We start from the raw sequence: 57,130 nt of genomic DNA, 5'->3' as shown, positions 1-57,130 counted from the left end.
ACCGGGTGCTCAACCTGAACACGGGTATTCATCTCAATGAAGAAGTATTCACCGTCTTCGTACAAGAACTCAAAGGTGCCGGCGCCGCGGTAGTTAATTTTAATGCACGCTTGACGACACGCTTCAAGCACTTTGGCGCGGGCTTCCGGGTCAAGACCTGGTGCCGGTGCCTCTTCAAGCACTTTTTGATGGCGGCGCTGCAGTGAGCAGTCGCGATCAAAAAGATGTATGGCGTTGCCTTGACCGTCGGCAAGTACCTGCACTTCTACATGGCGCGGCTTCTCAAGAAACTTCTCCATGTAAACCGTGCCGTCTCCAAACGCAGCGTGCGCTTCGGTGCGGGTCACGGTAATGGCCGATAGCAGATGCCCTTCAGTATGCACCACGCGCATACCGCGGCCGCCGCCACCAGAGGCTGCTTTGATGATGACCGGATAGCCGATGCGCTTCGCGGTGGCTAAGTTAGTGGCGTCATCGTCACCCAATGGGCCGTCTGAGCCGGGAACGGTAGGAACACCGGCTTCCTTCATCGACTGGATAGCGCTGACCTTGTCGCCCATCAGGCGAATTGTCTCAGCGCGGGGTCCGATAAAGGTAAAGCCCGAACGCTCTACCTGCTCGGCAAAGTTGGCGTTTTCCGATAAAAAACCGTAACCAGGATGAATAGCGCTTGAGTCAGTCACTTCAGCAGCACTGATTAACGCAGGAATGTTCAAGTAAGATTGCGTTGACGAGGCCGGCCCGATACACACGGCTTCATCTGCTAGGCGAACGTGCATTAGCTCACGATCAGCTTTTGAGTGCACCGCTACGGTTTTAATGCCCAGTTCTTTACAGGCCCGTAGGATACGGAGGGCAATCTCGCCGCGGTTCGCGATAAGTACCTTGTCCAGCATGGGAGAATCCACCCGTGTTGAAAATGAAAGATTAAGCGATAACGATCATAGGTTGATCGAATTCCACTGGCTCGCCATCTTCCACTAAAATGGCTTCCACTACGCCGTCACGGTCAGCTTCAATCTGGTTCATCATTTTCATGGCTTCGATGATGCACACGGTATCGCCTTGCTTAACGCTATCACCAACTTCAACAAACGATTTAGCGCCTGGAGCCGGGCTGCGATAGAAAGTCCCTACCATGGGGGAATTCACCGCTTCACCACGATAGCTAGCGCCGGCTGATTCAGCTTCCGGTGTTACTGTTGGAGCGCTGGGGGCGGGTGCGTAATTAGGTTGCGCATATTGCGGCATTGGCTGTTGCTGCCAAGAGGCGCCATTTGGGTGACGGCTAATGCGTACTGACTCTTCACCTTCTTGAATTTCAATCTCGCTAATATTGGACTCTTCGAGCAGTTCAATTAGTTTTTTAACTTTGCGGATATCCATGGCATAGCCCCATCAATGTCATAAAAGGTAGTCACAAAATGCTTAAGCGTAGAGCGAGAAGCGCTTTGTGGCGCTCATTAAGCGCAGTAAACCAGATTTAAAAATGAAGAGAACGCTGCATGTTAGCGAACGTTACCTCGTTCTCACCCCTAAAAAAGGAAAATTTTAGCTAATATGGGAGCGGAGTTTGCCGAAAAAGTGCGAGGATGTCCAGCGACAGCCAGAAGCTGCCGATTAGCATAAATTTAAACAACTGTTTGAGGATGTTCGCGACAGAAGACTGCATTAAGGCTTTTACACCGAGCTGACGAGGATGGTGGCATTAGCTGTTGGCCAACCACTGGTTGACAGATTCAAGGTGACCATGCAACTGATCGGCGGTTACTTCACCCTGGATTCGTGCATCACGAATTTCTTCTCCTTGATTAAAAAACAGCAGGCTGGGTGGGCCAAACAGATTGAACCGCTCAAGCAGCTCACGACTTTGGCTATCGGTATGGGTGACATCGGCGGCAATTAATGTATAGCCACTCAAAGCAGAGGAGACGCGAGGGTCAGGGTAAACATCACGCTCCATTAGCTTGCAGGAAATACACCAATCGGCGGTAAAATGCACAAACACTGGCTGACCAGCATTGTCAGCTTGAGCGATGGCTTCATCCAGCGCGGTGATACTATCTATTTCAATGAAATTGAGTGATTCCGCTTGTTGTTCACTAGGCGCACTGGTATTGGATGCTAGTGGCCGGAGGGGGTTGTTGCCCCCTTGAGCGGCGCCAATCACCAGCAGTACCCCCCACGCAAGTAACATAAGACCCAAGGTTTGCCGCGCCCGCGGCCAGCCCTGTGGCTGATTGAAATTCAGTGCCCCTAAAGCCAGTGCACTGCCGATCGCCAGCCCGGCCCATAGCAGCAGCGCAATAGGCGCTGCCACCAGGCGCTCTACCATCCAAATCGCCACGCCAAGAAGAAGTAAGCCAAAGGCGATTTTTACGCCATTCATCCAAGCGCCAGTGCGCGGCAGTAGGGTAGTGCCAAAGGTGCCGACGAGCAGTAAGGGAATGCCCATACCCAAGCCCAATGCAAATAGCACGGCGCCACCCATCACTGCATCCCCCGTTGTGGAGATAAACACCAGTGCCCCGGCCAAGGGTGCCGTAACACAGGGTGATACTACCAACACCGATAGCGCACCCGCTAAGGCTAAGCCCGGCGGACCACTGCGCTGAGCGCGCGCCTGCCAAGCATCAATACGGTTGGTCAAACGGGGTGAAAGATTGAGGTTAAACGCACCAAACATGGCGAGTGCAAAGAGCGTAAAGAGCGCTGCGAAGGTAATTAATACCGGGGCGGACTGTAAGCGTGCCTGGAGATTAAGTCCCGCGCCGAACAGCCCCATCAAAACGCCTACCAGTGCGTAGGTAAGCGCCATACCCATCACATAGCTGGCGGAAAGCACAAAGGCGCGTGGCCTGGTTGGGTTCTGCCCCACCACAATTGATGACAAAATTGGAATCATCGGAAGCACGCAGGGCGTAAAGGTCAGCCCCAGGCCGGCGATGAAAAATAGCCCCAGCGCCAGTGGTAGGCTGGCATCGCTGATTAAGGCGCTGAAGCGGCTATCTTCACTTTGTGGAGCATTGAAGCCACCCTGAACGGCGGTTTCAGATGCAGCGGCTCCAGCGGCGGTCACTTCGCGGCTAGCGACATCCCAATTTGCAAACTGGCTGGGGGGTTGAGTTTCGCTGGCCTCAAGATTCGTGCGCTCCGGCGGGTAGCATAGCCCTGCATCGGCGCAGCCTTGAAAGGTGAACTCAATGCTAAGTGGGCCTGAGTAAGGGGGCTCTAGCGGAACTTCGAATACCAACTGGTCGCGGAAGATATAAACATCACCCATAAACTCGTCGTTAGTGAAGGTGCCTTCCGGAATATTGGGTTCGCCGAGCATGACATTGTCGGTTTCACCAGCAACCGCTAACTGGTGGCGATAAAGATAGTACTCATCTGCGATGTCTACACCGATAAACAGTGTATTACCATCGTGCCAAGCGGTGGGTTGGAAGGCCTCCATCACCGGTAAGAAGTCATCTTGGTTGCTGGATGATGTAAACCATTGAGCGTGGGCAATCGGCGGTAACAAACCGATGACGAAAACTAATAGTGTAAACAAGCTCAGTCGTTTAAGAGATAACACGGTGCGTCCTTAATCAATGGCATCGCAAGGTAAGATGGATAGCATACCGCAACCTTAAACCCCTCGCGTACAAGCTGCGGTGATGTGACGCGCCCGCTAATACTACGTTAATCTTTAACGCAATAAGGCTGCCCGTAGGCAGCCTTATAGTATTCATGGCAAAAGTAGCGCCGCCGTAATGTTATTACGCTTTTTGGTACGCGCTAACGGCTTTTTCGATTGCTTTGCGTGCAGCGTCAGCGCCTTCCCAAGACTCTACTTTCACCCATTTGCCTTTTTCGAGATCTTTGTAGTTCTCGAAAAAGTGAGCGATCTGCTGACGAAGCAGCTCAGGTAGGTCAGTTACTTCCTGAATATCGTCATAGAGTGAGCTTAGCTTGGCGTGGGGTACGCAAACTAATTTAGTATCTTCGCCGGCTTCATCGGTCATATTCAGCATGCCGACGGGGCGGGCGCGGATAATGCTGCCGGGCTGAACGGGGTGCGGGGTAACGACCAGCGCGTCAAGTGCATCACCATCGTCTGCCAGGGTGTGCGGGATAAAACCATAGTTGGCTGGGTAGAACATAGGCGTGGCCATGAAACGGTCAACGAGTAGCGCGCCCATATCCTTATCAATTTCGTATTTGATCGGATCGTGGTTAGCTGGAATTTCGATTACTACGTAAACGTCGTTGGGGAGATCCTTTCCAGCAGGGATATTATCGAAGTTCATCGTTGATTCCTTGGTAGTGCATGGCTAGGCAGTTGTTTCAGAGTCGTTTATAGCGGGGGATTATACGAAGATGACCGCGCGATTACCAATGCGACATAGGTGGGTCGATGTAAAATAGAGCGAATATAAAAGCGTGCTAATACGATAGAGACGTTTGGCGGGCATCGTTTCAGCTCAGCAGCGTGTATCATAACCACTATTGGTTGACAGTGATGTCCCTCGATCGAGTCGGCAGCCTAGGAGGATGACTTGTCGCACGCCCAGTTGCTCATCAGTTATGGTCAAGCGTTTGTCGCACCCGATCGGCGCTCACACCGCAGTTCAATGTCGGTTCGTTTCCCTGAAGCGCCTCTGCTACGTGCGAAAGGTGGCTGTGCCGTTATCAGTGACTCTATCTCACGCAATACCATGGCCAAGCAGGCGGGCGATTTAAGCGTGCGCGGCTTTTTAGCTGACTACTTTTCAACCCCCGACCACTGGGACGTCAAAACCTCCGCAACTCGGGTGCTTCGCGCGCTTAACAGCTGGTGCTACAGCCAAAGCCAGCACGTAAAAGAGGGCAGTTTTGTATCCTCTATGTCGGTGATGGTGTTTCGAGGCTGTGAGGCCCATCTGTTTCATATGGGCGATACGCTGGTCTTTCGCTTGCGCGGCGCAGAGTTTGAGCAGTTAAGCCGCGACCATGTAACTGATTTAGGCGGCTATCGCTACCCTTCCCGCGCCTTGGGTATGGATGGCAGTGTCGATATCGATTACACCCATATCGCGCTAAAGCAGGGCGATCTTTTCCTGTTCACCACCCAGGGGGTGCGCGGCACGCTGCTGCCCTCTGACTATGTACGTTTGATTCGCCAGGATGCCAGCGATTTGGATGCCGCTTGTGAGCGTTTGGCGGATGAAGCGAAACAGCGTGCTCAAGAGCGAGGCTATGGCGGCGATCAGTTCTGTTTTCAGCTCGTACGAATAGATGAGTTGCCTGAAGAAATAAGCGAGCACCCCGGTCAGCTATACGGCGACTTACCGATTCCACCTGAGCTTGCGCCCGGTCAGCGGTTAGATGGCTTAGAAGTGCAGGCAGTCTTGTCCCGAACGGCGCAGTCCAGGGTTTATCGCGTACGCGATGTTCACACCGAACGAGAAATGGTGATGAAAGCGCCAAGCCCGGAACTGTCACTGCGTAATGCTTATCTTGAACATTTTCTACTTCAGCAGTGGGTGGTTGAACGGGTCAATTCGCCGTTTGTTGTTAAGGTGATGGAGCCCTCGCGGCCACGGCGCTACCTGTATTATTTGATGCAGCATATCGAGGGTGAGACGCTGCGCCAATGGGCGGAGCGGCATCCTCAGGCAAGCCTGATTCAGCGTCTCGATATTGCCAATCAGTTAGGTAAGGCGGTTCAGGCGCTTCACCACCGCGATATTATTCACCAGCAGATTAGCCCGGATAATATTCTGATCGACCCCCACGGCAAGTTAGTGCTTACCGATTTCAGTGCCTGCCATATGCGGGATAGCGAAGGGCATCGCCACTCTGGAGAGCTGCTTCGCCAGATTGGCTTTAACGAACACACCGCCCCTGAATATGCGTTGGGTGACAGCATCGGTCGGCGTAGCGACCAATACTCGTTAGCCTCTACGGTTTATTGGCTGTTAACCGGCGCGTTGCCCTATACGCTGACGCCCAATCGCCTGCGCAGCCATACTGACCTTGAAGAGTTGAGTTTTCGCAGCGCGCGCACCACCAACCCCGAAATTTCGCCAGAACTCGATGACGCACTGCGACGCGCGCTAGACCCTCAACGGGCATTGCGATTCAGGCGTCTATCGGAATTTTTGCACGCACTCAGAAAGCCGCTAGGGCGACTGCCCTCCAGGGAAGATAATCGCCAGGAGCCGCGGCGTTTCTGGCAGGGTGTAGCAGGAATATTGCTGTTACTACTCGTGCTTTCCTGGCTACTACGTTAAATTTTAATTAACTAAAGCCTTAGTAGCGCAATACATTTAAAACAGGGATAGGTCATTGCGAGGAGCGAAGCGACGCGGCAATCTACGTGTGGTGATAAATAACCCCGAGATTGCTTCACTGCGTTCGCAATGACCGGTGATCAGTTAGCGGTTTAAAGCGTAAAAGTAGGCAGCTTGCGCTCGGCTTTGGCGAGTTTGAGCTTAGCTACTTTCGGCAGTCCGTTTTCAAACGGAGGGAAGTCTTCGCCCTGAATGAGCGGTGACAGGTAGTCGCGGCATACTTGCGTAATGCCAAACCCATTCTCAGTGATAAAGTCACGGGGCATGAACTTCTCTTTGTTAGCCACCTGGGAGAGCGGGGCAGAGATCACATCCCACTGATAAGGTGACTGAGAAATACGACGAATGGCAGGCATCATCGCGTTTTTACCCGCCAGCGCCAGGGTGACCGCTTCACGCCCCACTGCATAGGCTTGCTCAACGTCAGTTTTAGACGCCAAGTGGCGCGCTGCGCGCTGCAAGTAGTCGGCCACTGCCCAGTGGTACTTGTAGCCCAAATCCTGCTTAATCATGCCCGCAAGCGTTGGTGCCACACCGCCAAGCTGGCGATGACCAAAGGCGTCGGTGTTGCCCGCATCGGCTAAGAAAGTGCCATCTTCGTAGCGCGCACCCTCAGAAACCACAATCACGCAGTAGCCATAGTTCTTAACGCACTCTTCAACCCGTGCCATGGCCGCTTTACGATTAAACGCAATCTCCGGGAAGATAATCATATGCGGAGGCTCGCCTTCCGCTTGACCCGCCAAGCCACCGGCAGCGGCAATCCAACCGGCGTGACGACCCATGACCTCAAGCACAAACACCTTGGTAGAGGTTGCGCACATGGAAGCGATATCCAGCGAAGCTTCCAGGGTAGAGGTGGCAATATATTTAGCAACGCTGCCAAAACCGGGGCTGTTATCGGTAATCGGAAGGTCGTTGTCGACGGTTTTAGGCACGTGGATAGCGGTGAGCGGATAGCCCAGCTTTTCGGAAAGCTGAGAAACTTTCAAGCAGGTGTCCGCGCTGTCGCCGCCGCCGTTGTAGAAGAAGTAACGAATATCGTGGGCTTTAAATACTTCGATCAAACGCTCGTACTGGGCGCGATGAGTATCAATATCTTTCAGCTTGTAGCGACAAGAGCCGAAGGCACCGCCAGGTGTATGGCGAAGGGCGGCAATGGACTCATCGCTCTCTTGAGTAACATCGATAAGGTCTTCGGTTAATGCGCCGATAATACCGTTATGGCCGGCGTATACCTTGCCAATTTGATCGGGGGCTTGACGGCAGGCTTCAATAACGCCGCAGGCGCTGGCATTGATCACGGCGGTGACGCCACCGGATTGGGCGTAAAAGGCATTATGCTGGGCCATGGAAACGTCTCATCTCCTAAAACGGGTAGGGTAAAGGCAACTGCTGTTTGTTAGCCAAGCATAAGCGCAATTTCACCTAGCTGGTTGGACAAACGCATATTAAACCAAGGTTGCAAAGTTTAGCGTAAAGCCCTGCTAACTGCATTAGCGTCGATGGCTGGCTAATCGATGCCATCCATTTCCTGTTCTCGCTGGGCCAACTGCCAGCCGCCTAAATCCTTATAGCGATTGACCATGGCACAAAACAATTCGGCGGTACGCTCTGTATCGTATCGGGCAGAGTGAGCCGCTTTATTATCAAATTCGATACCTGCCGCGCGACAGGCACGGGCAAGCACCGTTTGTCCGTATATCAAACCTGCAAGCGTGGCGGTATCAAAACTTGAGAAAGGGTGGAATGGGTTACGTTTAATACCGCAGCGATCGACCGCGGCGTTTAGAAAACCTTGATCAAATGCCGCGTTGTGTCCGACTAAAATGGCTCGGGTACAGTCGTGAGCTTTGATCGATTTACGAATCGGTCTGAAAATCTCACCCAGCGCTTCCGATTCACTTAGCGCTACCTGACGACGTAACGGATCGTCTAGGTTAATGCCGGTAAAGTCGAGCGCTGACTGCTCAACGTTCGCCCCTTCAAAGGGGTGAATGTGGTAGGCATAAGTAGCATCAGGAAGCAGGTTGCCCTCCGGATCCATGGTTAACGTGACGGCGGCTATCTCAAGCACGGCATCGCCTTGGGCATTAAATCCCCCGGTTTCTAAATCAACGACCACTGGCAGATAACTGCGAAAACGTTTGGCCATTAATTCGCGGGCAATTGCCTCGCTCATGTAGCTCTCCTTCTTTTCAAGCGAGTAATAGTAAAGCGAGTAATAGTAAAGCGAGTATCAGTCGAAATAAGCGGCAAGCCACCGCTTTGAATGGTGTGATTCTAGCAGCTTTACCCTGCTGGCGTCGTTGACGGTATTCGCTGGGCATTGAGAACGCTATACTCAGCGTCTGTGTCAAAAACCAATCGCAAAGGTTTATCTTTTTAAAGGAGCAAAGAATGTCCGATGTCAAAAAGGTTGTGCTGGCTTATTCAGGCGGCCTGGACACATCCGTAATCGTTAAGTGGTTGCAAGAAACCTACAACTGCGAGGTAGTGACTTTTACTGCCGACATCGGCCAGGGCGAAGAAGTTGAACCAGCCCGCGCCAAAGCGCAAGCCCTCGGTGTTAAAGAGATTTATATCGAAGACCTGCGCGAAGAGTTTGTGCGTGACTACGTCTATCCGATGTTCCGTGCCAACACTATCTACGAAGGCGAGTACCTGTTGGGCACCTCTATTGCCCGCCCGCTGATTGCCAAGCGTTTAATCGAAATCGCCAACGAAACTGGTGCCGATGCTATTTCCCACGGTGCCACCGGTAAAGGCAACGACCAGGTGCGCTTCGAACTAGGTGGCTATGCCCTGAAGCCGGGTGTGAAAGTGATCGCTCCTTGGCGTGAGTGGGACTTAACCTCGCGTGAAAAGCTGATGGCTTACTGCGAAGAGCACAACATCCCGGTCGACTTTGCCAATAAAAAGAAAAAATCGCCGTACTCCATGGATGCCAACCTGCTGCATATCTCTTACGAGGGCGGCATTCTGGAAGATCCTTGGGCCGAAGCTGAAGACGATATGTGGCGCTGGAGCGTGTCTCCTGAAGCTGCTCCCGATACGCCCACCTACGTTGAACTGACGTATGAAAAAGGCGATATCGTGGCCGTAGACGGCGAGCCGTTGAAAGCGCATGAAGTGCTGGAAAAACTCAACAAGCTCGGCGGTGATAACGGTATCGGTCGCTTGGATATCGTTGAAAACCGCTATGTGGGCATGAAATCCCGTGGCTGCTATGAAACGCCAGGGGGCACCATTATGCTGCGCGCCCACCGCGCTATTGAGTCGCTGACCCTGGATCGCGAAGAAGCCCACCTGAAAGATCAACTGATGCCGAAATACGCTGAAGTGATCTACAACGGCTACTGGTGGAGCCCTGAGCGTCGTATGCTCCAGGCGGCGATTGACGAAACCCAAAAGAATGTATCGGGTGTCGTGCGTATGAAGCTCTACAAAGGTAACGCTACCGTGGTAGGCCGCAAATCTGATGAGTCGCTGTTTGATGAATCGATTGCTACCTTTGAAGATGATGCGGGTGCTTACAATCAGAAAGACGCTGAAGGCTTTATCAAGCTTAACGCGCTGCGTCTGAGAATTGCCGCCGGTAAAGGCCGCAAGCAAAGCTAATATGGCTATTGAAAGGCATCGGCGATAGGGTTAAGCGGGAGTCTTTCGCCATGGCCGGAAAATGTTCCTGACATTTCCGGCATTTCCGCCATTCATGGCGGTCAGATGGCGAAAGTAGCGCCCACGGATGGGTTCACAGTGCCCCCGCGCCGCCCTAACGCCGTAGCCCAACCAAGTTAAGGGGTAACTGTGCTTAAAAAATTATTATCCGGACTCTTTGGTGGTGATCGTCAAACGTCACCCGGCGCTACCACCAAAGCTGCTGAGGCTGTTGGATACAAAGGCTATGAGATCGTGTCTCAGCCGGACGATCAAAGCGGCCAGTATCGTGTAAGCGGTATTATTCGTAAGCCGGGCAATGCAGGTGAAACGCTTGAACATCGCTTCGAGCGTTCAGATATGTTGCCAGCCCGTGAAGCTTGTGATGCCATGATGGTGACCAAATCGCAGCGCTATATTGATGAAGTTGGCGATGCGATGTTCGAGCCAGACCCGCGTCGCGCTGGCGAAGGCTAATTCTTAAGCTGTCACGATAAAGAGAAGGGGAGGCATATGCGTGTTGTCCACCGGGCCTCACCCTGGCGCGCTCTGCTAAACGATGACGGTAAGTTAAATGCCAATGCAATTAATGCGCCGCTCAACGCGCTGTTCACTAAAATTTCTCCCCCACCTGTTTCATTGCCCGATGCGTATGCCTGGCAACTGTCGCTGGTTGAAACGCTTGTACGCTACGACCTGCCAGCCTGGCGTATTAGTCACATTATTAGTGACCACAATGCTTGGCTTTATCGCCAATCCATCGCGCTATCGCTCGACGAAATGCAGGCACAAGGGTGGGGCGAACCGCCAGTCGACTATTGCGTATTAATGCTGGGTTCCGCGGCACGCTATGAGAGCCTACTTGGCCCCGATCAGGATAATGCGCTGATTATCGATGACTACCCTGATCATCGTCACGTTGAGATCGACGGCTACTTTCAGGCGCTGGGCGAGCGGTTTACCCAGCGCCTAGATGAGGCCGGCATTCCCCTTTGCCGAGGCCATGTGATGGCCCGCTGGCCCATGTGGCGCAAGCGGTTACGTGAGTGGCAAGCGCAGCTAGAAATTTGGAGCGCTGACCGCCAAGTGAAACGGGTTCAGCAAACCAATATTTTGCTCGACTTTACCCCGGTGGCAGGTAATGCGGCGCTTGCCGAACGACTGGGCGATATTATTGCTTCACTCCTCCCCAAAGCATCGCTGTTTATGAATGAAATGGCGGCGCTACTCGATGAATTGCCGGTGGCATTGGATCGTTTGGGGCGCATTGCTTCAAATCCAATCCTTGATGCTCCCCACGATCAAGCCATTAATCTCAAGCATCAAGGCTTAATGCCGTTGATCAGCGCCGCGCGGTTACTTTGTGCGCGCCACGCGCGGCGAGAAATAGCCACCTGTGAGCGTCTGATGGCACTGAGCCATACCGAGAACGTGCTGCTAACCTCGACGCAATCGGAGTTGCTGGTGGCAGCGTTTGAGCGTCTTCAGCAGCTTCTCTTGGATCAGCAGCGTTATAACAAAGCCTGTGGTCAAACTGCCGATGGGTGGGTTGACCTACGCCGCCTGCGTGAAGACGAGCGGCTGTTATTGAAGTTTGATCTTCAGCAGATTAGAGCGTTTGTTCAACGCGTTAAAAGCGTATAACGCTGGTCTGGTTAAGGATGAGTATCATCAGGCGCCGCTGGCAATTCCAGGGTCAGGCAGGCACCGCCTAAGGTTTTAGCATCCTCCACCCAAAGCCGCCCCCCCAGATGCGCGATAATGCCCCTGCTAATCGGCAGCCCTAATCCACTCCCTCTAGGCCGCCCCTTGGGAATATCATCGTCTTGCTGGATTTGATGGAATTTCTCGAATACCCGCTCCCGCTCATCAGCGCTAATACCGGCACCGTTATCCTCGACGCTTAAGCGGAAATGACGCCGATGGCGATAAAGCGATAGGCGCACTTTTGGCTGATGGCGGTCGGCAAACTTACCGGCGTTATCAAGCAGGTTAATAATCACCTGTTCTAAACGGTCATGGTCGCCCACCACCATCGCGGGGTCAGCTTCAAGACTCACGTCGAGCTCAATTCCCCGCTCTTCATGTAAGTGTGCAATCGCGTCGATGCTATGCCGGGTGAGTGCCGCAAGATCCAGGGGCACCGGGTTAAGCGTTAAACGACCGCTCTCAAGGCGAGCAAGGTCGAGTATCTCCTCAATTAAGCGGGAGAGCCGCTGGCTCTCATGAACAATCACGCCGAGAAAGTGCTGGCGCTTTACGTCGGGTAGCTGGCCGCTATCGCGCAAAATCTCAGCAAACGCACGAATCGACGTCAGCGGCGTGCGCAGCTCATGGCTGACCATGGCGACGAATTCATCTTTTAATCGATCTAGCTCACGCAGCCGTTCATTGGCGCTGCGTAGCTCTTCGCCGATTTGCACTAGCTCTTGAGATTTTTGCTCTAAGCGTCGGTTGTACTCAAGGGTCTGCGAAGTGGTATCAAGAATACTCAGAATCGACTCGATATCCAGTGCCTCGCCGCGGACAACTGAGTTGATCAGTACCCGCGCAGAAGCGCTGCCCAGCGACCCCGCCAGGGCCTGCTCTGCGCGGGTAATCAGTTCGGCAGTGGCAAGTTCATCAGCGGAATAAGCGGCTTTCGCCCCGCCATGACTAAATACCCTGCGGGTAGCTTGAGCACCCAGATAGCGAACAAGCAGTTCTTTTAGCGCCCCTTGGGTAGTTTGCCCACGCCATAGTGATGTAGATAGCGATGTGGTTTGCAGATTGGGATGCATCGCTTCGGTGAAAAGCGCCGCCTGGGTTTGCTCAAGCGGCGTCTGCCGAGTAAACAGCGAAATGCCAACCAAAAGCCCCACGTTAGCCAACATGCTCCACAGCAGCGAGTGGCTATAAATATCCCAGTTTTCAAGCCCGAACAGCGCATACGGCGTAAGCCATGTGATGCCCCAAGGGCCTTCTGTGAGCAGGGTGGCATTGAGCCAACCCGACTGGGCAAAACCGGGTAGCAGCAGCGTATAGCACCAAACCAAAAAACCGGCAATTAAGCCAGCAGTGGCGCCTTGGCGAGTCGCGCCGCGCCAGTAAAGACCGATCAATAGGGCAGGGGCAAACTGCGCGGCGCCGGCAAACGAGACCAGCCCAATAGTGACTAGGCTATAGGAGTCACCAATCAGCGCATGATAGAGATAGCCGAGCAGCAGAATAAGCACAATGGCCACGCGACGAATGCCCAGTAGCCAGCCCGCCAGCTCACCCTTGGTACTCAGGTGTAAACGGCGTGAACGCAGCAGCAGCGGCATCACCAATTGGTTACTGACCATGGTTGAGAGTGCAATCGTCTCAACAATCACCATGCCCGTGGCAGCGGAAAGACCGCCAATAAAGACCAGTAGTGGTAATCCTTCAAGCCCAGCAGAGAGCGGTAGGGTCAACACAAAACTATCCGGGTCGCCTGCGCTTACCCCTAGCAGTAAACCGGCTAGCGCAATCGGAATCACAAATAGATTGATGAGCAGCATATAGAGGGGGAAAAGCCAGCTCGCTCGAGTTAAGTGCTGTTCATCGACATTCTCAACCACTAGCACTTGGAATTGGCGGGGCAGGGTTAAAAAGGCCAAAAAAGCCAGCACCAGCATGCCCACCCATCCTGTGGCACCCCCCGGCATGCTATCTAATCCCATGCTGTTTACCAGCTCTGGCGTAGCGGCAACTTGTGCAAACAGTGCGCCGGGCCCTTCAAACATAACAAAGACCACAAACACACCGACGGCCATAAAGGCCACCAGCTTCACCAGCGACTCCAGCGCGATGGCTGCCACCATGCCTTCGTGGCGTTCGCTGGCATCCAAATGCCGGGTACCAAACAGAATAATAAACACCGCCAATACCAGCGCTACCCAAAGGGATTTATCCATCCAGAAACGCTCATCCACCAAGGTGGTGTCTGCGGTGTAGGGGTAGTTGATCAATACCGCGTGGCTGACGGTAATGGCTTTTAACTGCAGCGCGATATAGGGCGTGATACTGATCAGTGCCATCAAGGCAACCAGCGCCCCTAAGCTAGTGCTTTTGCCATAGCGGGCGCTGATAAAGTCGGCAATCGAGGTGATGCGTTGGCGGGCGGCGATACGCACCATTTTACGAATAACCGAAGGGGCCAATAGCATGGCCAACGTCGGTCCTAAGTAAATAAGTAAAAAGCTTGGGCCATGCTCTGCTGCCCGGCCCACGCTGCCGTAAAACGTCCAGGCAGTGCAGTACACCGCGATGGAAAGGGCGTATACCGTTGGTGAGCCAATCAACGACCGCCCTTGTTCGGCACGCCGGTCACCCCAGGCGGCCACCACAAACAGCAGTGCCAAGTAGCCAAAGGCGGTACCGAGAATAATAGGATCTGTGCGCATGGTCAGCGCCCCGCGCGATGTTCCATCAGCCAGGCGGTTAAACCGATCACTACTGCCCAAGCGATAAACAAATAGAGTGGCAGCCAACCCACGCTAAATGAAGGTAGGCGATCGATCACAATAATCAGCGGTGGGCAGAAGAGCAGCAAGGCAATCGCCACTAAGGCCGTTAAACGCTCTGCTTGTCGTGATTTTACGCCTGAGGATTTCATGAGGCACTGGCATCCTGTCGGTCAAAGGCATTGGCTTGCAGCGCGAGCAGTTGCTCAAGAGTATCGACGCCCCTCGCCTCCAGGCGTGGCAGAAGCGCAAGCCATAGTTCAGCGGTCACGCGGGCATCGCCTAATGCAGTGTGGCGGGTGCCGGGCGGGAATACCAGATCGTAACGTTGGGCAAGACTATCTAAATCGTGTCCATCTAGCGCCTCATCCAGCGCCCGGGAAATCAGCAGGGTATCAATGACGGGAATATCAAAGGTGACCCCTTTATGGCTGATGGCAAGCAGATCAAAGGCCGCATTATGGGCTAATAGCACCGCTTCCCCTACGTAGTCACGAAACCGGGTGAGCACAATATCCAGTGGCGGCGCCCCCATCACATCGGCATCCGTTAGGCCGTGGATAGCGGTGCTAGCGGGCGGGATGGGCCGCTGTGGGTCAACTTTTTGATCAAATGCTTCGCTAGCCAGCAAGCGAGCGTTCACCACCCGGCAGGCCCCCAGGCTGATAACCGTATCGCCACGGCGCAGCTCAAGCCCCGTGGTTTCAGTATCAAACGACACGACTTCTAAACTACGCAGTGAGCGACTGGCGAGGGCCTCATCTGGCGGGGGAAGATCGGCAATGCCAAAGTCGTGGAACTCCGGACGAGGGGGCGCCGTTTCCCGCGGGGCACCAACCCGTTCCATAGCGGGAAGCGGAAGACGCAGGCGAGCATGCGCGCCATCCTCGTCAGCAAGGCTCCAAATATCGCTGGCGTGTTGGCGTAGCACATCTGCAACGCTAGGATTGAGCGGCAGTGAGGTGAGCGGCTGCTGACGCCATTCAGCTAGTTCATGTTCGGGTATCGCTTTGCCATGCCAAATAAGATCCAAGTAGACGCGCTTATTACCCAGGCATATTTCACCCTCAAAGCCACTCTCGGGAAGGTGGGTACTAAGGTGCTTTACCAAAGAGTCAAACAGCGCAATCAGTGCAGGGGCATCGCCTTTAAACCATGCAGGCATGCCTACAGGGGTGATTAGGCGGTGTTCGGGATCAAGCCGTTCATCCAGTGCTTGCCAAAAATCGTTCGACCACATCGGCGTTAAGCGCTCGCCTTGATGCTGCATCTCATCAAGTAGCTGGCCGATTTTAGCGACGTTGTCGCCCAGTGTTTTGCCCTCTTCATGAATAACCCGCTCAAACCGTTGGCGTAATAACGATGTGTCGGCATCGCCTTGATGGCGCAATTCGATCAGCGCATCGGCAGCGCTGGTCAAGCTGGCGGTATGCTGGCGCAGCGGTGTGAGCATGTCAGCAAGCTCTGCTCTAACGCCCATTTCGCTCGACCACGACGCGGTGGCATCACTAAACGTCAGCAGCGTTTCACCATCGCTACCCGGCACGCGGCGCAGAATGACTTTCAGCCAACGATCATCACAGGGGGCGAGTAGTTCGCGTGGGGAGCCGTCGTTGGGTAGCTGGCTTAGGGCCTGCTGCAGACTAGTAACGGGAAGCAGGGCTTCCAGGCGTTTGCCTAAACCAAGGCCTGTATTACCTACAAAAAAGTCCTCAGCCGCCTGATTGAATAGCATCACTCGGCGATGGTGGTCACACAGCAGCAGCGGTGTTTCAAGCACTTGCAGTAACGTTTCCAGCTCCTGGCGAATGCGTGCGGCGCTACGTGCACCCTCAGCATGAGCCGTCGCCAAACGGCTGCGATCCGATCGCCAGCTTTCGCGCACCCGGCGTAAATCTGGCCCCAGGCCTTTCAGCCAACCTTCGGGCGGGTGCTCATCCCGGGCATCGGGGGTGGCGACCAAGCGCGCTAACTGCACCTGTAAATGGCGCAGCGGTGTAAACAGCATCCGTTCGAGGACTAAACCAACGAAAAAAATTGTTGCGCCGCCAGAAAAGCTGCCTAGCCATAGCGCTATTCGGGCGATGCCCGTCGGGGCGAGTTGAGTATCTAGCCAAGCAGCAAAAATAGCGCCACCGAGCAGACTGATGCCGCTCAGCGCAAGCCAGATGCCAATCAGGCGCTGACGCTTGGGCAGCCCACCTCGCGTCATGGCTGCTCCTCGTTGAGTAGCGCTTTAACTTTTTCAACCAATGACTGAGTCGAAAAAGGTTTGGTAATATAGTCATCGGCACCTAACGCCATACCTTTTTCACGCTCTACATCGCGTCCATGGGCCGTCAGCATAATAATAGGTAGTTGTGCGGTTGCTTCTTTACTGCGTAGTCGCTCTAACACATCAAAACCGCTGATGCCTGGTAGGCTAATATCGAGCAGTAATAAATCGGGTCGAGTATCTTCAACCCGAGCCAAGGCTTGCTCGCCATCCTCAGCGGTGACCACCTCGAAGCCCGCTTGCTCCATCAAAAACTCTAGCGATAAAACAATGTTGGGTTCGTCATCGACTACGAGCACTTTGACCATGGAGTTCTCCTGTCATTATTAGTGTTAGAGCTGCCTAAACTCCTGAATTCAAGCAATAAGTGCAGCATCAACAAGCGATGTATGGCTATCAGTCTAGTGAGATGTAAGGGGGCAGCCAAGACGACCTTGGCCGAATGCTTATACCGATATAGGCAGTGAAGCGTCGCTTTAGCAGAATGTATAAGTAAAAGGGCCTGACAACTAAGACTTTAGAATCAATTCAAGCTGTTAAAATTGTATTCTTATGGACTTACCCGTTTACTCATACCACTCTGTAAGTTGAGACGCGTGTCTATTCCCTGGTTTAGTAAATAAACAATAACAACCAAACCCAAAGGAGCAGCGCCCATGAGTGCTATTTTCCTGTTAGTGGTAGGTCTTGGCGCAATGGCCGTGGGGTACTTCGTGTACTCCAAGTTTATTGCGGAGAAGATTTATCAATTAGACCCTGATTTTAAAACCCCTGCCCATGAGTTTGAGGACGGCATTGACTATGTGCCGACCAATCGGTTTGTCTTATGGGGCCACCACTTTACCTCTGTTGCAGGCGCTGCTCCCATTGTGGGCCCTGCCATTGCCGTTATCTGGGGGTGGGCACCAGCCTTTTTATGGGTAGTGTTCGGCACCATTTTCTTTGCCGGTATCCATGACTTCGGTGCCATTTGGGCCAGTGTACGCAATAAGGCAAAATCGGTGGGGGCTCTCACTGGCGATGTGGTTGGTAAGCGTGCCCGCAGTATCTTTATGATCGTTATTTTCTTGGTTTTGCTGATGGTTAACGCGGTATTCGCGGTGGTCATTGCCGGGTTGATGATGAACTTCCCCAGCGCCGTGGTTCCTGTGTGGGGCGCTATCATTGTCGCGTTAATCATTGGTCAAATGATTTACCGTCGTATTATGAGTTTGGCGGTGGTTTCTGTGATTGGCGTAGTGGCGCTGTACGCGTTAATCGGTATTGGGCCATCGGTGCCCATTCAAATGCCTGCTGAAGTGGCGGGTATGTCGGGCAATGCCATCTGGATTCTGATTCTATTTGGTTATGCCGCGATTGCTTCACTATTGCCGGTCTGGATGCTGCTTCAGCCACGGGACTATATTAATGGTCTGCAGCTGTTTATTGGTTTGCTGATTCTGTATGGCGCCTTAGTACTCTTAAATCCAACGCTAGTGGCGCCAGCATTTAATAGCGATGTCCCTGCAGGTACGCCGTCGTTATTACCGCTGCTATTTGTCACTATTGCTTGTGGTGCCATATCGGGCTTCCACGGTTTGGTCTCTTCCGGCACAACATCCAAGCAGTTGAACAAAGAGACCGACGCGCGCTTTGTCGGTTATTTCGGCGCTGTAGGCGAGGGTATGCTCGCCCTGGCAGCAATATTGGCAGCCACCGCTGGGTTTGCCACTTTAGGCGACTGGCAGGCCATGTATACCTCCTTTGGGCAGGGCGGGGTCAATGCCTTTGTGCAAGGCGGTGCGTTCATTATTCATAACGGCTTAGGTTTGCCGGAAGTGACCGCAGCAACACTGCTAACCGTCATGGCGGCGCTATTTGCAGGTACCACCATGGATACCGGCCTGCGCTTGCAGCGCTATATTTTTCAAGAGTGGGGCGATATCTATAACCAGCAGTGGATGAAGAAGCCCGCTATTGCGACAGGCTTAGCGGTGGGTAGCTGCTTGCTACTGGCATTTGGTGCAGGCGGCGCCGATGGGTCCGGTGGCTTGATTATCTGGCCGTTATTTGGCACCACAAACCAGCTGCTGGCAGGCCTAACGCTACTGGTCATTACCGTTATGTTGGTACGCATGAGACGCCCTATGTGGTTCACGTTGGCGCCATTATGCTTCCTGCTGGTGATGACGATTTTAGCGCTGCTCATCCAACTGCGTACGTTCTGGAATCAGGGCAATATGTTCCTGCTGGTACTGGACATTGTGGTACTGGTGGCAGCCATTATGGTAGCCATGGAGTGTGCATCAGCCCTCAAACGTTCACGGGCTGAAATGGCCGCTCAAGGTGACTAAACGCTAGTGGGTATTTGTTACTGGCTATGTCTGCACGGGCTATGGAGGAGTAAAGCTTATGCACGATGACCCGGGCAATGGGTCGTCGCCGCGTCGTGACAAGGTACGGGCCTGGTTGGACCAGGCCCGTTTCTTTACTGAAGAGGTGTATAGTTCGCGCTATCGGGGAGCTATTGCTCGGGCGCGACGCGACGAAGACGACCTGTTTATGCTGTTAGTATTTTCTGAAATGATGGGGTTACAGAATCCTGCCGCTTACTACACCCTTGAGCTTCAGCCGCTACTACTTGAGCGTTTTCACGACTGGCACAAGCGGATGGGAATGGAGCACTCGCCGCTGGATCATTTTCGCTGTTGTTAATGATGGTGAGGAGTGAGGAGTGAATCGTGAGTGGTGAATAGCGTATTGATGTTATCGATAACTGTGCGTTTCTATTGCCTTAAACGCGCTATGCCGAATAAGTGAGAAGCGCTATGCAAGCAGTACTTAACCGTCGGCTACTGTGGGTCGGTGGCAAAGGGGGCGTGGGTAAGACCACTGTGGCGGCGTCGTTAGCGGTGCTTGCCGCTAGTCGGGAGAAACGGGTGTTGGTGGTGTCCACAGACCCCGCGCACAGCCTAGGCGATGTGTTTGATCGTGAGCTGGGCGATGTGCCGCGTCGGCTGCTACCTAATCTTGATGCTATGGAAATCGACCCTGATATTGAGGTAGAGGCCCACTTACAGCGGGTCACGCAGCAGATGCGCCGCTACGCTGCTCCTGAAATGATGCAGGAGCTGGAACGCCAGATGCGCCTAACCCGTCAATCGCCGGGCACCCAGGAAGCCGCATTGCTAGAGCGGCTTGCGCGCTTAATGGTGGATGACACGGCTCCCTACGACCTTATTATTTTCGATACCGCACCAACGGGCCATACGCTAAGGCTTCTAACCCTCCCCGAAGCTATGGCCGCCTGGACCGATGGTTTGCTGACCCATAACCGTAAATCGGCTGAACTGGGTAAGGTGTTGGATCATCTGACGCCTAAACGCGGTCGCGATGTGGCAACGCCTTTTGACGATCCTACTGAAGACCCACTGGATGATTTGGACGAGCGTACCCGCGATGTTGCTAAAACGCTAATCACTCGTCGCCGCTTATTTCATCAAGCAAGACGCCGTATTGAAGACCCTAAGGCATGCAGCTTCCTGTTTGTGATGACACCAGAGCGGCTGCCAATACTAGAGACCGATCGTGCTGTTCGGGCGTTAGAAGACGTGCATATACCCGTTGCAGGTACGCTGATTAATCGAGTGATACCTGCCGATGCAGACGGGGCTTTTCTGCAAGCGCGTAGAGAGCAGGAGGCGAGTTACTTGGCGCGCATTGATACGCTGTTTGCTCGTTTACCGCGGCCCACCTTGCCCTGGTTACCGACTGATGTTCAGGGTATTGAAGTGCTAGAAATGTTGGCAGGCAAGCTCGAGCAGCAGGGCTTTTAATGCGGGTATTACTGTTATCTGCTTATGAAGCCGTCAGTCACCGCTACTGGGCGCAGAGTTTAATGGCGCAGCTTGATGACATTGAGTGGACGTTATTGAGCCTGCCGCCACGCCACTTTGCCTGGCGCATTCGCGGTAACCCCTTGAGTTGGATGTTAAAAGAGCACGCCACTTTAAGCCAATTGTTTGATGTGGTGCTGGCCACCTCAATGGTTGATCTCGCCACGTTGATCGGGCTGTTCCCACATCTTGGCCAGGCAAAAAAGATCGTCTACTTTCATGAAAACCAGTTTGCCTATCCGGAATCAAGCGATCAGATGCCGCAAGTGGAAGCCAAGATGGTTAACCTCTATACGGCGCTAGCCGCGGATAGCGTGGTATTTAACAGCGCCTACAATCGCGACTCCTTTATTGATGGTGCGCGGACCTTTTTAAAAAAAATGCCGGAAAATCTCCCCGCCGCTAAACCATTGGAAGCGCTACGCGAGCGGGCCAAGGTATTGCCGGTTCCGATTGCGGATAGCTCTGCGCCTCGCCAGCAATCGGCCGTTAAAACAACAGTGCCACAGCGTATCGTCTGGAATCATCGCTGGGAATATGACAAAAATCCGGATGACTTCTTTGCAGTGCTGTTTGCCTTAAGCGATGCCGGGGTAGCGTTTGAGCTGGCGGTACTGGGTCAGCGCTTTCGCCAAACACCCGCTATTTTTGAGGAGGCGGAGCAGCGGCTGGCAAAGCATATTATCGCCTGGGGGCCGCAGCCAGAGGCAGCGTATCGTGAGTTGCTGGATAGCGCTGGTATAGTGGTGTCGACCACTTGGCACGAGTTTCAGGGGCTGGCAATTATGGAAGCGGCTCAGCGTGGGGCGCTGCCATTAGTGCCGGATAGGCTATGCTTTCCTGCGCTTTACCCTGCTGCCTATCGCTATGATGGCACCCGGGAAGGGCTTTACGCACGGCTTTATGATTGGCTAACTGACCCGGTTAGTCGTCCTGAGCCCCTTGATACTACCGCTTGGCAGTGGCCCGCTTGGCGCGAGGCCTATCGGCAGTTGTTAGGGTCCTCGAGACGCTAATCAAGCCGGTCTAAACGTCGCGTTGGCCAGTGCACGACGGCGGTATGGCGGCGCATTTTTTGCGCAAGCTTAGGGTGCTGTTGGCGAATGACCTGCTCTGCAAAATCTGACAGAAAGTGTGATTTAAGCTCAGCGCGGGCTCGGTCGACGCCACTGTGCTGGTAGGGCGTTGACGCCAGCAGCATAAAGCCATCGTCTGGAATTCTCCCTGCGCGCATATTGGCATCAATGATAATGGCCGCTGTGCCAATGGGGGCTGCTAAATCAGGTCCGTAAGGCCCAATAATCAAGGCAGTATTGGGCAGGTGTAAGAAATCAAAACCACGACCAATGCAGATCACCCATTCGCGGTGCTCAATATCAAGCTCTCGCTCAACACCTTGCAGTTCACTAACGTGGGTTAGGTTGCCTTCTAGCAGGGGGAGTAAATCACGCTGCATAGCGTGGGGCATGTCTGGGCAAATGGCATTGAGTTGATTGCTTAACACTTCGGGGGCGTGTCCTATCCATTCACGCACATCGAGTGTTTCGCCTTCGTGCCCATGAAGAATCAGTGCATCGCTATCGGTTTCAAAACCGCACACCAGCGGGTAAACCTGTTGGTGGTCTTGGCCAAATAGCTTGCCCGCCTGTTCGGCAATCTCATAGGCGTGTGCTTTAGCGGCCTGTGTATCGCAATTAAAACCAGCGCAGCCGCGGGCTGTGTTACCGCTGGAAAAGTGATAGGTAATCAACATTAGCGTAGCCCGCCCCGCCTGAGCCGAATCGACTACCGTATCGGTTAACAATTCACCCAAATAGGGCCAGCCCAGATCAAAAATACCGCCCAGATTGCGAAACGGGGTAATAATGCCTAGCGGTGTGCGGGTAGCGTGGGGAATATGAATGCGCCCATCCATGCACTTCATTACTACAATGGAGGTCGGGTGCTGTGCCATATAGCGTTGCCGAGCCAGCCATGCGCCAGGGCTACAGAAGTGCTCCGCATGTTGCTTAGAGAGGTCCAGAAGCGCATCAATGCGCTGCTCGATGGGCTGGTCGTGTAGCAGCGTGGCGGGGGTAGGCATGGAGGACTCCGTCTATGCGATTTCGGTTTTGTCTTTATAGTCGCACAGATCCTCAATAATGCAGCTACCACAGCGCGGCTTGCGGGCTATGCAGGTGTAACGGCCGTGCAGGATCAGCCAGTGGTGGGCATCTTGTAAAAATGCTTTCGGCACATGGCGCAGCAGTTTCTGTTCCACCTCAACTACATCTTTCCCCTTGGCAATACCGGTACGATTGGAGACACGAAAAATATGCGTGTCCACCGCCATAGTAGGTTGGCCAAACGCCGTGTTGAGAATCACATTGGCGGTTTTACGGCCTACGCCAGGCAGGGCTTCTAACGCTTGCCGGGTATTAGGCACTTCGCCGCCGTGCAGGTTGACTAGCATATGGCAGGTTTTCATTAGGTTTTCGGCTTTAGTGTTGTACAAGCCAATGGTTTTAATGTGTGCCTTCAGCTCATCAATACCCAGATCAATAATCGCCTGGGGAGTATTGGCAACGGGATAGAGGCGTGCGGTGGCTTTGTTCACTCCCACGTCGGTGGCTTGTGCGGAAAGTAGCACGGCCGCCAGCAGTTCAAAGGGCGTATTCCAATTAAGCTCGGTAGTGGGATGGGGGTTCTCTGCCTGAAGGCGAGCAAAAATTTCATGACGCTTTTGGGCATTCATGGCGTGTCTCTTTATGTATACGAGCGATGCTATATAAGCGCTTTGAAGCATGCCGTTATTTAATGGTGCCGGTAACCCTTACGCGACGCTCAACACGTGGGGCGGCTGCGTCTGGCCGGGCGCGGGCAGCGCTGCGCTGATCAATGGCGTTTTTAAGGGCGATTAACATGCCTGCCACAAAGAAGGCCCCGGGCGGCAGAACAAAAAACAGAAACTGATAGTCGTCGGCAATAGTCAGTTGCCAACTGGCTGCTTGTGGCCCAAATAACAGCGCCATATCGCTAAATAGCGTGCCTTGGCCAAGTAGCTCGCGTAGGGCGCCCAGTACCACGAGTACCACAGCAAAACCTAACCCCATCATAAAGCCATCAATGGCAGCTGGCAGCACCGGTTGACGTGAGGCAAAGGCATCGGCACGGCCAAGAATGGCGCAGTTGGTAACGATCAGCGGAATAAAAATACCCAGCACTTGATAGAGTGGGTAGGCGTAGGCGGCCATGAGCATTTCGGCGCAGGTTACAAAGGCGGCAATCACCATCACAAAAGCAGGTAGACGCACGGCATTAGGTACTTGGTTGCGAATCAGCGAAATCACCGTGCTGGCGCCGACCATCACCATTAGCGTGGCAATTGCCAAGCCCAGCGCATTGACCACGCTACCGCTCACCGCTAACAGCGGGCAAAGCCCCAGTAGTTGCACCAGCGCGGGGTTATTCGACCAAAGCCCATCACGGGCAAGTTGGCGCCATTGGCTAATGGGAGTGAGGCTCATTGGCCGGGCTCCTCAAGTGTCATTGGTAGTGGCGTGTCGGCGGCGTATTGCAACGCCCTGTGCACCGCATTGACCACGGCCCTAGGGGTAATGGTTGCACCGGTAAAGGCGTCAAAGTAACCACCGTCTTTGCTCACCGCCCAGCCCCTTGGCGGCAAACTCTCAAGCCCCAGGCCATTAAACTGGGTGATCCAGTCGTTGCGGCGGCGCTCAATATCGTCGCCTAGCCCAGGTGTCTCCTGGTGCTGGGTAACCCGCACGCCGCTAATACGCTGTTGCTGGTCAATGCCAATAAGTAAGCGGATTTCGCCGTTATAACCTTGCCGCGTCACAACGGGAAAAATGATTGCACTGTTGTGCTGATCGTTAACCCACCAGCCTTGGCTTTCGCTCTGTAGCCCGAGTGCTTCTGGATTGGCGAGGGTAAAGGTGCTTTCCAATACCTGGCTGACCGGTATATTTGCCAAGGTTGGGGGTAATACTTCTTGAAGCTGGCGATGTTGGTAAGCTAACTGATGATTGGCGATGCGTTCGGCGGTTAGTGCACGGGTTAATGCCACGCTGCCTGCCGTCACCAGAGCAAAGGCGCCTAAGGCGAGGGCGCCGCGCTGCATGGCTTGAAACACTGTCATGCCTGCTCTCCCGACTTTGCTGGCTGGGATTTTCGCTGACCAGTGGGGCGTGGCACGCTATATATATCCAATAGCGGCACGCACAGGTTCATCAGCAAGACTGCAAACGCCACCGCGTCCGGGTAGCCACCGAAGGTGCGAATAATAATAACCAGTGTGCCGATGCCCGCCCCATAAACCAGTTTTCCGCGTCGGCTGCTCGCGGCGGAAACGGGGTCGGTAGCAATAAAGAACGCCCCGAATAGCGTTGCCCCGGTAAGTAGGTGAAACAGCGGTGATGCGAAATGGCTTGGGTCGCTTAGGTAAAATAGCGTCGCCAGTACCGCCATGCTTCCCAGCATCGCTACCGGGATATGCCAGCTAATTATCCGCTTCACTAGCAGCAGTAGACCGCCCGCTAACCACATAAGCCCCACCCATCGCCAGGCACTCAGGGTGCCCTCGGGCAATGGATTGGTTGCCCAGAACTCACTGGCAAGCAGGGCGCCGCCTTTATGCTTAAAGGCATCGAGAGGCGTGGCGCCGCTTAAACTATCCAATTGGGCGGTAGGCAGCGTTCCGGTGATTTGGCTCCAGAAGCCGCTCGGCATTAGCGCCTGGGGTGGCGCCCATAGTGTCATGTAGGTAGGGAAGGAAACCAACAGCAGCGCATAACCCACCATGGCAGGGTTGAAGGGGTTATGGCCCAAACCGCCGTATAGCTGTTTGGCAACCACTATCGCTGCGACCATCCCGACAAAGATTAGCCACCAAGGGCTGGCGGGGGGCAGCGATACACCCAATAAAATCCCGGTAAGCAGGGCGCTTGAATCATTCAGGGTTACCTGGATGGGGCGCTTGCGTAGATGTAGTAACGCTGCTTCAAGGGCGACCCCGAAGGTTGCGGCAAGTAAGACATTGCTGATCACCCCAAGGCCAAAAAAATAGCTCATGGTGGCGATGCCGGGTAGCGTCGCAACGATTACCCAGCGCATTAAGCTCGCCGTGGCAGGTATCGCTGCGGAGTTGCCGTCGTTCACCTGAGAGGCGTGCATCATGCTCATGGTGATTCCTTACTGGGCTGCTGATTGCGCGCTTGGGCAAGCTGCAACTCTGCCGCCCGTAAATTCTCCTGGGCGGTGGCAAGCTGCATTTCTAAATCATCTAAGGGCTGTTTGGGGTCTTCCTGGGCCACCCGCGCCAGGGTCTTTTCCGCCTTTTTGACCGATGCTTTGGCAGCCGCATGGGCAATCCGCAGTCCGCGTAAATCGGCAGTATCGCTGCTGGCCGCGGCACTGGTGGGCGTGCGGCGCTGTTGCGCTTGGCGTGCTTCACGGCGTGCCTGTTTTTCAGCCTCTTCCCGAGCAAGCCGTGCTTGACGGAACTCAAAGCGGTGTTTAGCGTACTCTGCCTTCGCTGTCTCAATGCGTTGCAAGCGTATCCGGCTTTTTGCTTCGCGGTAATCTACTACCAGTGGAATATGGCTGGGGCAGACGTAGCTGCAGGCGCCGCACTCGATGCAGTCAAACAGGTGGTAGCGCGCCAGTTTGGCATCGTCTTCGGCGCGGGCGTACCAGTGCAGCTGTTGCGGCAGCAGCGCTACTGGGCAAACGCTTTCGCACTCGCCACAGCGAATGCAGGGCGATTCCACTGGAGATGGGGGGAGTTCATCAATAGTGGCGGCAATTAAACAATTGGTGAGTTTGGTCACCGGTGTGTCTAGCGTTAGCAGCGGTGTGCCCATCATTGGGCCGCCCTGAATAACCTGATCTAGCCCTGACGGGTTCAGCCCCGCTTGTTCCAGCAGCTCTTTTACAGAGGTGCCCAACCGCACCCAGCGATTGCCGGGCTGAGTAATCGCATCGCCAGTCAAGGTGACAATCCGGGAAATCAGCGGCTGACCATCGCGTACCGCCTGCAATATTGCCAGCAGGGTGCCAGGGTTATGGCATAGCACCCCTACATCCGCGGGTAGCCCACCACTGGGCACATCAAGGTCTAACAGTTTTTTAATCAGTTGACGCTCGCCACCGCTGGGGTAGCGGGTGGCAATGACGGCTAGCTCAACAGGCACGGGTTGGTGGCTATTCGTTAGATCGAGTTGCAGCTCACGTTGTAGCGCTTCAATGGCCTCGGGTTTATTATCTTCAATGCCAATAATGATATGCGGCGCGCCGCACAGTTTGGCGATGATCTGCGCGCCTTCGAGCACCTCAGCAGGGTAGTGGCGCAGGGTAAGATCATCCGCTGTGATATAGGGCTCGCACTCGGCGGCGTTGATGACCAGTGTGTGAATAGTATGGCGCTCGACCACCCGCGCTTTAATATGCGAAGGGAAGCCTGCACCACCCAGCCCAACAATGCCGCTCTCACTTAGGCGTGTGAGTAGTGCTTCGTGGGCAGCGCTTTGCCAATCAAGGTGAGGCAGCCGCTGCCACTCGTCTTGCCCATCACCTTCGATGGTAATGTGTGTGGCGCTAATCTCGCCTACCATACCGCTAATAGTGGCGTGTAAGTCACTTGAGATCATGCCCTCACGTTTAGCTACCACACTGCCTACTTTTACCACGTCGCCCAACACAACGCAGGGGGTTGCGGGCTGGCCGCTGTGCTGCTGAAGCGGAAGAACTACTCGTTTGGGCAGTGGCGCTTCAATCAGCGCTGCTTGATTGGAGCGCTGTTTGCGCTGCGGTGGGTGAATGCCACCGGGGAAATCATAAGCGCTCGACATGAACACCCCCTGATGCACTAATACGGTCGCTGACAATCACACGGGGTGAAGGCATGATGGCCGGTTGCCACTGGGTTAGCGGTGTTGAGCGAGGCAGCATATCAATACAGTCAACCGGGCAGGGATCAAGGCAGAGATCGCAGCCGGTACACTCGTCTTCAATAACGGTATGCATTAGCTTGGCGGCCCCAATAATTGCATCGACCGGGCAGGCCTGAATGCATTTCGTGCAGCCAATACACTCTGCTTCGCGAATAAACGCTACTTTGGCTTCGCTCTGAGCTTCACCATCAAGAGGTTCAGCTTCACGGCCGAGAAGATTGGCTAGGGCGTGAATCGTCGCTTCGCCGCCGGGTGGGCATTTATTCAGCGCATCGCCCTGATTGATGGCTTCGGCGTAAGGGCGGCAGCCTGGGTAGCCGCACTGGCCGCACTGAGTTTGCGGCAGTAGCGCATCAATTTGCTCAACCAGCGGGTTATCTTCACGCTTGAAACGTTCGCTGACCACGCCCAGCAGGGCACCAAAGCCGACACCTAAGCCGGTTAATACCGCCACTGCGCTAATGATATTAATAGCACTGAACGTGTCACTCATTGTCTGCGGCCTTCATCCCTGTACCAACCCTGAAAACCCGAGGAACGCCAGCGACATAAGGCTAGCGGTGACCATGGCAATCGCAGCGCCCTGGAATGGCTTAGGAATATCCGCCCCTGCCAAGCGCTCACGCATGGCGGCAAATAGTACCAATATCAGCGAGAACCCAAGTGCTGCCCCCAACCCATATAGAGTGGTATGAAAAAAGCTGAGCTCACGGTTCAGTGATAGCAGCGCAACCCCCAGCACCGCACAGTTGGTGGTGATTAACGGCAGGAAAATGCCTAACACTTGGTGTAGCAGCGGACTCAACTGACGTACCATGATTTCGGTAAACTGCACGACGGCAGCAATCACAACAATAAAGCTAATAGTGCGCAGATAAGTAATATCTAGTGGCACCAGCAGACCATGATAAACCACGAAACTAGCCGCCGATGCCAACGTCAGCACAAAGGTGGTGGCCAGGGACATGCCCATGGCCGATTCCAGTTTATTGGAGACACCCATAAACGGGCACAGGCCCAAAAACTGAACCAGCACAAAATTGTTGACCAATGCAGTGCTGATCAAAATGATAAATAATTCACTCATGGCGGTGTATTGTGCGAAGAAATAAGCCCGTTGGCTAGAGGGGGGAGTGAAAGCTTGATGAGCGGTTACCTTATGTGTTGGTTTACACCGTTACTGTGCTGGCAGACAGTGAGCAACAACGAAAAAGGGCAGGGCTTCCGCCACTGCCCTCAGCTTGCAGCGTTTCACTTGATTATGTAACGCGTTGGCCCGGTTCGGCGCCCGCATCAGGGGAGAGCAGATAAATGCCTTCTTCATTTGCTGAGGCTAGCACCATGCCTTCCGACATGCCAAAACGCATTTTGCGTGGCGCCAAGTTGGCGACCATCACCGTCAAGCGACCTTCCAATGCTTCCGGCGCGTAGGCGGAACGAATGCCGGAAAACACATTGCGCATTTCGCCGCCTAAGTCGAGGGTTAGCTGTAAGAGTTTATCGGCACCTTCGACATACTGGGCTTTGACTATGCGCGCAATGCGTAGGTCGACCTTGGCAAAGGCGGCAAAGTCGATCTCCTCAGCAATGGGCTCTTCTGCCAGCGGGCCTTTAGGCGCCTCTTTGAGTTTTTGCTCTTCCACTAAATCTTCCTTCGACGCTTCAATCATCGCGTCAATTTTATCACGCTCGACGCGCGTCATCAGCGGCTTGAATTTTTTGATTGGGTGATTGGTCAATACCGTTTGACGAGTGTGCCAGTCAAGTGACTCAACGTTAAGAAACTGACGTGCTTCTTCAGCCATGGCCGGCACTACGGGCGCTAGATACACCATTAGCTGGCGGAAGAGATTAATACCGACGGAACATATCTCTAATACTTCGTTATCCCGTCCATCCTGCTTGGCCAGTGCCCAGGGCTCTTTATCGGCAATGTAAGTGTTGGCTTCGTCCGCCAGCTCCATAATTTTACGCATTGCCCGGCTAAATTCACGTACTTCAAAGTCTTCGGCAATATCATCACCGGTGGCAATAAAACGCGCCACCATCTGCGGTTCGGCGCAGTGTGCCGAGAGATTCCCACCGCCGAGTTTTTTCACAAAACCGGCGCAGCGGCTGGCAATATTAACCACTTTGCCAACCAGGTCTGAGTTTACACGCGCTGCAAAATCTTCCAGATTCAAATCCAGATCATCGACCTTGGAAGTCAGCTTGGCGGCAAAGTAGTAGCGCAAGTACTCTGGGTTAAGATAATCGGCGTAGGTGGCCGCTTTGATAAAGGTACCGCGGGATTTTGACATCTTAGCGCCGTCTACTGTCAGGAAGCCGTGACAGTTAACTGCGGTGGGCGTGCGCAGATCAGCACCGTGCAGCATGGCGGGCCAGAACAATGCGTGGAAGTAGACAATGTCCTTGCCAATAAAGTGATATACCTCGGCGTTAGAGCCTTTCTTCCAGTAGCTGTCGAAATCAATGCCTTCACGATCGCATAGGCTCTTGAAGCTGGCCAAATAGCCGATCGGCGCGTCCAGCCAAACATAGAAGTATTTGCCGGGCGCGTCGGGGATTTCAAAGCCAAAGTAGGGCGCGTCGCGGGAAATGTCCCACTCGTTAAAGCCAGACTCAAACCACTCCATCAGCTTATTACGGATTTGCGGCTGAACATGGCCGTCGTCAATCCAGCGCTGTAAGAAGTCAGCAAAATCAGGAAGCTTAAAGAAGTAGTGGGTAGAAGTGCGTACTTCGGGCGTGGCACCTGAAATAGCCGACACTGGATTGATCAAGTCGGCGGGAGTGTAGGTAGCGCCACATTTCTCGCAGTTGTCGCCGTACTGATCATCGGCGCCACATTTGGGGCAAGTGCCTTTAATAAAGCGATCCGCCAGAAACAGACCTTTCTGCGGATCAAACATCTGCTCAATATCGCGGGTGGCAATATGGCCTTTGTCACGCAGGCGCTTATAGATCATCTCGCTGAAATGGCGATTTTCCGTGGAGTGAGTCGAGTGGTAATTATCGAATCCGACGCCAAAACGGGCAAAATCTGTTTGGTGGTCGTTGGAAACTCGCTCAATCAGCGCTTCCGGGGTAATTCCTTCCTGCTCAGCACGCAGCATAATAGCGGTGCCATGGGCGTCATCGGCACAGACGTAGTAGCACTGTTGGCCACGGCTTTTCTGAAAACGCACCCAGATATCAGTCTGGATATACTCAAGCAAGTGACCGAGGTGAATGGCTCCGTTGGCGTAGGGGAGCGCGCTAGTCACCAAAATGTTGCGCGTGGCAGTAGTAGACATGGTGAAGGTTAATTCCGATTGAATAAGGGTGCCGATAAGGCGATGACAAAAAAAGCGGCGAAGTGACTAGACGCTTCGCCGGTGACGCTGCTTTCGATAGCTATTAATACAGCGCTTGCTCTTCTTGGACCACTTCGCGTAGCAGCTCTAAAAAGAGTTTATCAGCCTCAGAGTGCTCCGCAGGATCTTCAGGAATATGCACACTCGTGGTGTCGGATATTTCGTTAGCAATCCGCGCCATGGCTGCTGGGCTATTACCTTCGGTTAGCTGCTGCCTGGCAATCGTAAGGGATTGCTCGAGGATTTTTGGGTCTTGCAATAGCTTGCGTATAAAACCACGCAGTTCGTTAATAACACGTGTTTTCTGGATTTCTGAACCGGACATGGGAGTCTCCTCAGGGTCGCGATTGACGTCGATGTCAAACAGGACCAATTAATGCTTTGACCATAGCATTTTTTCCGCCAACGGGCATGAGTTGCCTGATATTAAAATGAGCGCGTAAAACGTCAGATTAAAGCACTGATTTAGAGCGTTAGGCGACCGGCTTTGTGCTTAACGGGGTTTGCATACTGAGCAAGCCAATAAGGCCGCAACGCTTCAGGTACATCGGCAAGGCGGGCTTTGAAGCGCTCCCTATCTTGTCGAGTGATTGTTTTACGAGCCACCAGTTCCGGCGCCTCACCCAATGCTTCCAGCGCTAAATAGTGGCTTGGAAACAGGCGGTAGCCGCCAATTACCTGGCGATCAATCTCAGCCGCCACTTCATCGGGTGTTTCCATGTCGGCGCCTACCGGGCTACCAAAGTGTAGCCGCACCCGTCCTTTCGAGCCGGTAATGCCCGCCACTATAGAGCGAATATCTTCAAACTCGCTTTTAGCGTAGCTACCTAGCGTGTCGATATCGTGCAGCTCTTGGGCTTTTTGCACATCGCAGGGGTCATATTCATAGCTAATTGATACGGGCACCAGTTTTAGCTCTTCAATGGCCTCGCCAAACACCATGTCTCGCTCAGAGGCACGCCTTGCCATGGTTAACATCTTGATGATGGCGGGCTCGGTATGGTCGATGCCGTTTTTGGCGCGTCCTTCGCGCTGGGCCATCCAAATCGAGTGCCGATCTTCGGTAATCGTATGGCGAATATAGGCGGAAAGCTGATGGTAGGCGGCGAGCATCGCGCGCTTACCCCGCGCACTGCGCGGCACAATAAAGCTTTTATTGAGCCGCATTAGATCGGTGACGTAAGGTTTTTTGAGCAGGTTGTCGCCAATAGCAATGCGCACCGTATCGCGCCCTGCCTGGTACAGGGCATAGTTAACAAACGCTGGATCCAAGGAAATGTCGCGATGATTGCCAATAAATAGGTAGGCGCCCTGGGGTTCTAGCTTGTCTAGCCCAGTGACTTCAAACGCATCTGTAGTGGTACGAATCATGCGCTCCATATAATGAGCAATGCGCATTTGAAATTCGTAAACCGTCGACACATCTTTAACTTCACGGCGTATAGCGCGGCTGGCAAAAGCACGTGCCAATGAAGGCGCCCAACGCGCTAAGCGCGGAAGTCGAAAGCGTGTGAGCGCATCCAGCAGCTCGTTGTCCCGTGAAAGCCTAGCCAGTACATCGGCCACTTCATGATCCATAAAGGGCCGAATCTCGGCCCACGGGTCTGTCTCGGTAGAAGCGTTGAGAGCGTTGTTGTGATGAGTCATGCGAACCGTTGGATAAAAAAATAAGTATCGATTAATAGCATCGAGGCGAAGTGCAAAATAAAGGCAATAGAGCTTTTATTGAGCTGCAGGTTCCCGCTGCGTCTCGCCGCCTAGCCACTCTAACAAGCGAGGAACATCCGTAGATAGCGCTTGTGCCATTAAAATAAAGTCAGTCTCCAGGCGGGCAAGGGCATCATCCCCATCGTCAGCATGGTCAGCCTCTTCAATTAAGGCATCGCCAAAGCGTAACGACTTCAGCGCCAAGTCATCATGCAGTACAAAGCTTAAACGGCCTTCTAGGCTGATAGCGAGCTTGCTGGCTTGGCGGCCGCTTTCAAGCAGTTGCTGAATCTCATCGCTATCTAAGTCGACCTGCCGTGCCCGTAGCACGCCGTCATCGCCTTTGGCTTTGAGTTCCACTTGATCGCCAAGCTGTAAATCCGCAGGGCGGCTTGTCACATCGCCCAGCCAAGTCGTCATGGCGCGGATCGGCAGCGTTTGTGAGCTCAGCGGCGTGACTTTTAAACTGCCCAGCGTTTCACGCAATAAATCCAGAATATCTTCAGCGCGTGTACGCGAACTGGCATTAATGCCGATCAACTGTCCGCGGGTGTCCCACCACAGGTCAATTTTCTGGCTACGAACGAAGGCGCGGGGCATTAAATTCTCGGTAACCTGCTCTTTAAATGCGGTCTTCTCTTTGCGGGTCACTTTACGGCCTTCACTGGCCTCAATGTCGGCAACCATCTCGTCGACCTCCTCTTTTACGACAGAGGCGGGTAATAAGCGCTCCTGACGTAGCGCGGAGAGCAGGCGATGTGACTGAATTTCGTGAACGAGTTGGCCCGCGCCTAGACGTCCTGCGGGCGCTGTCCAGCCGAGGCGCCGCGCATCGGCATTGCCGAGTGGTTTTGCGGAATGCTCTTGTAAAGCGCTAGCGAGCGCATCGCTGGATAGTTCGGGCGCGTCGTGCAGGCGATATAAATGCAAGTGCTTAAACCACATGAGGCCAATCCTGTTCAAAAGGTGGCACATTATGGCGAAAGCGGGGCATTCCTACCAGCATGCTTACGCCAATCAACATTGTTGCACGTGTTTCAAACTTATGTTTGATTGAGCTGTTGCTAATTGGATAGGAGGTGGAGTTATGACGGTATCGCTATCGCGGGTTCAATTACGTGTTCGCGGTTTTCATCTAGATGGTTATGGGCATGTGAATAACGCTCGCTATTTAGAGTTTATGGAAGAAGGGCGCTGGGATTTTTTTGATCAGCACCCGCAAATGATTAAGGAACTCCAGCAGGCTGGGCGTGCGTTTGTCGTCGTCAATTTAAACATTGACTATCTAGCGGCTGCGCGTCACGGCGATGATTTAGAGATTATGACGGGAATTGTTGACGTCGGAGATCGCAGTGGGCTTTGCCATCACCGCATTGTGCGTAAAGACGGTATTTTAATTGCCCAGGCAGATTTGACCTTTGTGCTGCTTGATATGCGAGCAAATAAAGCCGCTGCAATAGAAGGAGACGTGCGTGAGACGCTGCATGCACTAACGTTGCCGAAAGAAGCATTTATACCCTAAAAGGCTTTGGTGAGCTCCCTGGCTGCCCTTGCCGCTTTTGCGGTGGTATGATGGCGAAGTATTTGCGCGCCGCTCTAGTGTATTTTAGGGCGGTGTTTTTAAGCGCTTTCAACTCTCGCAGTGCCAATGCAGTGCAAAGGATCTGACTTTCATGGGTGACATCGCCAGAGAAATCTTGCCCGTCAATATTGAAGACGAGCTCAAACAGTCGTATCTCGACTATGCGATGAGCGTCATTATCGGCCGCGCGCTTCCAGATGTGCGGGATGGCCTTAAACCGGTTCACCGGCGTGTGCTGTTTGCCATGCATGAACTGGGTAATGATTGGAATAAACCGTACAAGAAGTCGGCGCGTGTCGTCGGTGATGTCATCGGTAAATATCATCCGCACGGTGATAGCGCGGTATACGACACCATCGTACGTATGGCGCAGCACTTTTCGATGCGCCATGTGCTGGTCGACGGCCAGGGTAACTTCGGTTCTATTGATGGGGATAACGCAGCTGCCATGCGTTACACCGAGGTGCGTATGTCGCGCCTTGCTCACGAACTGCTTGCTGACCTGGAAAAAGATACCGTCGATTGGGTTGATAACTACGACGGTACCGAACGTATCCCGGCTGTCTTACCTACTAAAACGCCTAATTTGCTGATCAACGGCTCATCGGGTATTGCGGTCGGTATGGCAACCAATATTCCACCGCACAATATGCGTGAAGTGATTGACGGCTGTTTAGCCTTAATTGACGACTACACGCTAACGGTGGATGACTTGATGGAATATATCCCCGGGCCTGATTTCCCCACCGGGGCGATTATCAATGGTCGCGCGGGTATTTTGTCGGCGTATCGTACTGGCCGTGGGCGCATTTATGTGCGCGCCTGCCACACCATTGAGCACCATGATAAGACTGGCCGCGATCACATTATTATTAGTGAGCTGCCGTACCAGGTGAACAAAGCGCGGCTAATTGAGAAAATTGCCGAGCTGGTGAAAGAGAAGAAGATCGAAGGCATCGCCGAGTTGCGCGATGAGTCGGATAAAGACGGCCTGCGCGTGGTAATTGAAGTTAAACGCGGTGAATCCGGCGAGGTAGTGGTCAATAACCTGTTTGCCCAAACGCAGCTGCAAAATGTGTTCGGGATTAACATGGTGGCGCTGGAAAATGGTCAGCCGCGTACGCTTAATCTTAAAGAGATGCTGGAAGCCTTTATTCGCCACCGGCGTGAAGTGGTTACCCGGCGTACGCTTTTTGAGCTGAAAAAAGCTCGTGAACGTGGGCATCTGTTGGAAGGTTTAGCGGTCGCTATCTCGAATATTGACGAAGTGATTGAGCTGATTAAAGCCTCGCCCAACGCGGCCGAAGCGCGTGAAAAACTGCTCGCCAAAACCTGGCAGCCAGGCCAGGTTACCGCCATGTTGGAGCGGGCGGGTGCTACGTCTTGCAAGCCGGAAGGCCTAGAAGAAGGCTTTGGTTTAAACACCGCGGCTACTTCTTATCGTCTTTCTCCTGCCCAAGCGCAGGCGATTCTAGAGCTACGTCTACACCGCTTAACGGGGCTTGAGACCGAGAAGCTGCTCGATGAATACCTGACGATTCTTGAGAAAATTGCCGAGCTTACTGAAATTCTGGCGTCTCCTGATCGGTTGATGGAAGTGATCCGGGAAGAGCTGCACGCTGTGCGTGATCAGTTTGGTGATGACCGCCGTACTGAAATCCAGGCTAGCCACCTTGACCTTTCGATTGAAGATTTGATCACTGAAGAAGATATGGTGGTGACGGTGTCGCGTTCTGGCTATGCCAAGACGCAGCCGTTATCGGATTATCAAGCTCAGCGTCGGGGTGGTCGCGGTAAATCCGCAACGGCCATGAAAGATGAAGATGTGATTGAACACCTGCTGGTGGCCTCTACTCACGATACCGTGCTGCTGTTCTCCAATCGCGGCAAAGTGTACTGGCTGAAAGTGTATGAAATGCCCAATGCCAGCCGTGGCTCGCGTGGTAAGCCGTTGGTCAACATGCTGCCGCTTGAAGAGGGAGAGGCAGTTAACGCTATTCTGCCGGTACGTGATTACGATCCTGAGCATTATATCTTCTTCGCGACCGCTAAAGGCACTGTGAAGCGAACCAGTCTTGAGCAGTTCTCGCGCCCGCGTAGCGTGGGTCTTATCGCTATTGACCTGGAAGAGGGCGACCGCTTAGTTGGCGCTGCCATTACTACCGGTAATGATCATGCCATGTTGCTGTCATCTAACGGTAAGGCGATTCGTTTTGAAGAGGGCAAAGCCCGCGCTATGGGTCGTACTGCACGCGGCGTGCGTGGTATGCGCTTAGCGGATGATGCAGAAGTGATCAGCCTGATTATTCCCAAGAGTCAGCAGATTGATGCTGAAGCGGATGCCGAAGGTGAGACGCAGGATAGTGGCCAAGAGAGTGCTGTCGTCGAAACCGTCGATGGTCAGATTTATATTATGACCGCCAGTGAAAATGGCTACGGCAAGCGGACGCGTCTGGAAGAGTTCCCGCTGCGTGGCCGCGGCGGCCAGGGCGTTATCGCCATGCAGACCAGCGAGCGTAACGGCTCCCTGGTGGCGGCGATGCAGGTCTATGACAGCGATGAAATGATGCTGATCACCGACCGCGGAACGCTCGTGCGTACCCGTGTTGAAGAAGTGTCGACTACTTCACGTAACACTCAGGGCGTGATGCTAATTCGCCTTGGCAAAGAAGAAAAATTAGTCAAAACGGTTCGTGTTGATGAGCCCGCTGAAGTCGATCCAACAGGTCCTGAAGAGGGGGCTGAAGGCAGCCTTGAAGAGGGACTGGAAAACGCCCAGGCGAGCGAATCTTCCGATGGTGCACAGGAAGCGGGGACTGATGACACGTCACTATAATTTCTGCGCAGGGCCTGCGGCCCTGCCAGTAGCCGTACTTGAGCGGGCGCGGGAAGAGTTGCTGGACTACCAGGGCCGCGGTCTTTCCGTCATGGAAATGAGCCATCGTAGCGACGAATTTATCGCTATCGCCGAGCGTGCAGAAGCCGATTTCCGCCAGCTGCTAGGCGTACCGAGTAACTATAAGGTGCTGTTTTTGCAGGGCGGCGCCAGCATGCAGTTTGCCATGCTGCCGATGAATCTGTTGGGGCAAGGCGGTAGCGCCAACTTTATCCAGACCGGAATTTGGGGCAAGAAAGCACTCAGCGAAGCCAAGCATCTTGGTTTTAGTTGTCATGTGGCCGCGAGCAGCGAGCCTAATGGCCATATGGCAGTGCCTGCACTGGATACCGTTCAGGTTAGCGATGACGCGGCCTACCTGCACTACACCTCTAACGAAACGATTGGTGGCCTGGAGTTTGACTATACGCCCCGTGTGCAGCGTGCCGATGGTGCTAGCGTGCCGTTGGTCTGTGATATGTCATCAAATATCCTTTCTGGACCGATCGACGTTAGCGATTTCGGCGTGATCTACGCGGGGGCGCAGAAAAATATTGGCCCCGCTGGTTTAACGCTGGCCGTCGTTCGTGACGATTTGCTAGGCAAAGCCCAAGCCAACATTCCTTCGCTGTTTGATTACAAAATGCTGGCCGAAGCAGGTTCGATGGTGAATACGCCGCCCACCTATGCCTGGTATTTGGCGGGATTGGTGTTTCAGTGGCTGAAAGATGACATTGGTGGCCTAGCCTCGATGGACGCCATTAATCAGCGCAAAGCCGATAAGCTTTATGCAGCGATTGATGCGAGCGACTTTTATAGCAATCCGATTGCTAAGCAAAATCGTTCGCGGATGAACGTACCTTTTGTTTTAGCCGATGCGGCACTGGATAAAGCATTCTTACAACAGGCCGATGCGGCGGGGCTGCTTAATTTAAAAGGCCACCGCAGCGTGGGCGGTATGCGTGCCAGCCTTTATAACGCGGTGCCTGAGTCTGCGGTAGATGCGCTTATCGCGTTTATGGCGGATTTTGAACAAACAAGAGGCTAACCACCATGTCCGACACGTCGATCAATCTGGATGAGCTGCGCCAGCGAATCGATCAGCTCGATAGCGATATTCTGAATCTGATCAGCGAGCGTGCCAACTGTGCTCAGCAAGTAGCGCACGTAAAGCTTGCTGAAGATAAAGATGCGGTGTTCTATCGCCCTGAGCGCGAAGCGCAGGTGCTGCGACGCATCATGGCGCTGAATAAAGGCCCACTTGATTCAGAAGAGATGGCGCGCCTGTTTCGTGAAATCATGTCGGCGTGTTTGGCATTAGAGCAGCCGATCAAGGTGGCCTATTTAGGCCCTGAAGGCACCTTTACTCAGCAGGCAGCGCTCAAGCATTTTGGCGAAAGCGCCGTAAGCCTGCCGATGGCCGCTATTGATGAGGTGTTTCGTGAGGTAGAGGCGGGCGCGGTGCATTATGGCGTCGTGCCGGTGGAGAACTCCACCGAAGGGGTGGTCAACCATACCCTTGATACGTTTATGGACTCTTCCATAAAAATTTGTGGCGAGGTGGTGCTGCGAATTCACCATCATCTGCTAGTCAGCGAAACGACCCGCCGCGATAAAGTCTCGCGTATCTATTCACACCCGCAATCCTTTGGCCAGTGTCGCAAGTGGCTTGATGCGCACTATCCTCATGCTGAGCGTGTGCCGGTTTCCTCCAATGCTGAAGCTGCCAAGTTAGTAAAAACGGAATGGCACAGCGCGGCCATTGCTGGCGATATGGCGGCTAAGCTTTATGGCCTTGAGCATATCGCTGAAAAAATTGAAGACCGTCCGGATAACTCCACGCGGTTTTTGATTATTGGTAACCAGGATGTACCCATGGCAGGAGAGGATAAAACTTCTATCGTGGTCGCCATGCGTAACCAGCCGGGTACCCTGCACGCGCTGCTTGAACCCTTTCATCGTCACCAGATCGATTTAACGCGCCTTGAAACGCGGCCTTCGCGTACCGGGGTGTGGAATTACGTTTTCTTTATTGATTTTAAAGGCCATCGCGACGAGCCGCAGGTTGCAGCAGTACTTGAAGAGGTGCGGCTACGGGCAGCGGACTTGCGTGTGCTGGGTTCCTACCCCATAGGCGTGCTGTGACGTTAATGGTGGCAGAAAGCGTTAACAAATCCGTATGCCATGAGTCGCGCCTTGTGATTGTCGGGTTGGGCTTAATTGGCGGTTCACTCGCAGCGGCGCTGCGTGTGTCGGGCTTTCGAGGTGACATTGTCGCCTGTGATCCCAATGCCGATGAAATCAATCGTGGCATTGAGATGGGGTTGATCGATTCAGGCGGCACCCATCTTGCTGAACAGGTAAGTAGGGCGACGATGGTGGTGCTGGCGGTGCCGGTGCTTGCGATGGAGAGCGTCATGGCGAGCTTGGCCGAAGCACTGCCAAGCGCATCTGCAGACGTCGTGATTACCGATGTTGGTAGCACTAAAGCGACCATTCGGGCCTGTGCCCAGCGTGTGTTTGGCCAAGTGCCCACCAATATGGTGCTGGGCCACCCCATTGCCGGTTCAGAAAAAAGCGGTGTGGCAGCAGCGAATCCACAGCTTTATGTTGACCATAAAGTCATCCTGACACCTGAAGCTAATGTTGATCGCGATGCGCTAGAGCGAGTGCGTCGTTTGTGGCAGGCCTGCGGTGCCGATGTGCTGGAAATGGACGTCGAGCGGCATGATCAAGTCTTGGCGCGTACCAGCCATTTACCGCACCTACTCGCTTTTTCATTGGTGGATACGCTTGCCCGTCAGGATGAACGGTTAGATATTTTTCGCTATGCAGCAGGCGGCTTTCGCGATTTTACCCGTATTGCAGGCAGCGACCCTGTTATGTGGCGAGATATTTTTATCGCCAATAAGCAAGCGGTCTTAGCATCTTTGGATGATTTTGAGGCGGGGCTTGAGCGTCTGCGTCATGCGGTAGAAACCGGTGACAGCGATGCGCTGATTGCGACCTTTGATCGGGCGAGCCATGCCCGGCACTATTTCGACTCTTTATTGAACAAAACCAGTTATCAGGCGGAATATCATATGCAACCACAAGGTAAGGTCACCTACCGTGTGCAGCCAGGCGGTCAGGCGCAGGGGCGTTTGCGCGTACCTGGCGATAAATCCATGTCGCACCGCTCTATTATGCTGGGCGCGTTGGCAGAGGGTGTTACTGAGGTTAAAGGCTTTCTAGAGGGTGAAGATAGCCTGGCCACCCTGCAGGCGTTTCGTGAAATGGGCGTGGCGATTGAAGGGCCGCATCAGGGCCGAGTGACCATCCATGGTGTCGGCATGCATGGCTTAAAAGCGCCCGCTGGCCCGCTTTATGTGGGTAACTCCGGTACCGCCATGCGGCTGTTTTCCGGGCTGCTTGCTGGTCAGGCGTTTGACAGCGAGCTAACTGGCGATGAGTCGCTGACCAAGCGGCCCATGGGTCGTGTGGCTGAGCCGCTGCGCCTAATGGGGGCAGCGATCGATACAGCTGAGGGCGGACGCCCACCGCTGAAGATTCACGGCGGTGCTGCCCTCAAAGGTATTGATTACGATATGCCCATGGCCAGTGCCCAGGTTAAATCTTGCCTGTTGTTAGCTGGTCTTTACGCCCAGGGCGAAACCCGCGTGCGGGAACCCGCGCCGACGCGTGACCATACTGAGCGGATGCTCAATGGCTTCGGCTATGCGGTTTCCCGTGAAGGTGATACCTGCTGGCTGCAGGGTGGTGGAAAGCTAACGGCCGGGTCAATTGATGTTCCTTCCGATATTTCCTCAGCAACGTTTTTCTTAGTGGCTGCGGCGATTACCCCGGGGGCAGATATTACCCTTGAGCATGTCGGCATTAATCCAACCCGAATTGGGGTGATTAATATTCTTACCCTGATGGGTACGGATTTAACGCTTGAGAACGAACGCGAAGTGGGCGGCGAGCCGGTGGCCGATATTCGTATTCGCTACGCGCCGCTGAAGGGTATTGATATTCCCGAAGCGCAAGTGCCGCTCGCGATTGATGAATTTCCCGCGCTGTTTATTGCCGCGGCTAATGCAGAAGGCGTTACCCGCTTGAGAGGCGCTGAAGAGCTGCGCGTCAAGGAGTCCGATCGTATTCAGGCGATGGCTGATGGTTTGGCGATTTTAGGCGTTCAACACACCGTCGTTGAAGACGGCATTGATATTGTCGGCAATGGCAATGCTCAGGTGGCAAGTTATGGTGGCGGACGTATCGATAGCCTGGGGGATCACCGTATTGCCATGGCCTTTGCGATTTCTTCATTGCGCGCAAGCGCAGAGATTGTGATTGAAGATTGTGCCAACGTTGCAACTTCTTTCCCAGATTTCGTCGAGTTGGCCACCCGAATTGGCATGAGCGTTAGTGTGGAGGGCGCGCATGAATGATCACGCTCTTACTGTTCCCGTTCTAACCATTGACGGCCCGGGCGGTGCCGGTAAAGGGACCATCAGTGGTTTGGTCGCTGAGCGGTTGGGCTGGCATTTGCTGGATAGCGGTGCACTTTATCGGCTAACCGCTCAGGCAGCGGTAAAGCATAACGTAGCCGTTGACGATGAGGTTGGGCTTGCCCGCTTAGCGGAGCAGTTGGATGTCGCCTTTCCAGTTGAAGATGGCCAGCCGCGTACGCTGCTAGAAGGAGAAGACGTTGGCCAGTTGATTCGTACCGAGCAGGCTGGCGAGCGTGCCTCACAAGTAGCGGCGCTGCCTGCGGTACGCCAAGCACTGCTACAGCGCCAGCGCGATTTTTGTCAGGCACCAGGCCTTGTCGCTGATGGTCGTGACATGGGAACCGTGGTCTTTCCCGCGGCCCCACTAAAGATTTTTTTGACGGCGAGTGCTGGTGAACGTGCACGTCGGCGCTATCTTCAGTTGCAGGAAGCCGGGGTGAATGCTAGTCTTTCGAGTCTTTTGAAGGAGATTCAGGCACGCGATGCACGTGATACGCAGCGCAGCGTGGCACCTCTCAAGCCGGCAGATGATGCCATTACGCTTGATACCACGCGCCTGAGCATACCGGAAGTGGTTGATCGGCTGACCGAACTGCTCGCCCAAAGAGGGCTGGTAAGCGGCGTGTGATTCTCCCTTGCGGCGCTTTTGGATAGGTGTCATGACGTGGCAGGGCACTAAACTCACATCGGTGAGCCCGGTCAGGTCTAACCAGCGTTAACACCCCCGAAGGCTGAGTGACATTAGGCCCGCACTTGCTGGTGGTGCGGAGAAGGCATTTATGCCTCAACAACGTAATTACGTAGGAACACCATGAGCGAAAGCTTTGCTGAGCTGTTTGAACAGTCTCTTAACGACATCAACATGGAGCCAGGCGCGATTGTCGCCGCTCAGGTTGTCGACATTGACGGTGACTGGGTTACTGTCAACGCTGGTCTGAAATCTGAAGGTCAGATCCCGGCGTCACAATTCCGCGATGAACACGGTAATCTAAACATCGCTATCGGTGACGACGTTCATGTTGCACTGGAAGCCGTTGAAGATGGCTTCGGTGAGACTCGTCTGTCCCGTGAAAAAGCCAAGCGTGCAGAAGCTTGGAAGATTCTGGAAGCAGCCTTCGAGAAAGACGAAATCATCAAGGGTGTTATCAACGGTAAAGTGAAAGGCGGCTTCACAGTCGAAGTTGACTCTATCCGTGCATTCTTGCCGGGCTCGTTGGTTGACGTTCGTCCAGTTCGCGACACTGCGCACCTGGAAAACAAAGAGCTAGACTTTAAAGTCATCAAGCTCGACCCGAAACGCAACAACGTTGTGGTATCACGTCGTGCGGTTCTGGAAGCAGAGAATAGTGCCGAGCGCGAAGCGCTGCTGGCAACCCTGCAAGAAGGGCAGCAGATTAAAGGTATCGTTAAGAACCTGACAGACTACGGCGCGTTCGTAGATCTGGGTGGTGTTGACGGCCTACTGCACATTACTGATATGGCGTGGAAGCGTATTAAGCATCCGTCTGAAATCGTTGCCGTTGGCGACGAGATCAACGTCAAAGTTCTGAAGTTTGACCGTGAGCGCAATCGCGTTTCACTGGGTCTGAAGCAGCTTGGCGAAGATCCGTGGGTCAATATTAAAGAGCGTTATCCGGAAGGCATGAAAGTACACGCGGTCGTCACTAACCTGACTGACTACGGTTGCTTTGCTGAGCTGGAAGAAGGCGTTGAAGGTTTGGTTCACGTGTCTGAAATGGACTGGACCAACAAAAATATTCATCCGTCTAAAGTCGTTCAAGTGGGCGATGATGTTGATGTGATGGTATTGGACATCGACGAAGAGCGTCGTCGTATTTCTCTGGGCATTAAGCAGTGCACCGCTAACCCATGGGAAACCTTCAATACTGATTACAACAAGGGCGACCGTGTTTCAGGTACCATCAAGTCTATTACTGACTTTGGTATCTTTATCGGCCTTGAAGGCGGCATTGATGGTCTAGTTCACCTGTCTGACATTTCTTGGACTGATACTGGCGAAGAAGCCGTACGCAGCTTTAAGAAAGGCGACGAAGCTGAAGCCGTTATCCTGTCAATTGACCCAGAGCGTGAGCGTATCTCACTAGGTATCAAGCAAATGGATTCCGATCCTGTTGCTGAATACCTGTCAGTCAATGACAAGGGCAGCATTGTAACAGGTCGTGTGATTGAAGTTGATGCTAAAGAAGCTCAAGTTGAATTGGCGACTGACGTTATTGCTGTGCTGAAAGCGTCTGAAATTAGTGCTGACCGTGTAGAAGATGCGCGCAATGTACTGAAAGAAGGTGACAGTGTTGAAGCTCGTATCGTAAGTGTTGATCGCAAGAGCCGTCAGATTAGTCTTTCGGTAAAAGCGAAAGACCAAGATGATACGCGTCAGAACCTGAAAAAACTGCGTGACCAAGAGCCAGAAACTGCAGGTGGCCCGACCACTATCGGTGATCTGATCAAGCAGCAAATGGGCCAAGACTAATAAATTATTAGTTATTGGTTTGTAAAAGCGCCGCCCTTATGGGCGGCGCTTTTGTTTGTAATAGAGAAACAGTTACATTACTCTATTGCTTATGAGATGTTATGGTTCAAGCTGCTTTAATGCCTGTTAAGTTTAAAAAAACGATTAGTAATTGAGTGAAAATCAACTAGACTGTTGTCAGTTTGCTTTTTTACAGGAATAATGTCCCAGCATTCTGAACTTGTAGGTGCTAAGCTTGTCCCGTAAGCACCTAAGCCAGTTGAACCTCTTTCAGTTGGGCCCCGTTCAGTTGGATACGATACTAAAGGAACCCCGATGTCATTACTTAACGAATATATTCAAAAAGAACAGCAGCTAAAGCAGCTGCAAGAAGACCTACAGCGTTTAGAAGGTGATCAGCGCCTCAAAAGTGAATTGGAATTTAAGGCTAAACTTGAAGCGCTTATGACTGAGTTTGGCAAGCGCCCAAGTGATGTTATTGCCTTATTGGACCCTGCTTCAGAACAGCGTACTACTAAGATGACTGCTAGCGGCAATGCGCGTCGTAAGCGTCGTCTTAAAATTTACAAAAACCCTAAAACGGGCGAAGTCATTGAAACTCGTGGCGGCAATCATAAGGGCCTGCGTAGCTGGAAAGATGAGCATGGTGACGAAGCCGTTGAGTCCTGGCTGGTACGCATGGAAGACTAAGTAACATAAAAGCCGGCATTTCTAAAAAAGAAATGTCGGCTTTTTATTGTAGTATGCCCTCCGTGTATGAACGCCGTAATCACTACCCCAATAATGGGATACGAAGTTCTAAGTGATCCGTTTGCCATAAAACCTGGGGAGAGTGACCGCTAATATGGTAACTATCCTGTCTGTGTAGCAAATGTGAAATTGTATCACTTAGTGCTTTTGGTAGATGGGCGAGATTTTGAAAGCATGTTTTTGCATAGTAATGGGTGGGAACATCGACTCGCCGATAGGGAACGGGTAAGGCAATATTTTGGGCATTGTCCTTGTGCCCGACGTAAAGACCAATATCGGAGCGGGTTAGATGGCTAATATCGCTGTTTACGGCATTTATTTTATCAGTCAGTAAGTCTGGCATTGCGACAACCGTCGTTGATAAGCGTAGCCGCGCTTGTAGGCATGCTAGGTGCTTGTTGTGATAGTTTGCATTCCCTAGCCCCGGAATATCGTCAGGCGCTTTATAAAGGCGCATTAGAATCATCTGTCGGTCATTGGTTTTTTCAATACTGGTAGCGAAATCGTGGGTCGGACTCTGCTGATTCAATGTGCTTTTAAACGTCAGCCTAAAGTTTCGTGGCGTTAGCTGGTAGTGACGTTGAAATGCTCGTGAAAAAGAAGAGTGGTTGTAATACCCGCATCGTATTGCGATTTGCGCTATATTTAGTGGGGTCAGAGACAACAATACAGCCGCACGCTCTAACCGTCTTTTTTCGCGATAAGTACTAGGCGAAATATGAAAGCTTAAACGAAATTGGCGGCGCACTTGAGAAGCTGAATATCCTAGGTGATTAGCAAGGTCTTCAATGCCGAGGGGTTTATCAAGCGTGTCCTGCAGCCAGATCTCAGCTCGTGTCATCGCGTTGAACATTATCTGGCCTCCTATGCGTTAGTTGTACAGGGCGTGCTTAGCTCGCCTGTGAGTACTCTTCCAGTGCTGGTTAATGTTGATAGCCTGGCTGAACAAACATAGTGCTCAGCTAGCAGGTGAGAGTTAAACCTCTGTTTAGGCTATCTTTGAGTAGTAATATTGCTTGGCAACAATTTAGTAATTTGCCGCTGACTATGTCACTGTCCGTGAACGTGCTTATCAACATAAGATGCATAGTAGTGTTGTCTTTATGCTGGTAAGTGGGGGGCGAAGGCAAGTTTGCTCGGTGGTTTTACGCGTTTGTGCACAGTATTTGTGAAAAAATGCTACGTTGGCAGTCATATCGACCATTTCAAGCAGGGTGTAAATGAAACATCGATGAAATATCAAAAAGTTGAAAAGCAGTTAGATGAACGTGAAAAGCTGCGTAAATTTCGTGAGTTGGATGACGCCTTTGCGCAGGCTCTACGTCAATTAGACGACCCCGATAGTGGTTTTGATATACCCACGGGGCCGCCGGTAAGATCGCTTGCAACGTTGGAAAAAGATGACGTCGAGGCTAAGCAGAAAGAGCAGCAGCAGGAACAGGATCGTCTTTTCAAGCAGCGCTTTGAAGCACTGTTAGCTGAATATGGCGTGGGGCATTACGACCTTGCTGAGCTTGCAGAGACGCTGCTTAGTTATGAGTTGTGGCAGTTGGATAAGGTGCCCGGCACGCAGCATTAATAGTATGCATGCCCAGCATCTACGATCCGCTTATCGATAGCGATAAATCCTTAGGCTGGGCAAAAAGACATCCTGCTCAAGTTTTTCATCACGGCGGCGCGCACGAGTGCGGGTGGTGGGGGGCTGTAAGGGAGGCACATTAATGTGAGGCAATCGCTGACTGTTTTCAGGAACAAAGATAGGCATGGCGGCATTAAGAGCTCGCCTTGTGTGTCCATCGGTAAGGGGTTCAGTAAAAAATAGGTTTGCCCGCATTAGTGGCGCTTGTGTTTGCACTTGGGCAAGCATTTCACTGCTAGGTATATCGGCTAATTTGCGTAGTTGAATACGAATATGGGGTGCGTCGGTGTCGAGCTGTAAAAGTCTTTTTTCAGCTTCCTGAACAGACATCCGTTTAATCGATCTCCCGCTGCTATACCATGCAAAACGAACCCTTGAGACAGGCGCTTGCGCGATAGGTAGCTGCCGCCAGCTCTGTTTAAGATGTAATCTGGCAAGGCCGTTGCGGCGTAATGCTTCGTCTACCTGGGGGTGGCGCTGGGGTAAGCGACTTTTTGCATCACTGAATGATTCAGGAAGTGCCTGTTTAATGTGTTGCAACCGTTCGCTTAATTTGACTTTTGCCTGATTAACGTTGTTTATCGCTTCGAGTAGTTCTTCGTTAGCGGCGACGATCGCAATGTAATTGCGCGTTTCCCGGCCGTCTTGGTCTTGCTGATGCCACATATCGAAAAGCGCTTCACGTAACCAGTAGCGATCAGGCGTTGGTTGATCAAAGACCCATGTGGAGGGTGTCTGCTGCTCGTATAGTGAGGCTGCAGCCTCAATCGTATCAAGCAGGTGGTCAAACTGCTGCTCCAGTTGAAGCAGCACCTTGTACGCTGAAGGCGATTGTTCTGGCCGGGACTTTGGCATAGTCAATTAGTAGTCTCTAAGAGAGGGGCGCATCTCGGTCTGCTTGAGCTAATAATGTCTCTATATCGGCTTCATCCATCGCAGACTCACCCGATATACGATGAGACTCTTCGGCCCAGGCACCCAGATCCAATAACTGACAGCGCTTACTGCAGAAGGGTCGGTAAAGACTTTCAGGTAGCCAGGGCACGCGTGTAGCACACTGCGGGCAATTAACCTCAAGAGGGGAATCGTTAGCGGGGCGCGTCATAAAAACTCCTAATACATTATAAGTAGCAAGCGTTCAGGCGCTAGGCTGGCGGCGATACAATTCATCAAAGCGTGACACTTGCTGCATCATGCTGGCGTGATCACCGCTGTTATCAATCACATGATCTGCCTTAGCTAGCCGTTGCTCACGGGGAAGTTGGGCCGCGAGAATAGCATGCACCTGACTTTCACTCACCCCATCACGTTGTAGGGTTCTCGCTAATTGTAGCTCTTGTGGAATATCGACCACGATAGTTTGGTTAACCAGAGCATGCTGACCGGACTCAAATAGAAGTGGCGATACCAGTAGCACATAGGGCGCACCTCTCGCGCTGAGTTTCTCTAGATGCTGCAGTATTCGCTGCCTAATTTGGGGATGGGTGATCGACTCTAACCACAGCCGCTGGGTAGGATCATTAAATACAATCGTGCGCAAAGCGGCGCGATTCAGTGTGCCATCTGGGTTGATCACGGATTCGCCAAAGCGTTGGTTAATGGCGAGCAGTGCAGGCTCTCCTGGGGCGACAATTTCTCTAGCCACATCATCGGCATCAACCCATGGGGCACCAAATGTTGCAAAGGCACGTGCAACGGTGGATTTACCTGAGCCTATCCCCCCGGTTAAGCCGATAATCATGTATTACCCCAAATCGCCAAGTTTTAAATAGAACAGTTTTAAATAGCCTAGTTATAAAAAGCTAAGCCTTAAATAAGCAAGCTGAGATACAGGGCCATTAGCTCATCACCGACTAATAACGCAACCCAGCCAGCCAGCGCAAGGAAAGGCCCAAAGGGCATGGGTTTGCCGCGCAAACGTGGCAAACACGTTTGCGCGATGAGCCCTACAATGGCGCCAAGCCCTGCAGATAGTATTAAAATTAATGGCAGAAAACTCCATCCTAACCAAGCGCCAAGGGCTGCAAGCAGCTTAAAGTCACCAAAGCCCATGCCTTCCTTGCCGGTGACCAGTTTGAACAGCCAATAAAAACTCCATAGCGTTAAATAGCCGACGATTGCACCTATCACGCCATTGGACAGCATAAAGGGCTGGAAGAGTAGCTGGAATAACAGCCCCGCCCAAAGTAGCGGTAGGGTAATAACATCAGGCAGTAGCTGGGTGCGAAAATCGATCACCGCAAGCGTTAGCAGCGCTAAACAAGCGCCGTAAATAAACAGTGCTTGTGGTGTGAGGCCGTAAAGAGCTAATACCGACAAGGCCAGTAGTCCGCCGGCCAATTCCACCAGCGGATACTGTACGCTGATACTGGTTTGGCACTCCGCACAGTGCCCTCGACGTTTAATCCAGCCAATAAGCGGCAGGTTGTCATGCCATTTGATAGGGGTCTCACAGCGTGGGCACATCGAACCTGGTGTTGCCAAATTAAAGCGTAACGTTGGTTCAGCGCTAAGCTCGAGAGCCGCCCGAGCTTCGCTGCGCCAGCCGCGCATTAACATAACGGGTAGCCGTGTAATCACCACGTTAAGAAAACTGCCTAGGCATAACCCGATTAATAAGACGATGAACCACATGGTCAGTGGAGGGTGGTGCATGAAGCTCCTTAACGTCGATAAGTGAATAAAGCTTATAGGGCTGAACCTAAGTCAAAGATAGGCAAATACATAGATACAACAACACCGCCCACCAACACGCCCAGGACGACGATAATGATCGGTTCCATTAGCGAGGTGAGGGCATCGACTTTATTGTCGACCTCTTCCTCATAATAGTCAGCAACACGATTGAGCATCGCATCAAGCGAACCTGCCTCCTCACCGATACTAACCATTTGAATCGCCAGGGGGGGGAAACGATTAGTCATTCGCATAGCAAAGTGCAACTGCTGCCCGGTGGCGACGTCCTGGCGGGTTTGTACCACCGCGCGCTCGTATACTTTGTTGCCCGTGGCACCCGCGGCTGTATCTAAGCCCTCAACCAGCGGTACACCGGAAGCAAAGGTGGTAGCCAGTGTGCGCGAAAAGCGCGCAATCGCCGATTTATGCATAATATCGCCCACCACCGGTAAGCGAAGTAGCAATGCATGCATGCGGTAAGCAATTTTAGGGGAGCGCTCAATGCTTATTTTTAGCAGCAACACTAAGCCAATCAGTGCACCCAGAGCGGCGAGCCAGTAGCGTTGGGCAAGCTCTGAGAGATTTACCGTCATCTGCGTTAACGCGGGCAGTTCAGCACCGAAGCTTTGGAACATGCTTTCAAATTCAGGTACCACTTTAATCAGTAGTAGCATGGTGACCGCAATACCAATTGTCATAACGGCCGTGGGGTACCAAAGGGCTTTCTTAACGCGCGCTTTGAGGGATTCCACTTTCTCTTTGTAAGTGGCAATACGATCCAGCATTTGATCTAGTGCGCCTGATTGCTCGCCAGCATCCACCAAGTTAACAAACAGGCGGTCAAAGTGCTTAGGATGGCGACGAAGGGCATCAGAAAAACTAGAGCCCGATGAAACATCGCTCATCATGTGCTGAACTAGTGCCACCATGGCAGGTTTTTTCAGACTCTCAGCCACTACTTGAAGCGCCTGCAAGAGGGGAATGCCTGCGCGAATCATCGTCGCCATCTGACGAGCAAAAACCATGATGTCATTGGGGGTAATGCGTCCACTGCCCCCCAGGCCGCCCTTTTTACTGATACGCCCAATAACAATATTTTGCTTGGTTAGCTCAGCCGCTATTTCGGCTTTACTACGTCCAATCATTTCGCCACTTAAGGGCCTATTTTGTGGGCCTTTGCCTACCCACTTCCAGCGGAATAGTTTGGGGGCGGGAGTTTGGCGTCGACGCGTCGTTTTAGCCATGCCTTACTCCTTGCTCACTCGGTTAACCTCTTCAAGGCTGGTAATGCCCTGCATAACTTTTAATAGTCCGCTGCGATGAAGGCTAGGATAACCTTCGCGCCGGGCTTGCTGATCAATGTTGAGTGCATTGGCATCGCGCATAATCAACTGGCGCATGGCTTCTGTAATAGGCACAACTTCATAAATACCGACGCGGCCTTTATAACCATGGGTGCAGTGCTTGCAGCCAACCGGTTTGTAGATCGTTGCCTGATCAATTTCTTCGTTGTTAAAGCCTTCTTTGCGCAGTGCCACATGGGGTATCTCTACAGGTTCTTTACAGTGTGTGCAGAGCTTACGGGCTAGGCGCTGAGCAATAATTAAACTCACCGCACTGGCAATATTAAACGAAGTAACGCCCATATTGGCCAGGCGTGTAAGCGTCTCGGCAGCCGAGTTGGTGTGAACCGTAGAGAGCACTAAGTGGCCTGTCTGAGCTGCTTTAACGGCAATTTCAGCGGTCTCAAGGTCGCGGATTTCACCTACCATCACCACATCAGGGTCTTGACGCAAAAAAGCCCGAAGGGCGCTGGCAAAATCAAGACCAATTTTAGGTAATACGTTGACCTGATTAATCCCCGATACTTTAATTTCAACCGGATCTTCTGCCGTACAAATATTGCGTTCAACTTTGTTAAGAATATTAATGCCGGTATAAAGCGATACCGTTTTACCGCTGCCCGTTGGGCCAGTGACTAGGATCATACCCTGGGGCTGTTTCAACGCATGCTCATAGTGAATGCGCTGCTCATCGGTAAAGCCCAGTTGTTCAATACCAATCTGCGCCGCAGTAGGGTCTAAAATCCTCAGCACTAACTTTTCGCCATAAACGGTGGGCAGCGAGTTAACCCGAAAGTCGAGGGAGCGAGTTCGTGAAAGCTTGAGTTTAATCGCGCCATCTTGCGGCAGGCGGCGCTCGGAAATATCCAGGCGCGCCATGATTTTGAGGCGTGCGGCAATGCGACTGCGCATCGCAAACGGTGGCCTAGCTACCTCGATCAACATGCCGTCAACGCGAAAGCGTACCCGGTAAAGCGTTTCGTAAGGCTCAAAATGGATATCGGACGCACCCCGACGAATCGCGTCTAATAAAATCTTATTAACAAACTTAACGATAGGCGCGTCTTCGCTATTTTGAGAAGACTCTTCCAGCGGCACTTCATTGCCATCGCTACTTTGCACAATGTTCAGCGAGCTCACCGCATCGTCAATATCTTCCAGCTCATCAAGCATGCCACGCTCATTTTGAGCAAGGTAGTTATTGAGTGCGACGGTGATTTGATCAACGGGAGCGAGAACGCCTTCAACGCTGAGCCCAGTCGCAAACTGCAGCTCATCAAGCTGGGTCAACGTGGCGGGGTAGGGAACCGCCACCGTAAGGCGATGCCCATGGCGGGCTAACGGCAATACGTTAAGGCTCTGCAGTACTTTAATAGGGTAATCAGTGGCAGGCGGCAGGGAAGTAAGGCGCAGTGCTTCGAGATCAATCACGGGAAGGCCGTACTCCCATCCAGCTGCCACCGTTGCTGCGATTGGGTCGACTAATCCACTCTCAATCACATGCTGCAGTAGCGATATTTCCAAGTCTGAAGCCGTGTTTTCAGCTGTCGCTGCCTGGGCATCGCTTAACAAACTGTGATTGACCAAACGCTGGGCAATACCACGCAGGCCACCGCGGGCGGCAGCATGGCTTAAGGTCGACTCGAAGGGGGGCTGGCTCATCAAAAAACCTGTTATACGTCAGCGTAAGCGGACTACTTGTACCACAAACTAGCGTTTACGGGCACTAGAGAACTGGCGCTGAAAGCCGCTAAAGTAGTAAGCAACTAAGCCGATAGCGTTAACAGAACGTGTTGTAAAAAAATATCGCGTAAGCTAGTGTAACACCCCATAGTTCCTAACTCTTTTTAAGGATTCCCGTTCCTTATAAAGGCTTGCCCCTTCCCTTAGGAGATGTCTTCATGCAGAAATCTGCACATCCGGTCACCCGCAACACCAAACAAGGCGGTTTCACGCTGATTGAATTGATGATCGTGGTTGCGATTATTGGGGTATTGGCGTCTATCGCTGTGCCTCAGTATCAGAATTATGTAGGTAGGGCCCAGGCGACCGAAGCATTTACCGCCACAGCCGGTTTACGGACTGATATTGGCTTGTACTTTTCTGAGAATGGAAACTTTGTTGGATATCAAACCTCCGACAGTGGTGATACCTATATTGTTGAAACAGCAAACGAAATTGGCGGTCAATATATAAGTGGCGTGACGTTGAATGGAGCAGCTACTGGTGGGTACAGTGTCGCATTTGATAATGGCGTTCATAGCGGTTCTTCGATGGTGATCCAACCACTTATTAGTACCGCAACTACTACTGACGTTGTAGCAGACGCTGATACTGACGGAGGGCAAATTACCGGATGGCGCTGCTCCAGCCCAAATAACGACATTGGTGATACCTTTCTGCCTTCAGCCTGCCGCCAATAACGCATAGTAATTGAGAAAAAAGGGTTTTGAACCCTTTCTTCACTTCCATACTTCCTACTTATTCGCTCAGTACACTGTAAGTTCTAATCCTAAGCGAGGAGCTTACAGTGAACCCCGTCAAAATTATTGCACTATGTGCGATTGACGTACTGCTGCTTAATGGTGCTGCCTTTGCACAACCCGACCATGCTCCGGCCCATGGCGCTCGTGACAAAGGCGAACAGCATGAATTTCACCGTCCTGGAAACACCCGAGATCAACGGGTTGATCTACCCCGCATTAACGAGCGTGAGCTACGCCGACTATTACGCCAGCATGATGCGCCGCGAGCTGAATCATTGCCGCCAGGTATTCAGCGTAATTTAGAGCGTGGCAAACCATTGCCGCCGGGCATTGCTAAGCGCTTTGATGGCCAGTTAGCAGCGCAATTGCCGCACTACCCCGGTTACGAGTGGGAGCGAGTGGGCGCTGACGTTGTTTTGATCGAAGCGGCTACGCGTATTGTGATTGATGTGTTAGTGGATGTATTGCGCTAACCCAGTACCATAAGTGTCTCGAAAATTACATCTCGGCGGATTAAGGTGGACAGTCACAATGCTTCAATTTTACCCATGGGAGATTCAATGACTAACCACACTTTACAGGCGCGCTTGCAGATCGCTATTTCCATCGCTGAAGAAGCAGGGCAGATGATCATCGCCGCCAGAGAGCAGCAAGATTTCGCGCGTCGATTAAAAAAAGATAATGAGTTGGTCACCGATGTGGATGTTGCCGTTGATAAGCTTATTAGTCAGCGATTGGAAGAACATTTTCCTGGCGAAGCACGCTTGAGTGAAGAGCTGGCCCCGGAAAGCGCATTGCATGTGAAGGCACCCAAACTTTGGGTGGTGGATCCCATTGATGGCACGGTGAATTTTTCCCAGGGTTTGCGCCATGTTGCGGTCTCGATTGGCTGGATGGAAAATGGCGTCGCTAAAGTAGGTGTTGTTCATGCGCCTTTTCTAGGTGAAACCTTTAGTGCCGCTGAAGGCGGCGGAGCTTTTTGCAATGGCCAGCTCATTCAGCCAAGCAGCGCAGATTCATTGGCGCATACGTTAGTAGGAACCGGCTTCCCCTACCGCAAAGAGGCGCGTAAGCAATTGCTGAAGCGTTTAGAGGCAGTGCTAGTGCATTGCCAGGATATTCGCCGTAACGGCGCGGCGGCGCTGGATTTGTGCGATGTGGCCTGTGGTCGCTTAGATGCCTACTACGAAAGCGTTTCGCCTTGGGATTTTGTTGCAGGCTGGGTGGTTGCACGAGAAGCAGGCGCACGCGTAGGGCATGTATATGAAGCACCGCAGGAAGTACCGGCAGACCTATATCCTGAGCATTTGTTAGTAACCACACCCTGTGTATACGATGCTATGAAAGACCTGCTGCTTGAAGCTGATAAAAACCAATCATCGTAGCGGATGCAAGCATAACTGGTGTATGACAAATACTTGAAAATAAAGCGCTATAAGGGCTTTTCATTTATGCAAGAAAACGCTAGTATACGCACCGTCTTGAGGCAAAGATGTAGCGGCCAATAAAGACAGCGGAGCGTGGCGCAGCTTGGTAGCGCGTTGCAATGGGGTTGCAAAGGTCGCAGGTTCGAATCCTGTCGCTCCGACCAAGGATTATTAAAAACCGCCGATTTGGATGAAACCAATCGGCGGTTTTTTTATTGGTTGGTAAACCTGCAAACGAGAGTTAGTAGAAATTTCTGATTGAGCGGCCAAATTTGGGCTAACGCTGCCAGCCGTCTCAATAATGCCAGTATGGTCCAGTGACCGCTTTAATGCCCACACAGCAAAATGATGGAGTTTGCGATTATAAATGGTGCCTTTTGAAGCTTATGAAGCTGTAGATATTGCAAAACAATCAGCGACGTGAGACCCCTTAGCCCACACAAGTAAACAGGTGGGCACTCCACGATGCTAGGCAAATGCTAATAACCTTGCATCCTGATTTTTTCATTCGTGTGGTTCGATCAGTGCTAGATAGTCAGCCTTGGGAAGGTCTTGCAGATTCATGTAGGAAACGTGAATGGCCATTTCCGTCAGCTTGAATGCCGCTAGTTCATCAATCAGGGACAGAGCAAGGTCGTAGTTGGATAGGCTGGCAGCAATGCCCGGAGTCCAGTGATGAGCTTTGATGGCTCGGGCAATAAGTACGTCTCGTTCAGAGGTGAGGGAGAAAGCTGCGCCCTGGTAGGCATCGCGCCAGTAGTCGCAATAGCAGGTGATAACGAATTCTCGGAAGGTGTTGGTCAGTACTTTATGAAGTGCTGCTCGGTTCTCTACGCCCGATTCTGGAAGGTTGCAGAGCTCCCGCTGTACCTGCTCAATATGATCCCAACGATTGTGGTAGGCGGCTTTGTCCAACTTTCGGGGTGCAGTTCAAAACTCAATCGGGGCTTTATTGTATTAATAATCTATGCAGCTTAACTGCTGCGTATGGCTCTAAGTCTATCCAATACTGACTCGGGCCAGTAACTTATGGCCGATGGTCAAACGTATCGCCAGGCCGATTCGCGGATGGCTCACGCGCTGATGGAGCCTTAGGCTGACGAGACGCACGACTTCGGGCGCTACGCCCACGAACCCCGTTCCATGCTTCCTGTCGATTTGCTGGTTTTCGAAGCCAGTTTACGAGCGCCAATATAATCCATTTTCTCATATGAACCTCCTGGTTCTTGATGGCGAAAGATGTAAATGCTTTTCATTGGGGCAATAACCCAACTCTTCAAGATTTGGTATAGCTTATAGTGTCTTTTGACGCTAGGCGGACTTCTGAGTTCCCTATCCCGTGCAGCTCCCCACCTGTCATTCATCGCATGCAAAAGGTCAGTGCCGAATCGGTCTCTCATAAAAGACGGACTTCGACTACCATTGATTCAACAGCAGCTTATTACAAGGGATACTTGGCGGATTAATGCCTGGAGCCCATTCCGATGACCGGAAGCTCTCAACGTGGAATTCAAAAATTACTATCAGGTGCTCGGCGTAGTTAAGTCCGCAACGACCGAGGAGATAAAGAAGGCTTACCGCAAGCTGGCACGCAAGTTTCATCCCGATGTCAGCAAGGAACCCGATGCCGAGCTGCGTATGCAGGAAATCAATGAGGCCAAGGCAGTTCTGTCCGATCCCGAGATCAAATAATGTTTCAATTGCCTTTTCGCTTCGCTTGGAGAATCCTGGCAAATTAGCTAGGCGCGCTGCCATTCTGTGGTTGCGATTCGCTACCCTCTTGAAGACGTACGATGGACGCATTTCCCTGCTTGGCTAACGTCGCCATGCGATCAATCTGTTCATTCAGGCGCGGCAGTGCCTCTTGGCGATAGCTTGAGAGATCATTGATTGCACCCATTACCTCGGTAAAAGCCTCTTCAAGTACTTGCATGTCCAGCATCGCCGAAGAGGCTCGCTTTTGGATGTCCACACCTTGTTGGCGCAGCGCTTTAGCCGCCCCACCAATCAAATGCGATGTGGTGGTGTTGAGGGCTTCAATGCGATCCAGCACTAGGCGCTGATTGGCCATCGCCATGGCCACGGTTACTGCGACAGTGAGGGCAGAAACGGTGACGTTAATCGCCCTGTCCACCCCGCGTATCAATTCCCGGTTGTTGCGGATAATGACCTCTAGCGCCAGTACGCCTTGCTGACTTACCGCTAGCTGTTGCTGGAGGTCAACAATACGCTGACGCAGAGGAAAGAGCAGTTCCTCCTCAAGGAAGTGACGACGTGGATCATTGCTATCGCGAACGGCGATCTCATCACACAGCCGGCGGTCGATAATGCGGCCAAGGGCAATTTGGCGGTTCAGTTCTCTCAGGATTTTAGTTAGCGCTTGCTGATCATCGCTCAGCGTGAGGTTGTCGCGGTGGAGCATGTCGCGACCGCCTTCCAGATCCTCAATAATTGCATCCAGGGCCTGCTGGGTATTTTCGAACTTCCGAAAGTAGCGCTGTAGGCGGCTATCGAGACCGGGTATTATCGCCAGAACGCGATCCAAAGCGGTCGGTGCCAGGCGGTGGCGAGCGGGGTCTAGGCCCTCCATACGCCCGCGAAGGTCGGTCAATGCCTTGGCCACCGGCCCGCCTTCGTCACCCTGATCTGCTAGCTGACGCAGGGGCGTTTGCAACATGTCGCTGCGATGAGCGGCCTGCTGTTGCAATTCGAGGCCCATCTCATCAACGGCCCGCCGCTGGCGAACTGCCGATCCC

Annotated in this window: 52 protein-coding genes and 1 tRNA gene (2 of these 53 running past the window's edge); 22 read left to right on the top strand and 31 right to left on the bottom strand. The window is 52.8% G+C overall.

Features of this window, described 5'->3' with window-relative positions; all coding sequences use genetic code 11:
- The 4 genes from accC to ppa form a co-directional block, all read right to left on the bottom strand.
- Window positions 1-896 carry the 5' portion of an acetyl-CoA carboxylase biotin carboxylase subunit gene (accC, locus tag ACQKE4_RS03015; protein WP_427386831.1) on the bottom strand. 445 nt of this gene lie to the left of the window's left edge, so 896 of the gene's 1,341 nt are visible here — the first part of the coding sequence; its start codon is at window positions 894-896; the stop codon falls past the left edge of the window.
- Window positions 897-927: 31 nt separating this feature from the next.
- Window positions 928-1,386, bottom strand: a complete 459-nt coding sequence (gene accB / locus ACQKE4_RS03010; protein ID WP_427386830.1) for an acetyl-CoA carboxylase biotin carboxyl carrier protein — start codon at window positions 1,384-1,386, stop codon at window positions 928-930.
- A 322-nt stretch (window positions 1,387-1,708) separates the two neighbouring features.
- Window positions 1,709-3,580 carry a protein-disulfide reductase DsbD gene (gene dsbD, locus ACQKE4_RS03005; protein WP_427386829.1) on the bottom strand — a complete coding sequence of 624 codons (1,872 nt, stop codon included), beginning with the start codon at window positions 3,578-3,580 and terminating at the stop codon, window positions 1,709-1,711.
- 184 nt (window positions 3,581-3,764) lie between these two features.
- Window positions 3,765-4,295, bottom strand: a complete 531-nt coding sequence (gene ppa, locus ACQKE4_RS03000; protein ID WP_427386828.1) for an inorganic diphosphatase — start codon at window positions 4,293-4,295, stop codon at window positions 3,765-3,767.
- A gap of 249 nt (window positions 4,296-4,544) precedes the next feature.
- Here ppa and ACQKE4_RS02995 point away from each other — a divergent pair, with 249 nt between their 5' ends.
- Complete coding sequence (locus tag ACQKE4_RS02995; RefSeq protein WP_427386827.1) at window positions 4,545-6,260, top strand: protein kinase domain-containing protein; 1,716 nt, start codon at window positions 4,545-4,547, stop codon at window positions 6,258-6,260.
- A 152-nt stretch (window positions 6,261-6,412) separates the two neighbouring features.
- Here the strand turns inward: ACQKE4_RS02995 and ACQKE4_RS02990 are convergent, their stop codons facing one another.
- Window positions 6,413-7,672, bottom strand: coding sequence for a 6-phosphofructokinase (locus ACQKE4_RS02990; protein ID WP_427386826.1), 1,260 nt, complete (start codon window positions 7,670-7,672; stop codon window positions 6,413-6,415).
- A 161-nt stretch (window positions 7,673-7,833) separates the two neighbouring features.
- A complete protein-coding gene (gene rnt / locus ACQKE4_RS02985; protein ID WP_427386825.1) occupies window positions 7,834-8,502 on the bottom strand; it encodes a ribonuclease T in 669 nt (222 codons plus the stop codon).
- Between the two features lie 218 nt (window positions 8,503-8,720).
- On the opposite strand from rnt, the gene ACQKE4_RS02980 reads away from it, so the two are divergent.
- The 3 genes from ACQKE4_RS02980 to ACQKE4_RS02970 all read left to right on the top strand — a co-directional run bounded on the left by ACQKE4_RS02980 (window position 8,721) and on the right by ACQKE4_RS02970 (window position 11,624).
- On the top strand, window positions 8,721-9,941 hold the full coding sequence (locus ACQKE4_RS02980) for an argininosuccinate synthase (RefSeq protein ID WP_427386824.1): 1,221 nt from the start codon (window positions 8,721-8,723) through the stop codon (window positions 9,939-9,941).
- Window positions 9,942-10,130: 189 nt separating this feature from the next.
- Window positions 10,131-10,457 (top strand): HlyU family transcriptional regulator, encoded by a 327-nt coding sequence (locus ACQKE4_RS02975; RefSeq protein ID WP_427386823.1) that lies wholly within the window; start codon window positions 10,131-10,133, stop codon window positions 10,455-10,457.
- Between the two features lie 36 nt (window positions 10,458-10,493).
- Entirely contained in the window at window positions 10,494-11,624 is a 1,131-nt protein-coding gene (locus ACQKE4_RS02970; protein WP_427386822.1) for a DUF294 nucleotidyltransferase-like domain-containing protein, read from the top strand.
- 11 nt (window positions 11,625-11,635) lie between these two features.
- On the opposite strand, the gene ACQKE4_RS02965 is transcribed toward ACQKE4_RS02970, so the two are convergent.
- The 4 genes from ACQKE4_RS02965 to ACQKE4_RS02950 are packed head-to-tail and all read right to left on the bottom strand — an operon-like array spanning window position 11,636 to window position 17,032.
- Complete coding sequence (locus tag ACQKE4_RS02965) at window positions 11,636-14,389, bottom strand: ATP-binding protein (RefSeq protein WP_427386821.1); 2,754 nt, start codon at window positions 14,387-14,389, stop codon at window positions 11,636-11,638.
- A gap of 2 nt (window positions 14,390-14,391) precedes the next feature.
- Window positions 14,392-14,601, bottom strand: a complete 210-nt coding sequence (locus ACQKE4_RS02960) for a hypothetical protein (protein ID WP_427386820.1) — start codon at window positions 14,599-14,601, stop codon at window positions 14,392-14,394.
- On the bottom strand, window positions 14,598-16,661 hold the full coding sequence (locus ACQKE4_RS02955; RefSeq protein WP_427386819.1) for an exonuclease domain-containing protein: 2,064 nt from the start codon (window positions 16,659-16,661) through the stop codon (window positions 14,598-14,600). Before ACQKE4_RS02955 ends, ACQKE4_RS02960 begins: the two co-directional genes overlap by 4 nt.
- The gene (locus ACQKE4_RS02950) at window positions 16,658-17,032 is read right to left on the bottom strand and encodes a response regulator transcription factor (protein WP_427386818.1); all 375 of its coding nucleotides are present in this window, start codon (window positions 17,030-17,032) and stop codon (window positions 16,658-16,660) included. Before ACQKE4_RS02950 ends, ACQKE4_RS02955 begins: the two co-directional genes overlap by 4 nt.
- 348 nt (window positions 17,033-17,380) lie before the next feature.
- Here ACQKE4_RS02950 and ACQKE4_RS02945 point away from each other — a divergent pair, with 348 nt between their 5' ends.
- The 4 genes from ACQKE4_RS02945 (at window position 17,381) to ACQKE4_RS02930 (ending at window position 21,615) form a co-directional block, all read left to right on the top strand.
- A complete protein-coding gene (locus ACQKE4_RS02945) occupies window positions 17,381-19,057 on the top strand; it encodes a carbon starvation CstA family protein (protein WP_427386817.1) in 1,677 nt (558 codons plus the stop codon).
- 58 nt (window positions 19,058-19,115) lie between these two features.
- A complete protein-coding gene (locus ACQKE4_RS02940) occupies window positions 19,116-19,418 on the top strand; it encodes a cory-CC-star protein (protein ID WP_427386816.1) in 303 nt (100 codons plus the stop codon).
- A 113-nt stretch (window positions 19,419-19,531) separates the two neighbouring features.
- Window positions 19,532-20,539, top strand: a complete 1,008-nt coding sequence (locus ACQKE4_RS02935; RefSeq protein ID WP_427386815.1) for an ArsA family ATPase — start codon at window positions 19,532-19,534, stop codon at window positions 20,537-20,539.
- Window positions 20,539-21,615, top strand: coding sequence for a tRNA-queuosine alpha-mannosyltransferase domain-containing protein (locus ACQKE4_RS02930; protein WP_427386814.1), 1,077 nt, complete (start codon window positions 20,539-20,541; stop codon window positions 21,613-21,615). Before ACQKE4_RS02935 ends, ACQKE4_RS02930 begins: the two co-directional genes overlap by 1 nt.
- On the opposite strand, the gene ACQKE4_RS02925 is transcribed toward ACQKE4_RS02930, so the two are convergent.
- The 12 genes from ACQKE4_RS02925 to ACQKE4_RS02870 form a co-directional block, all read right to left on the bottom strand.
- Window positions 21,612-22,682 carry a hypothetical protein gene (locus ACQKE4_RS02925; protein ID WP_427386813.1) on the bottom strand — a complete coding sequence of 357 codons (1,071 nt, stop codon included), beginning with the start codon at window positions 22,680-22,682 and terminating at the stop codon, window positions 21,612-21,614. The two genes, ACQKE4_RS02930 and ACQKE4_RS02925, sit on opposite strands and share 4 nt — an antisense overlap.
- A 12-nt stretch (window positions 22,683-22,694) precedes the next feature.
- On the bottom strand, window positions 22,695-23,333 hold the full coding sequence (gene nth, locus ACQKE4_RS02920) for an endonuclease III (protein ID WP_427386812.1): 639 nt from the start codon (window positions 23,331-23,333) through the stop codon (window positions 22,695-22,697).
- 55 nt (window positions 23,334-23,388) lie between these two features.
- Complete coding sequence (locus tag ACQKE4_RS02915; protein ID WP_427386868.1) at window positions 23,389-24,090, bottom strand: electron transport complex subunit E; 702 nt, start codon at window positions 24,088-24,090, stop codon at window positions 23,389-23,391.
- Window positions 24,091-24,101: 11 nt separating this feature from the next.
- Complete coding sequence (gene rsxG, locus ACQKE4_RS02910; RefSeq protein WP_427386811.1) at window positions 24,102-24,737, bottom strand: electron transport complex subunit RsxG; 636 nt, start codon at window positions 24,735-24,737, stop codon at window positions 24,102-24,104.
- Complete coding sequence (locus ACQKE4_RS02905) at window positions 24,734-25,780, bottom strand: RnfABCDGE type electron transport complex subunit D (protein ID WP_427386810.1); 1,047 nt, start codon at window positions 25,778-25,780, stop codon at window positions 24,734-24,736. Before ACQKE4_RS02905 ends, rsxG begins: the two co-directional genes overlap by 4 nt.
- Window positions 25,777-27,447, bottom strand: a complete 1,671-nt coding sequence (gene rsxC / locus ACQKE4_RS02900) for an electron transport complex subunit RsxC (protein ID WP_427386809.1) — start codon at window positions 27,445-27,447, stop codon at window positions 25,777-25,779. Before rsxC ends, ACQKE4_RS02905 begins: the two co-directional genes overlap by 4 nt.
- Window positions 27,431-28,042, bottom strand: coding sequence for an electron transport complex subunit RsxB (gene rsxB / locus ACQKE4_RS02895; RefSeq protein WP_427386808.1), 612 nt, complete (start codon window positions 28,040-28,042; stop codon window positions 27,431-27,433). Before rsxB ends, rsxC begins: the two co-directional genes overlap by 17 nt.
- Before the next feature lie 12 nt (window positions 28,043-28,054).
- Window positions 28,055-28,636, bottom strand: a complete 582-nt coding sequence (gene rsxA, locus ACQKE4_RS02890) for an electron transport complex subunit RsxA (RefSeq protein ID WP_215093050.1) — start codon at window positions 28,634-28,636, stop codon at window positions 28,055-28,057.
- Between the two features lie 172 nt (window positions 28,637-28,808).
- Complete coding sequence (metG, locus tag ACQKE4_RS02885; RefSeq protein WP_427386807.1) at window positions 28,809-30,845, bottom strand: methionine--tRNA ligase; 2,037 nt, start codon at window positions 30,843-30,845, stop codon at window positions 28,809-28,811.
- Window positions 30,846-30,948: 103 nt separating this feature from the next.
- Window positions 30,949-31,230, bottom strand: a complete 282-nt coding sequence (locus tag ACQKE4_RS02880; protein WP_427386806.1) for a hypothetical protein — start codon at window positions 31,228-31,230, stop codon at window positions 30,949-30,951.
- 140 nt (window positions 31,231-31,370) lie between these two features.
- Window positions 31,371-32,552, bottom strand: coding sequence for a 1-acyl-sn-glycerol-3-phosphate acyltransferase (locus tag ACQKE4_RS02875; RefSeq protein ID WP_427386805.1), 1,182 nt, complete (start codon window positions 32,550-32,552; stop codon window positions 31,371-31,373).
- A gap of 75 nt (window positions 32,553-32,627) precedes the next feature.
- A complete protein-coding gene (locus ACQKE4_RS02870) occupies window positions 32,628-33,557 on the bottom strand; it encodes a recombination-associated protein RdgC (RefSeq protein ID WP_427386804.1) in 930 nt (309 codons plus the stop codon).
- Between the two features lie 142 nt (window positions 33,558-33,699).
- On the opposite strand from ACQKE4_RS02870, the gene ACQKE4_RS02865 reads away from it, so the two are divergent.
- The 8 genes from ACQKE4_RS02865 (at window position 33,700) to ACQKE4_RS02830 (ending at window position 44,743) form a co-directional block, all read left to right on the top strand.
- Window positions 33,700-34,134 carry an acyl-CoA thioesterase gene (locus tag ACQKE4_RS02865; protein WP_427386803.1) on the top strand — a complete coding sequence of 145 codons (435 nt, stop codon included), beginning with the start codon at window positions 33,700-33,702 and terminating at the stop codon, window positions 34,132-34,134.
- 151 nt (window positions 34,135-34,285) lie between these two features.
- Window positions 34,286-37,030, top strand: a complete 2,745-nt coding sequence (gene gyrA, locus ACQKE4_RS02860) for a DNA gyrase subunit A (protein WP_427386802.1) — start codon at window positions 34,286-34,288, stop codon at window positions 37,028-37,030.
- Complete coding sequence (gene serC / locus ACQKE4_RS02855; RefSeq protein WP_427386801.1) at window positions 37,014-38,117, top strand: 3-phosphoserine/phosphohydroxythreonine transaminase; 1,104 nt, start codon at window positions 37,014-37,016, stop codon at window positions 38,115-38,117. Before gyrA ends, serC begins: the two co-directional genes overlap by 17 nt.
- 5 nt (window positions 38,118-38,122) lie before the next feature.
- Window positions 38,123-39,214, top strand: coding sequence for a prephenate dehydratase (gene pheA, locus ACQKE4_RS02850; RefSeq protein WP_427386800.1), 1,092 nt, complete (start codon window positions 38,123-38,125; stop codon window positions 39,212-39,214).
- A gap of 5 nt (window positions 39,215-39,219) precedes the next feature.
- Window positions 39,220-41,499 carry a bifunctional prephenate dehydrogenase/3-phosphoshikimate 1-carboxyvinyltransferase gene (locus tag ACQKE4_RS02845; protein ID WP_427386867.1) on the top strand — a complete coding sequence of 760 codons (2,280 nt, stop codon included), beginning with the start codon at window positions 39,220-39,222 and terminating at the stop codon, window positions 41,497-41,499.
- Window positions 41,492-42,190, top strand: coding sequence for a (d)CMP kinase (gene cmk / locus ACQKE4_RS02840; RefSeq protein WP_427386799.1), 699 nt, complete (start codon window positions 41,492-41,494; stop codon window positions 42,188-42,190). Before ACQKE4_RS02845 ends, cmk begins: the two co-directional genes overlap by 8 nt.
- 183 nt (window positions 42,191-42,373) lie before the next feature.
- Window positions 42,374-44,053, top strand: a complete 1,680-nt coding sequence (gene rpsA, locus ACQKE4_RS02835) for a 30S ribosomal protein S1 (protein ID WP_290833507.1) — start codon at window positions 42,374-42,376, stop codon at window positions 44,051-44,053.
- Between the two features lie 315 nt (window positions 44,054-44,368).
- Window positions 44,369-44,743: a histone-like nucleoid-structuring protein, MvaT/MvaU family gene (locus tag ACQKE4_RS02830; protein ID WP_427386798.1), complete on the top strand. Its 375-nt coding sequence runs from the start codon at window positions 44,369-44,371 to the stop codon at window positions 44,741-44,743.
- Window positions 44,744-44,825: 82 nt separating this feature from the next.
- On the opposite strand, the gene ACQKE4_RS02825 is transcribed toward ACQKE4_RS02830, so the two are convergent.
- On the bottom strand, window positions 44,826-45,656 hold the full coding sequence (locus ACQKE4_RS02825; protein ID WP_427386797.1) for a helix-turn-helix transcriptional regulator: 831 nt from the start codon (window positions 45,654-45,656) through the stop codon (window positions 44,826-44,828).
- 378 nt (window positions 45,657-46,034) lie between these two features.
- Between ACQKE4_RS02825 and ACQKE4_RS02820 the strand changes: the two genes are divergently transcribed.
- On the top strand, window positions 46,035-46,382 hold the full coding sequence (locus ACQKE4_RS02820; protein ID WP_427386796.1) for a hypothetical protein: 348 nt from the start codon (window positions 46,035-46,037) through the stop codon (window positions 46,380-46,382).
- A gap of 30 nt (window positions 46,383-46,412) precedes the next feature.
- On the opposite strand, the gene ACQKE4_RS02815 is transcribed toward ACQKE4_RS02820, so the two are convergent.
- From ACQKE4_RS02815 to pilB, 6 genes are all read right to left on the bottom strand, one after another.
- Complete coding sequence (locus ACQKE4_RS02815; RefSeq protein ID WP_427386866.1) at window positions 46,413-47,297, bottom strand: DNA replication terminus site-binding protein; 885 nt, start codon at window positions 47,295-47,297, stop codon at window positions 46,413-46,415.
- A 16-nt stretch (window positions 47,298-47,313) separates the two neighbouring features.
- Window positions 47,314-47,547, bottom strand: a complete 234-nt coding sequence (yacG, locus tag ACQKE4_RS02810; RefSeq protein WP_290833515.1) for a DNA gyrase inhibitor YacG — start codon at window positions 47,545-47,547, stop codon at window positions 47,314-47,316.
- A 33-nt stretch (window positions 47,548-47,580) separates the two neighbouring features.
- A complete protein-coding gene (gene coaE / locus ACQKE4_RS02805; protein ID WP_427386795.1) occupies window positions 47,581-48,183 on the bottom strand; it encodes a dephospho-CoA kinase in 603 nt (200 codons plus the stop codon).
- 68 nt (window positions 48,184-48,251) lie between these two features.
- Window positions 48,252-49,097: a prepilin peptidase gene (locus ACQKE4_RS02800; RefSeq protein WP_427386794.1), complete on the bottom strand. Its 846-nt coding sequence runs from the start codon at window positions 49,095-49,097 to the stop codon at window positions 48,252-48,254.
- 32 nt (window positions 49,098-49,129) lie between these two features.
- Window positions 49,130-50,362: a type II secretion system F family protein gene (locus ACQKE4_RS02795; RefSeq protein ID WP_427386793.1), complete on the bottom strand. Its 1,233-nt coding sequence runs from the start codon at window positions 50,360-50,362 to the stop codon at window positions 49,130-49,132.
- Window positions 50,363-50,365: 3 nt separating this feature from the next.
- Entirely contained in the window at window positions 50,366-52,123 is a 1,758-nt protein-coding gene (gene pilB, locus ACQKE4_RS02790) for a type IV-A pilus assembly ATPase PilB (RefSeq protein ID WP_427386792.1), read from the bottom strand.
- Window positions 52,124-52,362: 239 nt separating this feature from the next.
- Between pilB and ACQKE4_RS02785 the strand changes: the two genes are divergently transcribed.
- From ACQKE4_RS02785 to ACQKE4_RS02770, 4 genes are all read left to right on the top strand, one after another.
- On the top strand, window positions 52,363-52,884 hold the full coding sequence (locus ACQKE4_RS02785) for a pilin (protein WP_427386791.1): 522 nt from the start codon (window positions 52,363-52,365) through the stop codon (window positions 52,882-52,884).
- 107 nt (window positions 52,885-52,991) lie between these two features.
- Window positions 52,992-53,420: an anti-virulence regulator CigR family protein gene (locus tag ACQKE4_RS02780; protein WP_427386790.1), complete on the top strand. Its 429-nt coding sequence runs from the start codon at window positions 52,992-52,994 to the stop codon at window positions 53,418-53,420.
- 87 nt (window positions 53,421-53,507) lie between these two features.
- Window positions 53,508-54,332: an inositol monophosphatase family protein gene (locus ACQKE4_RS02775; protein ID WP_427386789.1), complete on the top strand. Its 825-nt coding sequence runs from the start codon at window positions 53,508-53,510 to the stop codon at window positions 54,330-54,332.
- Between the two features lie 129 nt (window positions 54,333-54,461).
- Window positions 54,462-54,538, top strand: a tRNA-Pro gene (locus tag ACQKE4_RS02770).
- Window positions 54,539-54,878: 340 nt separating this feature from the next.
- Here ACQKE4_RS02770 and ACQKE4_RS02765 read toward each other — a convergent pair.
- Window positions 54,879-55,289 (bottom strand): hypothetical protein, encoded by a 411-nt coding sequence (locus ACQKE4_RS02765; protein WP_427386788.1) that lies wholly within the window; start codon window positions 55,287-55,289, stop codon window positions 54,879-54,881.
- Between the two features lie 588 nt (window positions 55,290-55,877).
- On the opposite strand from ACQKE4_RS02765, the gene ACQKE4_RS02760 reads away from it, so the two are divergent.
- Window positions 55,878-56,066, top strand: a complete 189-nt coding sequence (locus ACQKE4_RS02760; RefSeq protein ID WP_427386787.1) for a DnaJ domain-containing protein — start codon at window positions 55,878-55,880, stop codon at window positions 56,064-56,066.
- A 43-nt stretch (window positions 56,067-56,109) separates the two neighbouring features.
- Here ACQKE4_RS02760 and ACQKE4_RS02755 read toward each other — a convergent pair whose 3' ends face one another.
- A protein-coding gene (locus ACQKE4_RS02755) for a toxic anion resistance protein (RefSeq protein WP_427386786.1) crosses the window boundary here: on the bottom strand, window positions 56,110-57,130 show its 3' portion. 215 nt of this gene lie beyond the right edge of the window; only the last 1,021 of its 1,236 coding nucleotides appear in the window; its start codon lies off the right edge, out of view; the stop codon is at window positions 56,110-56,112.

The organism is Halomonas sp. NPDC076908 (assembly GCF_050269715.1).
In the GTDB taxonomy this organism is placed as follows: domain Bacteria; phylum Pseudomonadota; class Gammaproteobacteria; order Pseudomonadales; family Halomonadaceae; genus Vreelandella.
This window is presented reverse-complemented; position numbering and strand designations above follow the sequence as displayed.

What these genes read in the sequence shown, in the direction of transcription:
- ACQKE4_RS02845 (WP_427386867.1), top strand. Translation starts at nt 39,220, where the DNA reads ATGGTGGCAGAAAGCGTTAACAAATCCGTATGCCATGAGTCGCGCCTT.
- ACQKE4_RS02960 (WP_427386820.1), bottom strand. Translation starts at nt 14,601, where the DNA reads ATGAAATCCTCAGGCGTAAAATCACGACAAGCAGAGCGTTTAACGGCC.
- ACQKE4_RS02930 (WP_427386814.1), top strand. Translation starts at nt 20,539, where the DNA reads ATGCGGGTATTACTGTTATCTGCTTATGAAGCCGTCAGTCACCGCTAC.
- ACQKE4_RS02830 (WP_427386798.1), top strand. Translation starts at nt 44,369, where the DNA reads ATGTCATTACTTAACGAATATATTCAAAAAGAACAGCAGCTAAAGCAG.
- ACQKE4_RS02990 (WP_427386826.1), bottom strand. Translation starts at nt 7,672, where the DNA reads ATGGCCCAGCATAATGCCTTTTACGCCCAATCCGGTGGCGTCACCGCC.
- ACQKE4_RS02940 (WP_427386816.1), top strand. Translation starts at nt 19,116, where the DNA reads ATGCACGATGACCCGGGCAATGGGTCGTCGCCGCGTCGTGACAAGGTA.
- ACQKE4_RS02870 (WP_427386804.1), bottom strand. Translation starts at nt 33,557, where the DNA reads ATGTGGTTTAAGCACTTGCATTTATATCGCCTGCACGACGCGCCCGAA.
- ACQKE4_RS02800 (WP_427386794.1), bottom strand. Translation starts at nt 49,097, where the DNA reads ATGCACCACCCTCCACTGACCATGTGGTTCATCGTCTTATTAATCGGG.
- cmk (WP_427386799.1), top strand. Translation starts at nt 41,492, where the DNA reads ATGAATGATCACGCTCTTACTGTTCCCGTTCTAACCATTGACGGCCCG.
- ACQKE4_RS02775 (WP_427386789.1), top strand. Translation starts at nt 53,508, where the DNA reads ATGACTAACCACACTTTACAGGCGCGCTTGCAGATCGCTATTTCCATC.
- yacG (WP_290833515.1), bottom strand. Translation starts at nt 47,547, where the DNA reads ATGACGCGCCCCGCTAACGATTCCCCTCTTGAGGTTAATTGCCCGCAG.
- serC (WP_427386801.1), top strand. Translation starts at nt 37,014, where the DNA reads ATGACACGTCACTATAATTTCTGCGCAGGGCCTGCGGCCCTGCCAGTA.
- ACQKE4_RS02820 (WP_427386796.1), top strand. Translation starts at nt 46,035, where the DNA reads ATGAAATATCAAAAAGTTGAAAAGCAGTTAGATGAACGTGAAAAGCTG.
- accB (WP_427386830.1), bottom strand. Translation starts at nt 1,386, where the DNA reads ATGGATATCCGCAAAGTTAAAAAACTAATTGAACTGCTCGAAGAGTCC.
- ACQKE4_RS02950 (WP_427386818.1), bottom strand. Translation starts at nt 17,032, where the DNA reads ATGGTCAAAGTGCTCGTAGTCGATGACGAACCCAACATTGTTTTATCG.
- coaE (WP_427386795.1), bottom strand. Translation starts at nt 48,183, where the DNA reads ATGATTATCGGCTTAACCGGGGGGATAGGCTCAGGTAAATCCACCGTT.
- ACQKE4_RS02945 (WP_427386817.1), top strand. Translation starts at nt 17,381, where the DNA reads ATGAGTGCTATTTTCCTGTTAGTGGTAGGTCTTGGCGCAATGGCCGTG.
- ACQKE4_RS02865 (WP_427386803.1), top strand. Translation starts at nt 33,700, where the DNA reads ATGACGGTATCGCTATCGCGGGTTCAATTACGTGTTCGCGGTTTTCAT.
- rnt (WP_427386825.1), bottom strand. Translation starts at nt 8,502, where the DNA reads ATGAGCGAGGCAATTGCCCGCGAATTAATGGCCAAACGTTTTCGCAGT.
- ppa (WP_427386828.1), bottom strand. Translation starts at nt 4,295, where the DNA reads ATGAACTTCGATAATATCCCTGCTGGAAAGGATCTCCCCAACGACGTT.
- ACQKE4_RS02880 (WP_427386806.1), bottom strand. Translation starts at nt 31,230, where the DNA reads ATGTCCGGTTCAGAAATCCAGAAAACACGTGTTATTAACGAACTGCGT.
- metG (WP_427386807.1), bottom strand. Translation starts at nt 30,845, where the DNA reads ATGTCTACTACTGCCACGCGCAACATTTTGGTGACTAGCGCGCTCCCC.
- ACQKE4_RS02795 (WP_427386793.1), bottom strand. Translation starts at nt 50,362, where the DNA reads ATGGCTAAAACGACGCGTCGACGCCAAACTCCCGCCCCCAAACTATTC.
- ACQKE4_RS02970 (WP_427386822.1), top strand. Translation starts at nt 10,494, where the DNA reads ATGCGTGTTGTCCACCGGGCCTCACCCTGGCGCGCTCTGCTAAACGAT.
- pilB (WP_427386792.1), bottom strand. Translation starts at nt 52,123, where the DNA reads ATGAGCCAGCCCCCCTTCGAGTCGACCTTAAGCCATGCTGCCGCCCGC.
- rsxG (WP_427386811.1), bottom strand. Translation starts at nt 24,737, where the DNA reads ATGACAGTGTTTCAAGCCATGCAGCGCGGCGCCCTCGCCTTAGGCGCC.
- ACQKE4_RS02965 (WP_427386821.1), bottom strand. Translation starts at nt 14,389, where the DNA reads ATGCGCACAGATCCTATTATTCTCGGTACCGCCTTTGGCTACTTGGCA.
- rsxC (WP_427386809.1), bottom strand. Translation starts at nt 27,447, where the DNA reads ATGTCGAGCGCTTATGATTTCCCCGGTGGCATTCACCCACCGCAGCGC.
- gyrA (WP_427386802.1), top strand. Translation starts at nt 34,286, where the DNA reads ATGGGTGACATCGCCAGAGAAATCTTGCCCGTCAATATTGAAGACGAG.
- ACQKE4_RS02905 (WP_427386810.1), bottom strand. Translation starts at nt 25,780, where the DNA reads ATGAGCATGATGCACGCCTCTCAGGTGAACGACGGCAACTCCGCAGCG.
- ACQKE4_RS02825 (WP_427386797.1), bottom strand. Translation starts at nt 45,656, where the DNA reads ATGTTCAACGCGATGACACGAGCTGAGATCTGGCTGCAGGACACGCTT.
- ACQKE4_RS02875 (WP_427386805.1), bottom strand. Translation starts at nt 32,552, where the DNA reads ATGACTCATCACAACAACGCTCTCAACGCTTCTACCGAGACAGACCCG.
- ACQKE4_RS02785 (WP_427386791.1), top strand. Translation starts at nt 52,363, where the DNA reads ATGCAGAAATCTGCACATCCGGTCACCCGCAACACCAAACAAGGCGGT.
- rsxB (WP_427386808.1), bottom strand. Translation starts at nt 28,042, where the DNA reads ATGAGTGACACGTTCAGTGCTATTAATATCATTAGCGCAGTGGCGGTA.
- ACQKE4_RS02925 (WP_427386813.1), bottom strand. Translation starts at nt 22,682, where the DNA reads ATGCCTACCCCCGCCACGCTGCTACACGACCAGCCCATCGAGCAGCGC.
- rsxA (WP_215093050.1), bottom strand. Translation starts at nt 28,636, where the DNA reads ATGAGTGAATTATTTATCATTTTGATCAGCACTGCATTGGTCAACAAT.
- pheA (WP_427386800.1), top strand. Translation starts at nt 38,123, where the DNA reads ATGTCCGACACGTCGATCAATCTGGATGAGCTGCGCCAGCGAATCGAT.
- ACQKE4_RS02935 (WP_427386815.1), top strand. Translation starts at nt 19,532, where the DNA reads ATGCAAGCAGTACTTAACCGTCGGCTACTGTGGGTCGGTGGCAAAGGG.
- ACQKE4_RS02955 (WP_427386819.1), bottom strand. Translation starts at nt 16,661, where the DNA reads ATGACGCGAGGTGGGCTGCCCAAGCGTCAGCGCCTGATTGGCATCTGG.
- rpsA (WP_290833507.1), top strand. Translation starts at nt 42,374, where the DNA reads ATGAGCGAAAGCTTTGCTGAGCTGTTTGAACAGTCTCTTAACGACATC.
- nth (WP_427386812.1), bottom strand. Translation starts at nt 23,333, where the DNA reads ATGAATGCCCAAAAGCGTCATGAAATTTTTGCTCGCCTTCAGGCAGAG.
- ACQKE4_RS02980 (WP_427386824.1), top strand. Translation starts at nt 8,721, where the DNA reads ATGTCCGATGTCAAAAAGGTTGTGCTGGCTTATTCAGGCGGCCTGGAC.
- ACQKE4_RS02815 (WP_427386866.1), bottom strand. Translation starts at nt 47,297, where the DNA reads ATGCCAAAGTCCCGGCCAGAACAATCGCCTTCAGCGTACAAGGTGCTG.